Origin of the sequence: Thalassospira profundimaris WP0211 (genome assembly GCF_000300275.1) — a bacterium.
GTDB classification, from domain to species: domain Bacteria; phylum Pseudomonadota; class Alphaproteobacteria; order Rhodospirillales; family Thalassospiraceae; genus Thalassospira; species Thalassospira profundimaris.
The window spans coordinates 1-56,856 of record NZ_AMRN01000013.1 but is presented as its reverse complement, the minus strand read 5'-3'; the positions used below and the strand labels follow the sequence as shown (position 1 = coordinate 56,856).

Below are 56,856 nucleotides of genomic sequence, written 5' to 3'. Positions count from 1 at the left end.
CGATTGAACTGGCAGGTCAGTCTATCGGCTATAAACAGGACGGCGGACAGCGTCGCCGACTGTCGGAACGTGAAATTGCCCGTCAACGTGCCATGACCGGCATGGCTTTTCAGCAGTTCAATCTTTTCCCGCACATGACGGCCATACGCAACGTGATGCTTGGCCTGATCAAGACCAAGAAAATGCCGAAGGACGAAGCACGGGCAATTGCCGAAAAATGGCTTGAGCGCGTCGGTATGGGGCAGCGTCGCGATCATTATCCCGGTCAGCTTTCCGGTGGCCAGCAACAGCGGGTAGCTATCGCGCGCGCCATCGCGATGAACCCGCAGATCATGCTGTTTGACGAAGTGACTTCCGCACTTGATCCCGAACTGGTGGCCGAGGTGCTGGCAGTTGTCCGTGATCTGGCGAATGAGGGCATGACCATGTTGCTGGTGACGCACGAGATGCGGTTTGCGCGCGATGTTTCAAGCAAGGTCGTGTTCATGCATCAGGGGCGCATCCACGAAGAAGGCACCCCCGAACAAATTTTCGGTGCGCCGAAAACTGAACGTTTGCAGGGCTTCCTTGCAAATTCTGAATTTTAAGAACCAGGAGATATTTTTTATGAGCATTAAAAGACACGGTGTGGGCGAAGGCAAAGGCAACGGTCAGAAGGCATTGCCATTTGCCAAGGCCACCGAGGCCGATGGCTGGCTTTATGTGTCCGGCCAGACCCCGATGCGTGATGGTGAAGTTATCGGCAACGGCATTGTCGAACAGTCCCGCATTGCGATCGAAAACATGATCAAGATTGTCGAAGATGCCGGTTACAGCACTGCTGACATCATGCGCATTGGTGTCTGGCTTGATGACGCGCGCGATTTCTGGTCATTCAATGGCGTGTTCGAGGAATATTTCGGCGAAAATCCTCCGGCACGTGCCTGCGTGCAGTCCTCGATGGTTGTTGACTGCAAAGTAGAGGTCGACTGCATCGCCTTTCGTAAGGCATAACAGTCTACAACTATTGCACTAAGACGTTAAATGAGGGGTTTATGACGGAACAGCAGATACGAAAGCGCGCGCGCGGCATTGATCGTGCGTTCGATATTCTGGACCATCTGCGCGATGTCAGAACCTCTCAGCGTCCTGCCGAAATCGCCCAGGCTTTGGGCGCGCCGACCTCGACGGTTTACGATCTGATCGGCACGCTGATCGATCATGGCATGCTTGAAGTGACCGATGCCAATGGCTCGGTCTTTTTGGGGCGGCGGGTTTATTTCCTCGGCCTTGCTTATCGTGATTATTTCGACCTGACCCGGCAGGCGGCCGGGGTGCTTGATGAAATCACCGCAAGCACCAAGGAAACCTCCCAGTTTTGTATGCTGGATGGCAACAAATATACCGTCGCCCTGCAACGCGAAGGCAGCCGTCCGTTTCGCATTTCTGCTGATGTCGGGGAACGGACTGCCATTCCGTGGACGGCGTCTGGTCGGCTTTTGCTGGGGCACCTGAGTGATCAGGAAATCCGCGATCTGATCCCGGCTGAGGACTTTATCCTGCCCGACGGGCGTCAAATGGATATTGCTGCCTATATCTCCGAAATCCGTCGTGCGCATGACGAACGCTTTTTCTCCTTCGACAGCATTGTGGATACCTTCACCCATTGCTTTGCCGCCCCGGTCTATAATCAAAGCGGTATCTGTTCTGCCACGCTGTGTATCGTCGCCCCCAAGGACGACGCACGTAAAAACTATGATCTCTATAAAAACGTGCTTCAGACAGCGGGCGACAAGCTTTCCAAAACCGTCTGATCCAATAAGGCACCGGTCAATAAACACATCACCCGGATCAATCGTCCGGGTGTTTTTGTTTTTGCATCTTGGGATTGTTTCGGAATTTGGCCGGAAAAGAGAAAGCGGCGGTTATCGTTTCCCGCATCGATAACCACCGCTTTTCCACCTTGAGAGGCCTATGGGGAGAGAGGACCCATAGGTCTGAGAGACAAGCCGCTTGGGGACAAGTGCGAATGGGTTTCATTCGCGGGCTGTGTCGAGACCCGTTATAGGTAAGAAAAAACACCGACGCAAGTGAAAATCGTTCTCATTTGCGAAAAACTTTTGGTTGATGGATTTCTGATATAAATATCCCGACAAAAACAGTTGGTTAATCGCGGTGTTTATGCCCGGATTTCCGCGATTTTCAGATGCCGGAAATAGGAAAACCCGCAGTGTTTGTGCGGGTTTTGAATGGCTTTATTGTCGGGTTTGTTCAGGCAATGATCCGGCGTAAATGATTGTCCCAGTGCTGCGATTTCAAAGAATCGTCGGGCAGTTCGACCCGCTTACGGCGAATCGCATCCATCCGCCAACCATTGCCAAGGCCACTGGTGCCAACAAATTCGCCCGCCTGATCGGTGGCGGCAAGGCCGCAGCCATCCGGGGCGGCGATATGGGTCAGGAAGTCATTGGTTTGTGCATCCCAGAAGGTCACAAGCCCGCCGCGCGGACAGGAAATGCCAAATACCTGGCCCGATGCATCAAATCGCACCGACCCGCAATATTGCCGCATGCGGTACTGAACCGTATCCGGGGCCTCAATCGGGCGGATGTCTGATCCCGGTTGCCAGATGCCGACGAGTGGCACCTGATCGGTCAGATCGCCCTGATACTGGAAGCCTGCGGCAATCGTGCCATTGGCAGCGACATCAAGATGGCGGATCGAAAGTTTGTGCCAGTCATGTTTAAGGGCCGCCTGATGAACAAGCTTGCCAGTCCGGCGATCAATGATCGAAAGGTTGGGTTGCATCGAGCTGATATTAAGTGGTGTGCGCCCGTCCTGATCGGGATGGGTGTGCAATCCGCCATTGGCAATCACCAGATGTTCGCCGTCCGGCATCAGATGCAATTCATGCGGGCCGGTGCCAAAGCTGTCGAACTCCGCCACCCGGCGATAGCCATCCTCGGCATCCCAGACGGAAACAACGCCGCGGGCATGATCAAAGTCGTTTTCGGTGATGTAAAGATACCGACCATCATTGGAATAGATCGCATGGCCATAAAACCGGCGGTCTTCCGGGCAATGCAGTTTGGCGCGCACATCCCCCGTATGGCGATCCAGGATCAGGCCATAAAGCCCCGGGCGGCGTTCGACTGCTGCGACATCAACATGGTTGGGGCGCAGGCCGATATCATGGCCACGGCCAGGCAGGGGCTGTTCAAACAGGATTTTGCCCGAAGCATTGAACGCGCTGACATAATAATCGCCATCATCCCCGGCACTGGCGGAGATATAAACTGCGCGGTCTTCGGGGTTTGGCGCGGTTGCAGCACGGGCAAGGCCCACAGGCAACAGGGTAAATGCCCCGCCAACACCCATAAGCTTCAGGAAATTGCGACGTTGATATTCCATCTTTGATCTCCTCTTCCGTGCGCTTTAATCACCGTCAAGCGCGTTAAAGCCGCCACCAAGCTGGGTATTGCCGCCGACATCGTTTTCAACAAGCATAGTCAGGAAATCAATCTGCCCCTTAAGGTCTGTTAGCACGGCATAACCATCGGGCTGTTCCAGCACCTCGGCAACAGAGGGCGGGAGCTCTGCAAAGGTGTTAGCTACCGTCTGCCAGTTAAGCTTGAACGACCGATCCAGCAGGCTGTTGTCAATCAACGCGGCCAGGCCTTTGCCTTCTTCGCCGACATCGCCCCAGGTGCCGTCATAGATCGCGAACAGACCAATCAGGTTATGTTCGATATTGCGAAGCGACCGCCCCGCAAGCGGGCTTTCCCCGCGGCTTGCACGCGCGTCTTCGGCATTTTCGCCAAGCGGTCGGGCAAGCTTCTGGGTCGAGATGATCAGAAGACCTTCATGCAGGGCACGGTAAAGATCGGTCGCGGCGAACTTGGCGGTGGGATAGTCCATGCTGTCCGGTCCGGCGTTTTCCATGGCGGGGGCAAATTCCGGCCATTCGGCCTGCAATTCACCCGACAGGGTGCTGAGGTTTGTGGCAATGGCAGTGCCATATTGGCACAGGAACACACCGTCTTCATCGGCCGCAATCATCTGATCGCCGTGATCATCGGCAAACAACACCTCTTCAAGTGCCGGGAAGCCCTGAAGGGCGGCACTGGCACTCGAAAGCTGTTCGGGATCGGTATAGGGAGCCGGCTTGTCAAACATCAGCTTGCGGAACTGACGGGCGGCCGTGCCATGTTTGTCCGGCCAGTATTCGATATGCTGATCACGACCATTGGCAACCAGCGGCCCCATGCGCCAAGGCTGGATTTCCTGCCAGATATCCATTGCCGCGTGAAAGGCGGTTTGGGTGTCTTCAAGTCCGCCCTTATCGGGATCTGAACAGAAATCCTTGAACTCGCTGGTCAGGTTTTCTGTTGCCGCGTGGAAGTCATCAAGCTTCGGCGGCATCACGGTGCCCAGCAAGTGCGCCAGAACCGGCTGATAATTTTCATCGGGAATATCGGCTTGGGCCGCAGGGCTGATCAGACCAAAAGCAAGAACCGTTGTGGTCGAAAGCAATAAGTTGCGCCTGCTGGATTTGGAGAGCATATGACTTTTCCCGATATTCACTTGGTGTGGCTTGTTACTTGTCAGATATACAGCGTCACAATGACTTTAGAAACGCCAGTAATTTGCCGCGCTCTGATGGGGGGAGCGTTGTGACCGCACCGCGCGCGTTTTCAGCCTCACCCCCATGCCATAGGATCGCTTCAAGAACGGTTCTCGCCCGGCCGTCATGCAGGAAGCTCGCATGTGGATCAATCTCTTGCGCGCGGCCAATCCCCCAAAGTGGCGGGGTGCGCCATTCGCGCCCGGATGCCTGTGCTTCGGGGCGATGATCGGCAAGGCCTTCGCCCATGTCATGCAGCAACAAGTCACTATAGGGCCTGATCACCTGTCCCGATTGTTCAGGCATGTCAGCACGTTCCGGCAATTCATAGCGCGGCGTGTGGCAGGATGCACAGCCTATTGCCGCAAAGATCTTTTCGCCCGCCAAAACGTCGGCATCATTTGCGTTCGGGCGTGCCGGCGGGGCAATGTTGCGCGCGTAATACAGCACCAGATCGGTCATCACCGAATGGACTTCCAGCCCCTCGAACTCATCATCATTGCCATCGGGTGCTGTCATGCAATCCGTTTGCGTAGTCGTGCAATCGCCGCTGGCATTTGGATACAGCGGTGTGGAAAGGCCGATATCAAACTGGAATGCATTCTGGTTTTGCTGATCAAGGGTCGGCATGCCCGCCTTCCAGCCAAATCGGCCAATCGCCATTTCTGATTTGGCAATGTCCCAGACCTGATTAAACCGCCCCGAAATGCCATCGCCATCTTCATCCTGCGGATCACTGGCCGCCATCAGGGTGCTGTCAGGAATAGCTTCAAGCAGCCCAAGTCCAATCATCGGCGGGGCAAGGCGCGGGGAGACCATGATGTCGGGATGCAGCGGCCCATAGGCCAGATCGGTCATTTCATAGGTTGGGGTACGCAAGGTAACTGTCTCACCCCCAGCCAAAAGAACGTCGGTTGTTGTATAGGTCACCTTGACCCGTCCCTCGGCCTGAATGCCCGGGATCGAGAAATCCTGAAACTGGCCGCCATAAACCGGGTCAGGAAGGGTGGCCAGCTTGCCATCCAGATGATCGCGGAGTTGATCGGCGGTTTGTGGCGGGATGGACAGGCGCAGCAACATTGATGTTGCCCCGGCCTCGCTATCATTTTCATCAACCGGATGGCCGCGCCCATTGCGGATATGGCATCCGCTGCAGGCGCGTGAATTAAACAGTGGACCCAGTCCGTCTGCCGCCTTGGTGCGGGTTGGCGCAGTTACCCACAACCTTTGAAAAAGGGCTTCACCCAGCTTGAAATCAAGCCGCTTTTCAAAGCTCATGTTGGCCGATTGATGCATGAAAGCATCGCGCCCCTTTGCCACGGTCCAGCTTGTTTCGCCGCCGGGCAGGGCAGGGTCACCGATGGTCTGTGCATTGACGACGATTGGCGCAATAGCAAGGCCAATGGATGCCAGCCAGAGCGGGAATGAAAACAGCGGTGTGCGTGCGGGACGGTTCATGGAAGTCTTCTAATTTTAGGGTCAGGACCTATTAATTTGGTTTGAATGGTCGCTCAGATTTGTGCGGATACGCGGAGCGAAACCGCCGGAAGATATATATCTTTCAAGGTTTTGCGACAAAGTAGCTCGTGCAAATCTGAACGATCCGAAGGACAAAGTTTATGTTTGCAAACTCCGACGTCAAACCCCTCGCGCGGGATGCAAACCCGCCCAGCGGGCTTTTCCTTGGATTTCGCAAACATAAACTCTGCCATTCCAATCAAATTAATAGGTCCTGACCCTGGCCAAAGCAAAACGGCGGGAGACATTATCCCCCGCCGTTCATAGTCAGTCAGGCAGGTGCCTGATGATCAGGATTAGTTGACAGCAGCCGGGTTGTCGAGGCTGTCAGAACCTTCGAACTCGATACCGTCAATGCCGACCGCGGCAATGATCTGTTCGATCGATTTGGTCTGATCGACAAGCGCATCAACAAAGGACTGAACGACGGCATTGCCATCTTCGTTGCCCATGGCAATCAGCTGATCAAAGGCTTCGCCGCCCTTCGCGCGGGTGACCATGACTTTACCGGCAACAACCGATGCCGCCAGCTTGGCACGCAGTTCGGTATCCAGTGCCGCGTCATTGGCCGCAACCAGATCAGACAGCGACGGACCTTCAACAACCGAACCGTCAACACGGGTGTAACGGCCAAGGTAAACGTTCTGGATGCCCAGCGCGTCATAGAAGTGGCTGTTGTGGGTGTTGTCCGAGAAGCAGTCATGCTCTTCTTCCGGATCATGCAGCAGCAGGCCAAGCTTGGTACGCTCGCCGCCCAGTTCGCCATAAGAAAGCGAACCCATGCCGGTCACAATCGCGGTCAGGCCCGGAACGCCATCACCTTCAAGAACGGTTTCGCGTGCTTCGCCGCCTTCGGCCCACTGCGCGGTCATCCATTCAAGGTCGGAAACCATCAGATCAACTGCCGCCTGAAGGTATTCACCACGACGGTCGCAATTGCCATTGGTGCAGGCATCGCCAGACGCATAGTCGGTCCATTTACGTTCACCAGCACCGGCATCGGTCCCATTGAGGTCCTGACCCCAAAGAAGGAATTCAATCGCGTGGTAGCCGGTGGCAACGTTTGCTTCGACGTCGTCAATTTCATGCAGGCTTTCAAGCAAAGCTGCATCAATGGTCGAGGCATCAATGGTTTCGCCCGAAATGGTCAGGGTCGGGTTGGCAATCACATTGGCGGTGTATGCCGGGTTTTCTTCGCTTTCTTCGCCGTAAAGGCCGGTTTCGACATAGTCGATCAGACCTTCATCAAGCGGCCAGGCATTAACCTTGCCTTCCCAGTCATCAACAATCGCGTTGCCGAAACGGTAAACTTCGGTCTGCTGATAGGGTGCGCGCGACGCCAGCCATGCGGATTTCGCGGCATCAAAGGTCGAAGCCGACGGATTTGCAACCAGCTCATCAATTGCCGCCTGCAGTTCCTTGGCGGTGATCAGTGAATCTTCGTAACCGGCATGCGCGATATCGGCATAAGTGGTCAGCACGTCTTTGGCGGCCGGTGCGGCATATGCCTGCGCGCCAAGGGTAGTGACCAGTGCGGCCGTACCCAGAATCTTTGCGATCTTCATAGGAGTTCCCATCTATCCCTGAATGGTGAGCCAAGGGCAAAAGCCCCGTCGATCAAGGTAAAAATCCGTCACGCTCAAAAACTGAACGCGCACAGGAACTGTGACCCTGATCACTTTGCTTCCGCCAATTGATACTGCTTGTGAGAATGATTTTCAATTAAAGAATTGGCAATTCGCAAAGTTTTAGGTTTCGGTAATGTGGTAACCGTTGGTTGACGCGCGGTTCAGGGGAAAATTGTACGGTACGGAAAATTGATCTGTCTTTAAGTTTCTTGACGGAAACTGCTGTGCGATATTTTCCGCAATTGAATAACCCCTATTCGTGCAAAGAGAGAGACCCGATGAGCACCCCGTCCGCAGACGAAAAGAAAGTCAAACTTTGGGATTTCCCGGTTCGCCTGTTTCATTGGGCTCTTGTCGTTGCCATTGTGACGGCTTGGTGGAGCAATCGACAGGTGATGATTGATATCCATGCTATCGCCGGTTACAGCGTGCTTGCTCTTGTGCTGTTTCGCATCATCTGGGGCTTTGTCGGTAGCTCAAACGCCCGCTTTGCCGATTTTCTGACCGGTCCACGCCATGTGATCGGTTATCTCGGAAAATTGCCCAACGGATCGACCTCTGAACTGACATATACCGGGCATAACCCGGCCGGCGGCTGGATGGTTTTGGTCATGATTTTGCTGGTCGGGGTGCAAGCGGTATCTGGCCTGTTTGCCAGCGAGGATACCTTCCTGTTCTTTGACGGGCCGCTGGTGGCTTATGTCAGTTCCGATTTTGCCAGCACCATGAACTGGATCCATCACACCAATATCAACCTGATCTATGCCGCCGTCGGGCTGCATGTCTTTGCTGCGCTGTTCTATCTGGTTGTCAAACGCGAAAACCTGATCCGGGCGATTGTGATTGGCACTCGCCGCGTGCCCGCCGAACTGGCAGGGCGCTTTGCAAACATCCGGTTTGCCTCACCGGTGCTGGGGATTGTGATCCTGATTGTCTGTGCGCTTGTGATTTGGGGCGGTGTGACGCTGGCGCGCGGTTAGTTCGGGGCTGCGGATAATAATAAAGGCCAACGTTCCCTTGATGGAACGCTGGCCTTTTTGATTTGCATGCAAACCCCGTGATCGGGTGTGGCCGCAAGATCAAATTTTACTTGGTGCGGAACTCGTCGTGGCAACCTTTGCAGGACTTGCCAAGATTACCCATTGCAGCGCCCATCGTACCCTTGTCACCAACGGCATCGGCCAGCGCAAGGGCGGCCTGCTGCATTTCCGGGAAGCGACCAGAGAAATCATCCCAGTTGGTCCAGATATCGGCACTTGCCGTGGTCTTGACGGAAGCATCCGGGGTTTGCGGCTCAAACGCCGCTGGGGCTGCACCCGCTGAAAACGCAATGCCCTTGGCCAGGTTGGCCAGAACCGGATCGGGCAGGGTGCATTCACCCTTCATGTAGCAGCCAAGTGTACCCATCGCGCCGCCGATGCCATCCATCAGCATCTTGCGGTTTTCAACCGCGGCGTTGTCGGATGCTTCATCGGCCTGTGCCATCATCGGGAATGCGGCACCTGCCGTTATGATCGTGCCGAGGAGACCGGCAAAAAGGAGCTTCTTCATCTTGGGTTCTCTCTCCAAAACGCGTTAAAGTGTCTCTCTGAGTGCAGCGTTCAGTTTTAGTTTTTTATATTGAGATGTAAGCACGTTATTGCCATTAGCCCGCCGCAAAGCTTAGTGTCCCAGCAGTGCCCCCGAAACTGTAATCACAAGCGCGTGATCACCAAAATTTTTGTTGTCGCGTGCCAAGGAAGTCCCGCCCATGTCCGCTGCCACCCGGAATAATTCACCCTCCGAATCATCCGTCCCGGATCCGCAGGCCAATGAGACCCTTATTCGCGAGGGACGCGCGCGTGCACGCGCCCTTATCCGCGACTGGAACCTTAAACATGCCTATATCAACGGGGAATGGCGGGCGGCCGACAGCCGTGAAACGCTGGACGTGATCGACCCGGCAAAGGGTGACGTGATTGGCACAGTGCCATTTATGCGCACATCCGAGGCCCGGCAGGCGATTGATGCTGCCCACGCGGCCTTTCCGGCATGGTCGCGTATGCTGGCACGCGAACGGGCAGATATCTTGCGCCGCTGGCGTGACTTGCTTGAAACTCATCAAGAAGACCTAGCTGCCCTGATTACCCTTGAACAGGGAAAACCGCTTGATCAGGCGCTGCGCGAAGTGGTCGGTGCGATTGCCTATGCCGAATGGTATGGCGAAGAAGCCAAGCGCACCTATGGCCAAACCATGCCCGCAACCCAGCGCGATCGCCGTGTCGTCGTTCAAAAACACCCCGTAGGTGTGGTCGCAGCGATTACGCCCTGGAACTTCCCGCTGACCATGGTGGTGCGTAAATGTGCGCCGGCATTGGCGGCGGGCTGTACCGTGATTGTCAAACCGGCTGAGGATACCCCGCTTTCGGCCTTGGCGGCGGCCAAACTGGCCGAACAGGCCGGTTTCCCGCCGGGTGTGTTTAACGTCGTGACCGGTTTGCCCCACCCGATAGGCGAGGCCCTTACAGGCGATCAGCGCGTTCGGATGTTGTCGTTCACTGGCTCAACCTCGGTGGGCAAACGGTTGATGGAACAATGCGCGCCGACGATGAAAAAGCTGTCGCTGGAACTTGGCGGCAATGCGCCCTTTATCGTCATGGACGATGCCGATCTTGATGCAGCCGTTGCGGGCGCGATGATTTCAAAGTTCCGCAACAGTGGCCAGACCTGCGTTTGTGCCAACCGCATTTTCGTCCAGGACGGTGTCTATGATGCCTTTGTCGAAAAGTTCGTTGCGGCTAGCAAGGCACAGACCATTGGCAATGGATTTGTGCCCGGCACGGAATTGGGGCCACTGATCAACCGCCAGGCGGTGGCGAAGGTCGAACGCCTTGTTGCTGATGCCCAAAAACGCGGTGCAAACCTGATTTATGGCGCGGCCTTGCCCGACGAAGGCTTTTTCACCCGGCCACTTGTGATGATCGATGTGCCCGATGATGCAGATTGCTTTGACGAGGAGCTGTTTGCCCCGGTGGCGCCGATCTATCGGTTTGGCACTGAAGATGACGTGATCACACTTGCCAATCGGGCGCGCACCGGACTGTCTTCTTATATCTATAGTCGCGATATTGGCCGGATCCAACGGCTTGCCGATCGTCTGGAAGTCGGGGTGGTCGGCATCAATGATGGTACCACCAGCCACGAAGGTGCGCCGTTTGGCGGGGTCAAGGAAAGTGGTCAGGGCCGGGAAGGCGGTCATTGGGGTCTTGAGGAATATCTTGAACCCAAATACCTCAATTACGCCCTTAAGTCGGGCAACTGACGGCGTGTAAAGAACACGCGAATAGGAGGATCGTAAAACGGCAATATCCTGATCGGGTATTGCCGTTTTCTGCTTTTGGATGAGCTATGCAAAATTGTGCGGTGTGACTCTGGCGAAAATATCCGCAATTTTGACCGCATTTGGCGAAAAATCGATCTGCACCAAGTATTTTTCGATGATTTTTCTTCTGCGCAGGACTTGAAATACCGTTGGGCAGAGCACCTTCATATTAGGATCATCGTAGATTTGGTGGGATGTTGAGGGTTTCCAGACCTGAAAATGTGAGCAAAACGAACGCCTTATTTGTCATGATACAAATATGTGAAATATGCATGACGGAATTATCTCATTGCTGATCATAGGTATGCGTTGAGTGCATGTTTGGGGTGATAAAACTCTTCTCGTCGGTATGATCAAACAGGCGTACACCGGGTTTAACGAAACACACAGCGAAACCCCGGCGGGAACAACGCCGGATGCTTTTAAGAGGAAACGGACATGAAAATGTATCGTGATTATGACCTGGTTGCCCTGCAGCGCGAAGCTGAACATCTCCGTGCACAGGCTATGCGTCAGATGCTTGTTGCACTGGTGCGCAAAGTTGGTGCCCTGTTTGGCGCACACAACAAACCCCATGGTGGTGTTGCTGCTGGCGCGTAAGTGCGCGGCTGACCACACCCTGCGACCGTTCAATCGGTACGCTTAAAAACGCCTCCGCATCTCGTTGTTGCGGAGGTGTTTTTGTTTGGGCACTTCACCTTCGCAGTTTGCACCGCTATTAAGGGGGATCGACCCCGTTCGAATTGCGCAGAAGTTGGTCTTTATGAAACTTGCCCATTACGCCTTTGGCGAAGAAAACCGTGACAACGGCACCATCGTGATTGTCCATGGCCTGTTTGGTCAGGCCCGCAACTGGACGGCCATCGCACGGCGACTGGCGGAAAAGTATCACGTTGTCACCGCTGATTTGCGAAATCACGGACGCTCCGACTGGGACGCGGAAATGACCTATCCGGCCATGGCGGCCGATCTGGCCGAACTGATCGGCGAGGTATCCGATAAACCGGTGCATCTGGTCGGGCATTCGATGGGCGGCAAGGCATCGATGGTGCTTGCCCTGTCGGCCGATGCCGGTTTGGTTGCCGACCTGGTGGTGGTCGATATTGCCCCGGTTTCCTATGACCATGATTATAGCGGCTATATCAGTGCCATGCGCGATGTCGACTTTTCCGCGATATCGCGCCGCTCCGAGGTCGAAGATGCCCTGTCTTCTGGCGTATTGGAAAAGGGCGTGCGTCAATTCCTTGCCCAGAATGTCGCCACCGACAAGGAAACGGGCGCTATGTCATGGCAGGTCAATATCGATGCCATGGACAATCATCTTGACGATATCATCGGCTGGCCAACGGACGGGCTTGCCGATCAGTATGACGGCGATGTGCTGTTTATTTCGGGTGCGAACTCGCACTATGTCGATCCCAAGGACCGCGATCACATCAAATCCCTTTTCCCCAAGGCGGCCTTTACCAGCATCAAGGGTGCTGGCCACTGGGTCCATGCCGAGAAACCCGACGCCGTGCTTTTGACCCTGTCGGCCTTCCTGAAACGCTAGTCCGGTGACGCCATCATGTTCGATCTGCCCAAAGGCTGGTCTATTCCCGATCAGGATCACGTCCGTGTCAGTGATATCGAATGTCTGTCGGACAACTGGTATCGCCTTTATCGCGTCAGCTTTGATCTGAAGCGATCAGATGGATCGTGGCAAAGTCAGACGCGCGAAGCTTATGAACGCGGCAATGGCGCGGGCATCCTGCTTTATAACTGCACGGACCGCACAGTGATCCTGACCCGACAGTTTCGCCTGCCAAGCTTTGTCAATGGCAACGAAGACGGCATGTTGATCGAAGTCCCAGCAGGTGTGCTTGATGATCGTGATCCGGCCGCAGCCGTCATTGCCGAGGTCGAAGAAGAAACCGGCTATAAGATCGGAAAGCCCCGCCAGGTCTTTGATCTGTTCATGAGCCCGGGATCCGTCACCGAACGTCTGCATCTGTTCGTTGCCGAAGTCACCCGCGATCACCGCGAAGGGGATGGTGGCGGCCTGCACGAAGAGGGCGAGGACATCCATGTGCTTGAGATCGGCTTCGACGACATCATTCCGATGATGGCCGATGGCCGTATCCGCGATGCCAAGACCATTATCCTGTTGCAGCACGCCCTTCTGATCAAGCTGTTTGATTAAGCACGGATCACCAAGGCAGCTCTGTACCGTCATAGGCAAAGAACCCGCCTGATTTCTGGGCCTCAAGCTGATCAATGACGTTCAGCATATTGGCCGTCGCCTCGTCCGGGCTTTGCACCTTCAGTCCGGATTTGGCAAACGGACCGGAAAGCCCGGTATCGACCGTGCCGGGATGAAGGGCCACGCAAACGCAATCACGTTTGTTCCGCCCGATTTCAATCGCGGTGCATTTAACCAGCTGATTAAGCGCTGCCTTGGCCGCACGGTATCCGTACCAGCCCCCCATGCGATTATCCCCGATACTACCAACCTTGGCTGACAGGGTGACAAACACAGATTTGCCTGAACGCGGCAACAGCGGGCAGAAATGCTTCATCAAAAGCGCCGGGCCAATCGCGTTGATCTGAAACTGCTTGGCCATGTAGTCGGCATCAATGTGGCGCAGGGATTTTTCCGGCTGGAAATTCTCGTCATGCAGATATCCCGTCGCATCAATGATCAGGCGTACTTCGCCACCAACCGTTTTGATATAATCCGCGCATTCGGCGACGGTTTCCGGGCGATCAAAATCAAGGGCAGGACTGCTGGATCGCGAAAGCGCGATCACCCCTGAAAACCGCCCGCTGGCCCGCAAATGATCGACAAAGGCCTTTCCGATGCCGCCTGTTGCGCCACAGACGACGGCAAGGCTGTCTTTTGGAAAAGTGTCAAATGTCGTCAAGCTGGTCATGGTGGTGGGCTCAGTCGTTGTTTCGCTGTTTAAGGCTTTACGCGTTGCCGTGAGGGGTGGTTCACCTGTGTCTTTTGGTCAATAGCAGTACCGCGATCAAACCAAAAAAGCCGCCTGTTTTTATGCAGGCGGCTTTTGATATGGGGTTGCGGTTAGGTGTTATTCGGCCGCGTTGATGTGCGTGACATTGGGAGCACTTCGCGCACCTTTGCCTTCGTGATCGTGACGGCGGATGAATTCCTTGATCCGCGGGCTGATCTGTTCACGCCAGCGGCGTCCATTAAAGACACCGTAATGGCCGACACCCTGCTGAAGATGATGCATGCGCATATTGTCAGGCAGATTGGTGGTCAGCTTGTGGGCCGCGCGGGTCTGTCCCATGCCGGTAATGTCATCACGTTCACCTTCAACGGTCAGAAGGGCCGTTTTGGTGATGGCGGATGGATCAACCGGAACGCCCTGCCAGCGCATCGTACCCTCGGGCAGGCTGTGTTCGTGGAACACGACCTTCAGCGTCTGCAGATAAAACTCGGCTGTCATATCCATGACCGCCAGATATTCCTGATAGAAATGACGCTTGGCATCGGCACTTTCGCCATCACCTTCGACAAGGTGATTGAACATGTCGTGATGGGCGGAAACGTGACGATCCCAGTTCATGCTCATGAAGCCTGCAAGCTGCATAAAGCCCGGGTACACCCGGCGCATCACACCCGCATGGGGCAGTGGAACGTGTGAAATCACATGCTGCTCAAACCAGTCAAGGGTATGCTGCTTGGCGAACTTGTTGACCTCGGTCGGGTTTTCGCGGGTATCAATCGGGCCCCCCATCAGGGTCATCGATGCTGGCTGGCAGGCTTCGTTGCCGGCTGCCATCAGGGATGCTGCGGCAACCACCGGCACAGAGGGCTGGCAAACGGCCATCATGTGGGTGTTCGGGCCAAGCTTGCGCAGGAAGCGCATCAGATAATCGATATAGCTATCCAGATCGAAATGGCCAAGGTGGACGGGCACCAGACGGGCATCAATCCAGTCGGTGATATAGACATCATGATCGGGCAGAAGTGCTTCGACCGTGCCGCGCAGAAGCGTTGAAAAGTGTCCGGAAAGCGGTGCTACAATCAACAGGCGCGGGTCGTCGGGCTGTGTTTTCAGATGGTCGGTTTCGCGCTTGAAATGCAACAGGTTGCAAAAAGCTTCGCTGTGGACGATTTCTTCGGTGACCGGCACGGTTTCACCGTTGATCACCGTCGTGTCCAGACCGAATTCCGGTTTGCCGTAACGATGGGTAATATGCGTGAACACGTCACACGCTGCGGCCGCTGCCCGACCCTGATGGGTATAGGACATTGGATTGGCCGGATTGCGCAGCCACTTCTTGCTGGCGTCAGCAGCCATGCGAAGCGGGCTTATTGTGGCGTGCTGCAATTCATAAAGGTGATACAGCATTTATTCTCACTCCCGGGTGACCGACAAAGGTTTAAGTGGTCACCGACCTGGTTTACGGCATTTCACCCTGTTTTATCCGCGCACAGCGTACCCGCGCGCGTAATCTGGCTTTTTTCAGAATTCCGGTCGGGACGAATAATTTCCGTTGGCCGATCTGACGCCCGTTGCTCAATATCTGGGGATCAGCGTTCTGAAATCCAATTGTTGCTTCAAAGCCTACTTGAGTTCCGCAGACAAGCAATAGCCATAAAGTATGAGGAAATGACGAATTATCTTTTTTCACCCTGATTCAAACGAAATTTTGCCGGTTTGTCGAGTGAAATTTTGCGATGCAGCGTAAACTGTTGCGATGCAATAAAAAGTTTTTGGCATGTAACGTTGGATCTTGGCAGGCGATTGATGAGGTGAATGTGAGGAAGGCTCATGTTTTCTGTTGGGGGGCAATCTGGTACCGGGTACGTGCAAACCAAAAAAAAAAGCGCCGCTATTGGGGAAATAGCGGCGCCAGTAGGCGGAGTATGCGGAAAGCATTATTGCGGTCTATGAGGCCACATGGGGAAGACCGGGCGTAGGGAAGGTCTGACCGACAGGCGGGACAGGGTTTGGGTGCGGGGTTGCCTGCCGGTCAGACGCCCGTGATGGACAAAAGCTGGGTGGCTTATGGTCCGGGCCTCAGAAACACAAATAACGTGTGTTGGGAATTCCTAGACAAGACCGCGAAGGGTTTGGGCCATGCCAAGTCCGATCACAAACAGGAAAAATCCTGTGCTGCCGACAACAGCGACTGTGCTGCAAAGCTCGTTTAAGCGGGTCGGGTTTTCGATCAGTTTCAGCATGGTGTGTCCTCCTCAATCTGTCTGAGGAAACCATACTGTTCCAATTTTGTTCTCGCAAGAACAAAATTGGAACAAAGAAGGATAATTCATGTTAAGTATATGATATATATAAATTAAATTTCGTTCACAAATGTTCTCATTCTTGTGGTGAGAACAGGAACGAGAATAGGTTTTCTTGTGCCAATGAGATCGCAAAGGCGCAGAAAACAGCGATTCCGCGCGAGTCTTGTTTCAATGTTCTTTTGTGTTCTCGCTGGTTGATGGGAATTAAACGCCGATTGAACCGGTCCAAGAGATCGTTTTTTGGAACAAACCGTGCGCCAAATGCAAATCGTCCGAACTGTTTCAATCGTGCGTGCGGGGGTGTTGGCAGAATCAAATTGTTGCACGATGTTTCAACTGTCCTAAAATGCAGGAAATCCGGCTGTAATTGCAGTGGTTTTGCAACAAACTGTTACGGTTAAACCGGATTTCGGTAAAACGTCTTCTATCGCGCGTGATCGCAGTGGTCTTGCCCCCATGGATCGTGTAACAGTGCGCGTAAGGATCGTGACGAATTAGCCTTGCTGATCAGGACACAGCAGGGCCGGACGTCATGCTCCGGTCGTCAGGTGTTTGGCGACAGACCATCGGTCATCAAGATGGGTGTCATATTCCTGTCAGGTGACAAATAACAGGCGGGATCGGAAAATCCGGTTCTGCATCACGGCATCGGCCGTGCCCCGATTGTCTGCCAGGATCGCAAGATCCAGGGTCCCACCTTGGCGACGGGAAGGAAACGTTGGAAGGCTAAGGGCATAATGAAACAAAGGCAAAGGCTTAAGCATCGTATCGCGGATATCGTGATTTTCGGTGGGACCGGAGATCTGGCGTTACGTAAACTTTTTCCCGCACTGTATGAAATGGAACGCACCGGGCGTTTCGATGATGAGACCCGCATCTTTGGCGCATCGCGCAGCGAACATAGCGACGAAGATTTCCGGGCCAAGCTGGAAGAAGCCGGGAAGAAATTCATTCCCAAAGGCGAATTCGAACCCGAGACGTGGACGAAGTTCGCCAGCCGCATCGCCTATGTGCAGGTTTCTGCCGGCGATGAAAGCGGGTTCAAGGTCCTGTATGAAAAGCTGTCCGATCAGCCTGATCGCGACCGCGTCTTTTATTTCTCGACCAGTCCGTCGCTGTTTGCCGACATGGCCTTTAATCTGAAAAAGGCCGGTCTGGTGACGCCGAATTCCCGTGTCGTGCTTGAAAAGCCGCTGGGCCATGATCTTGACAGTTGCCGCGAAATCAACGGCCAGATCGGTGAAGTGTTCGAGGAAAACCAGATTTTCCGTATCGACCACTATCTTGGCAAGGAAACGGTGCAGAACCTGATGATCCTGCGCTTTGCCAACGCCATGTTCGAGCCGCTGTGGAACAGCGCGCATATCGATCACGTACAGATCACGGTCGGCGAGGAAGTCGGTGTCGAGGGCCGCTGGTCCTATTATGACGATGCCGGTGCCATGCGCGATATGGTGCAGAACCATATGTTGCAGCTTTTGTGCCTTGTCGCGATGGAGCCGCCTTATGTCCTTGATCAGGACGCGGTCCGCGATGAAAAGGTCAAGGTGCTGAAAGCCCTTCAGCCGATCAACGATAGCAACATCGACAGCTCCACCGTGCGCGGCCAGTACCGCAAGGGCGCTGTGGGTGGCAAGGAAGTGCCGGGTTACCTCGAAGAAGAAGGGGCCAATACCGACAGCACCACGGAAACCTTTGTCGCCATCCGGGCGGAGCTTGATAATTGGCGCTGGTCAGGTGTTCCGTTCTATCTGCGCACGGGCAAACGTTTGCCCAAACGCCATTCGGAAATTGTCATTCAGTTCCGTGACGTTCCGCACCAGATTTTCCCGTTGGCAAAATCCATGACCAACTATCAGGCCAACAAGTTGGTCCTGCGCCTGCAGCCGGATGACGGTATCCATCTTGTGCTCAATAACAAGAACCCGGGACCGGGGCTTGTGCGTTTGCGCCCGACGGCATTGAACCTGTCCTTTGCCGAGGCCTTTGGTGGCCGCAGCCCGGATGCCTATGAGCGTCTTTTGCTGGATGCGATTGATGGCAACAACACCCTGTTTGTCCGCCGCGATGAACAGGATATTGCCTGGCAGTGGGTCGACGCCATTCAGGATGCGTGGCAGAACAATCATGTTACGCCCAAGGGATATACCGCCGGAACGTGGGGCCCGTCTGCTGCCATCGCCCTGATCGAACGCGATGGCCGGACCTGGAACGAAGAAGCCGGGTTCTAGCATTGTGCACCCCGGTACTTGTGTGCCGGGGCCTTGCGCAAACGCGCCATGACCCCAACTTCGGGAAGAAGACATGACAAACGAACGCACATTCAAAAGCGGCGATGAAATGCTTGCGGCAATGGTCAAGGAAACCGTTGATCGTCTGGAATTTGCCATCGCAACCCGCGGCCACGCCAGCATTGCGGTCGCCGGTGGACGCTTTCCAAAGCCGCTGTTTCAAACCTTGTCCAAGGCGCGCCTTGACTGGTCAAAGGTGATTGTCACCCTTGGCGATGATCGCTGGGTCGGGCTTGATGATGATCAGTCTAATGAAAAGCTGGTGCGCGATAACCTGTTTATCAACGAAGCGCAGAACGCCCGCTTTGTGTCGCTGAAAACAGGCGATAACAGCCCGGAAGACGCGGTCGAAACCGTCAGCGCGCGGTTGCGCACTGAAATGCACTGGCCGCTTGATATCGTATTTTTGGGGATGGGGGATGATGGTCATACCGCATCACTTTTCCCGTCCTCGACCCCCGAAGCCCTGGGTAATGGGCTTTATCCCAAGCATGGCGAACTGGTTGCCGCTGCCCGCCCGACCGTATCCCCGGTCCCGCGCATCAGCATGACTTTGCCCGCCATCCTGAATTCCCGGTACATTGCCATCCATATTACCGGACAATCCAAATGGTCGACCTATGAAACCGCGAAAAACGGCACGGAAATCGAAGAGATGCCGGTTCGCGCAATCTTGCAGCAGAACGATGTCCCCGTCGATCTGTGGTGGAGCGCCGAGAACCCGAAAGGCTGAACCCCATGAAACGTGAAATAGAACAGATTACAAAACGCATTATCGAGCGTTCCAAACCAACCCGCGAAGCCTACCTTGCCAAGATCGAGGCAGCGGCATCTGATCGTCCGCACCGCTCCGCCCTGTCATGTGGCAACCTTGCCCATGCCTCGGCCGGTTGCGGGGCTGCGGAAAAGCAGCGCATTAACGGCGAAGACGGTGCAAACCTTGGCATCGTCACGTCCTATAACGATATGCTGTCGGCCCATCAGCCGTTGGGCGTTTACCCTGACCGCATCAAGAAGGCCGTGTTTGAAGCAGGCGGCACCGCACAGGTTGCCGGTGGTGTTCCGGCGATGTGTGATGGCGTGACGCAAGGCCGTCCGGGCATGGAACTGTCGCTTTTCTCACGCGATGTCATTGCCATGTCCACAGCCGTGTCGCTGTCGCATGATGTGTTTGATGCGGCCCTTTACCTTGGTGTTTGCGATAAAATCGTTCCGGGTCTTGTCATGGGCGCGCTTTCGTATGGCCATATCCCGGCGGTGTTTGTCCCGGCCGGGCCGATGCCATCAGGCTTGCCGAATAATGAAAAGGCCCGCATCCGTCAGCTTTATGCCCAGGGCAAAGTTGGCCGCAAGGAACTGCTTGAGGCAGAAACCGCGTCTTACCACAGCCCGGGAACCTGCACCTTCTATGGCACGGCGAACTCCAACCAGATGCTGATGGAAGTCATGGGCTTGCATCTTCCGGGGGCGGCGTTCGTCAACCCGAACACCGATCTGCGCGATGCGCTGACCGAAGAAGCCGCACGTCGTGCGCTTGCCATCACCAAGCTTGGCAATGACTATCGCCCGATTGGCAAAATCCTTGATGAAAAGGCGTTTGTGAACGGGATCGTTGGCTTGCTCGCGACCGGTGGCTCGACCAACCATACCCTGCATCTTCCGGCCATGGCGCGTGCAGCCGGGATCGAGCTTCGCTGGGATGATTTCGATGAGCTGTCGCGCATCGTGCCGTTGCTTTGCCGCGTTTATCCGAATGGACAGGCCGATGTGAACCACTTCCATGCGGCTGGCGGCATGGGCTTTGTGATTTCTGATCTGCTTAAGAACGGTATCTTGCACCCGGATCTTGAAACGATTCATACCGGTGGCATGGCGGCCTATGGTACCGAGCCGTATCTGGATAATGGCAAGCTTTCCTGGCGGGATGCGCCGGAAACCAGCCATGACGAAGAAATCCTGCGTCCGACCGAAAAGGCATTCAGTGCCGATGGTGGCCTTCGTATGCTTTCGGGTAACCTTGGCCGTTCTGTGATCAAGGTTTCGGCTGTTAAGCCGGAAAACCGCGTGATCGAAGCGCCGGCGGCGGTGTTTACATCGCAGGAAGAAATGATGGATGCCTTCAAGGAAGGCAAACTGCATCGTGACGTTGTTTGTGTTGTCCGCTTCCAGGGCCCCAAAGCCAACGGCATGCCGGAACTGCACAAACTGACCCCGCCATTGGGCGTTCTGCAAGACCTTGGCTACAAGGTTGCCCTTGTAACCGATGGCCGTATGTCAGGCGCATCGGGCAAGGTCCCGGCCGCCATTCACGTCACGCCCGAAGGCATGATGAACGGTCCGATCGCCAAGGTTCAGGATGGCGATATCATTCGTCTTGATGCCGAAACCGGCGAATTGTTGCTCAATGTCACCGACGCCGAATTGGCCAAGCGTGACTTTGCGACCTTTGATCATAAGGCCGAACATCAGGATGGCTTTGGCCGCGAGATGTTTGGTGTCTTCCGCGAACATGTTGGTCTGGCTGAACTTGGTGCCTCTGCGGCCTTCCCGGGGGAGGCTGAAGTCGCGTAATGCAGCTGGTTGGTGATATTGGCGGGACCAATGCCCGCTTTGCCTGGCTGGATGAAGCAGGCGATCCCCACACACCCATGACATTGCCGGTGCGTGAATATGCCACCATCGGCGATGCCATGCGGGACTTCATGGCGAAAACCGATTGCACGGATTTGCGTGAATTTGCTGTGGCGGTGGCATGCCCCGCCATGGCCGATACGGTCAAGTTCACCAACAATCCGTGGGTGTTCTCCAAGGAGGCACTCAAGGCCGAATTCAATCTGGATCGGCTTGTGGTGGTCAATGACTTTACCGGTCTTGCCATGTCGGTGCCCTATCTCGGGGACGAAGACCTGATCACGCTGTTTGATGGTCCGGGCCGTCCGGGTTTGCCATTGGCTGTGGTCGGGGCAGGGACTGGTCTTGGCGTCTCGGGGCTGCTGCTGCACGAAGGAAAATGGTTGCCCATACAGGGTGAAGGCGGGCATGTGTCGCTGCCGGCGATTGATGATCTGGATTACGAGATCGTCAAATTCCTGGGCCAGGAACTTGATCGTGTTTCAGCCGAACGTGTTTTGTCGGGCATGGGGCTTGAAAACCTCTATCGGGCGCTTGCCGCGATTGAGGGGCTTGATGTCGAACCCAAAACTGCGGCCGAGGTTGTCGATGGTGCCCTTAAGGACGGGGATGCCCTGTGTCTTAAGGTGCTGGAACGGTTTTGCATGTTCCTTGGCGGTGTTGCCGGGGACTTGGTCTTAACCCTTGGGGCCTTTGACGGGGTGTTTATCGGCGGCGGTATTGGCCCGCGCATTACCGATTACATGAAGAAAAGCGCGCTCAAGGAGCGCATGATCGCCAAGGGGCGGTTCCGTGATTTGATGAATGATGTGCCGGTGCGCCTGATGACGGCGAAATACCCGGCCCTGATCGGTTGCGCCAAGATTTTAACGGCGTAATCGAAACCTGGAGGAAAGTTAATGAGCCTTTCATCGCGTGAAATTCTGTTCAAGGCACCGGTCGTTCCGGTTCTGGTGATCGAAGACGCCAACGATGCCGTGCCGCTGGCCAAGGCGCTTGTCGCTGGTGGGCTGCCGGTACTTGAAATCACCCTGCGGAGCGCCGCGGCCGAAGAAAGCATCAAGCGCATCATCGCCGAGGTGCCCGATGCGATTACCGGTGCGGGCACCGTGATCAATGCCAAACAGATGGAACGCATGGCCGAAATCGGATGTGCCTTCGCCGTGTCGCCCGGCCATACCGAAGGTTTGCTTAAGGCAGCCAAGGATACCGGATGCCCGTTGCTTCCGGGTGCCGGGACACCGTCGGAAATCATGAACCTGATTGATCATGGCTACGACATCCTGAAATTCTTCCCGGCAGAACAGCAGGGCGGTGTTTCAATGCTCAAGGCTATTTCGGGGCCACTGCCGCAGGTATCCTTCTGCCCGACTGGCGGTGTGTCGCTGTCCAACCTGGCCGACTATCTGGCCCTGCCAAACATCATCACCGTGGGGGGCTCCTGGGTCGCGCCCAAGGATGCGGTCAAGGCCGGTGACTGGGGCACGATCACCAAACTTGCACAGGAAGCGACCGACAAGGTCAAGGCGCTGCGCGGCTGATTGTTTCAGGATCAAACGCCAAAGCCTGCACACGAAAAAGGGACCCTTTCGGGTCCCTTTTTTATTGAGGTTGTTTTGTGGCGTCTGGGTTAGTGAGCGAAGCCTGCAGCGCGAAGTTCGGCGACGTCATCGGCAGTTACGGCCGACGCATCATTCGACCAGCCCTGACGGACGAAGGTTGCAAGTTCTGCGAGTTCCTCGTCAGACAAACGATCACCAAATCCTGGCATCGCAAGCCGTTCCGGACGCTTGTCGGTCGATGGCATCCGTGCGCCATGCAAGATGACGTCAATCAAGCCACCGGCTGTGTCCGATACCACAAGGGCATTGCCGTCAAGTGCTGGGAAAACACCATGTGCGCCCTTGCCATTGACAAAGTGACAGGCATTGCAGTTGTCGAGATAAAGACGCGCACCAAGCGGCATCGCAGGATCGGCCGATGCCAGAAGTTGCACGGTTTCGCCCGACAGATCGGCACGTTTGGACGATGCTGCGGCAATACTGTTGTCCGCATCATTCCCGGCATCGGTAGCCAGATTGGTCATCTGGTCCGGTCCACCAGTTGTTTTGCCATTGATGTGACGCAGGTACGTCACCATCGCGTGCATGTCTTCATCACTGGCATATTGCAGGGATTCCCCCACCACCTGTGTCATTTCACCCGCAACCGCCGAATGGCTGTTACGTCCGGTCGACAGATAGGCAGCAAGGTCATTTGCGCTCCATTTTTCCGGTGCAGACCCTTTGCCATACAGGCTTGGAGCTGGCCAGTTTCCAATGACACCACCCGCAAGGTAGTCGCTGTCTTCGGCAGTTTCGCCAGCTTGCGCAAAGATGGTGTTACGCGGGCTATGGCATGCGGCACAGTGGCCGACACCGTCGATCAGATAGGCGCCACGGTTCAGGACCGCATCGTCATAGAGATCCGGGTGACCGGCATCGCCCAGAGCAAGCCAGTTCCACAGACGAATGCCCCAACGCTGGTTGAATGGAAATGCAAGGTCAGTCTCGGGGGCCGCTTCCGAAACCGGTGCGACTTCGTTCATGAAGTAGTCGTACAAGGCACGTACGTCTTCTTCCTTCAGATTGCGATAGTTTTCATACGGCATGGCCGGATAAAGGTGCGTGCCATCCGGTTCAATCCCGTCATAAAGTGCGGCGCGGAAGTCATCGAGGCTATATCCCCCGATACCGTTTTTCGGGTCCGGGGTGATATTGGTCGACCAGATCGTTCCGAACGGACTTTCGATTGCACGGCCACCCGCAAACGGTTTGCCGCCTTCGGCAGTGTGGCAGGCCTTGCAGTCTGCCAGGCGCATGACGTATTCGCCATGGCCTTCTGCGGCTTTGAAGTTGGCCGGTAAACTGCTGACCGGCGCGGTCCTGGACGCTGGCACAAAAATAATCAATGCCAGTACAACGATGCCCAAAACCAGAAGGGCAGCGACGAGTTTTGCAAATTTGTTCATGATGATGCCCCTGCCTTATACCAGTGGTCGCGGATTGGGCAGGTAATCCTTACGGATTGCATCCACAGCCCAATAGGCGAGTGCCCCGACAGTGCCCGTCGGGTTGTACTGGATATTTTGTGGGAAGGCAGATGCCCCCATGACAAAGACGTTATGAACGTCCCAGCTTTGCAAATAGCGGTTCAGTGCCGATTTGTTCGGTTCTGATCCCATGATGGCGCCGCCGACATTGTGCGTCGTCTGATAGGGGCGAACGTCATACATGGCGCCTTTGGATTTGTATCCCGACTGCATGATGTCCGGGTTCATGCTTTTGGCCAGCTCTTCAATCCGGCCTTTCATGAACTGGGTCATCCGGATGTCATTATCCTTCCAGTTGAAGGTCATGCGCATCAACGGCCGACCGTGCTTGTCCTTGTAGGTCGGATCAAGATCAAGATAGTTGCTCTGATAGGACATGTTCGAGCCATGCGAGCCGATTGACATCGAGTGGCCGTACCATTCCTTGATCGCGCTTTTCCAACCTGCACCCCATTTGGGTGTTCCGGCCGGCAGGCGCATGGAACGGATTGGCTGTCCATTGAAGGTGCCTGACGAGATATAACTGCCGCCAATGAAGCCTTCGGCAGCAAAGTCGATCTGATTGATCGCAAAATCGTCGATCACGTGGCCATTGGACCCGGCACCGACAAACGGGTTGAAGTCGATATCCTTGAAGAACAGTGCCGTCCCGCCATTGGTCTGATAGGCATAGTTCTTACCGGTTACACCTTCACCCGTTCTGGGGTTATAGGGTTGCCCGATGCCTGACAGCAACATCAGATGGACATTGTGCAGCTGATAGGCGGCCAGAATGACCAGGTCCGCAGGCTGGAAAACTTCTTCGCCATTGGCGTCGACATATGTAACGCCTTTTGCCGTTTTACCATCACTGGCAAGTTCGACTTTCAGAACTTCCGCATTGGTGCGGTATTCGAAGTTCGGTTTGCGTTTGAGGGCATCAAGAATACAGGTCTGCGGGGATGACTTGGAATAGTTCAGGCAGCCATAACGCTCACAGAACCCGCAGAAGTTACACGGGCCCAATTGCATGCCATACGGGTTGGTATAGGCACGCGATGCGTTTGCGGCTGGGCGCGGATAGGGGTGATACCCCATCTTTCTTGCCGCATCGGCAAACTTGTTTGAGTCAACTGTCTGATCAAGCGGTGGCATCGGATAGTCGCTTGATCGGGGCGCTTCGAAAGGGTTGCCGCCCTCGACGGTTTCACCGTTGAGATTGCCCGCCTTGCCGGAAATGCCGGCGATCTTCTCGAAGCGGTCAAAATAGGGTTCAAGTTCAGCGTAGTTCACGCCCCAGTCCTGAATGGTCATGTCGTCGGGGATAATGTCTGCGCCAAAATTGCGTTCGACATAGGAACGAAGTTCAAGTTCTTCGGCCATCGGGCGGAAAGTATGCCCGTTCCAGTGCATCCCGGCACCGCCGACACCATCACCGGGAAGAAACGATCCAAGATGGCGATAGGGAAGCGCTGTTTCCGACAGGTCACGGCGGATCGTCAGGGTCGAGTTGCGCGGCTTCTGCATAAAGCCATAGCGGACACCGTATTTCAGTTCATCCGCGACATTTGGATATTTCCAATCAGGAACGGTATCGCGATCTTCACCGCGTTCGAGTGCCAGAACATCAAGGCCTTCGTTGCAAAGTTCCATGCCAAGGATCGAGCCGGTCCAGCCAAGACCAACGATGACGACGTCACGTTTTTTCTCTTGTCTTGCCATGGTGATCAGCCCCTCTTTCCGGAAATGTCGACGGGACCAAGCGGGTAGGGTTTTTCGACACCAACCCATTCGCGGAAGCTCGCACGGGCGCCGGGGAAACCGATATGGTTCCACGCAGCCATTTCGTGGTTGCCGCCATACATCGGGTCGGCGAAATAGCCTTCCTTGGTGTTTTGCAGCAACAGATCAAACAGATCGGCACCCTGCGTGCTCGACAGTTTGATTTCACCTGCATCAAGTGCGGCGAGAACGGCATCTTTGGTCTGTTTGTCGAGTTCGGCAAAAACAGCGCCGTGTTCGGTCTGACACAATGCGTTCAGTTCGGCGATACCGGCCCGGTAAGCTTCGGCTGGCGTCAATGGTGATTGGTAGCCAAGTTCGGCAGGTGCATCGGGATCATGCGGACCTTCCATATACCAGTCTGCGGCATTGCCGAAATCGCCAGCCATCTGACGGTCAATAAAGATCGGAACATGCGCATCAAGCGCACCGGGGCCATCACCCTCGGCCGGGATCAAGCGGTCGGTTGCTGCGACGATGAACTTCCATTCGTCGGCCGTGAAATATTCGGGTTGATAATCTGAAAGGTGGGGCGTTTCGGATTGGGCAAATGCATTGGCAGAGTATCCTGCCGAAAGCATCGTCCCGACTGCGCCGGCTTGCAGGAAACTGCGTCGGTTCAGCTTGAAGTTTGCTTCACTCATTTTCTTGCTCTCTTGTCTTTTTTCAGGATGAAAAAGGTGACTGCGGTGGCGGGGAAGCAGGCCTTTTTCGGACATGATCCTGAATTGATAGAGCAATTCTACGCCCTTCGTTCAGCCATGCGTCAAGGTATGGCAGGGATGCATTCTTTGTGTTGTCGAATAGGACTTCTGCCGTAAAAACATATATATACGCGCTGTAATCCTTTGTTTTTCAGTCTTCATGAGTTTATTTTGATATTGGATTTCTATTGTCATTTCATCAGACAAATCTTTGTCGAAAAATCGCCAGGGTTTTATGGGTTGCTGGGATAAGAACCTTATGGGGTTGGGCTGGAATGAGAATTCTCAAAAATGACTACGAGTCATTTGTCTGGTGGTATGACGAGACTTACCCGCTGGTATCCCATTCGTATCTAAATGAAGCCCAAGCACAAAAAAGGGACCCAAACGGGTCCCTTTTTTCATCAGGGTAGTCCATGCGACTTTTCGGTGTCGCAACCGATTCAAGGCCTAGCCTTTGATACGGTCCACATACCAGGTCGAACCGTTGAACTTGCGCTGCAGACCGAGGTCGGCAAGTTCTGCGTGGCTAAGTGAATCCCAACCGTAGTTCGCGGCCTTATGGGCACGTGAGGGGCCGATCTTGCTTGCGATCTGGCCAAGAAGCGATCCGAACGGCATGCGTTTCGCGAACGGGTCGGTAGCAGCATTGAATTGCGGTGCAGCGGAAACCGTGTGTGCCATGATGGCCTCCTATGATCTACGGTTGATTTGCGTTTCGATGGGCGGAAAATGTCATATGCGAAATAAAACGGGAACTACTTTGTTTTGCATAGCTACTGTGCAAAAATGCACGACGATTTTGACAGATTCCAAGGGACCAAATAACGCCTATGAATTGGAATGATTTACGCTACTTCCTTGTTCTTGCGGAAGAAAATAGCCTGTCCGGTGCGGCGCGACGTTTGCGTAAAGAACATACCACCGTTGCGAGGCGGATCGAGGCGCTCGAAAGTGATCTTGGCACAAAACTTTTTGACCGATTGCCACGTGGCTGGCAGCTGACATCAGCAGGTCGAAACCTTGTTCCTGTGGCCGAACGAGTCGAAGAAGAAGCCCTGACATTCGAGCGACAGGCAAAGGGCGATGAAGCCGCCCACGGGGTTGTGCGCATTTCCGTGCCCCCGGTCGCCGGACGTGTATTGTTCGCACCGCGTCTTGCCCGATTGCTCAAGGCGCATAAGGGACTCGAATTCGAAATCATTGGCGCGGCGAATATCGTCAATCTGGCGCGGCGTGAAGCCGATGTCGCCGTACGCATGATCACGCCGCGTGAACCGGGCCTGATTACCCGCAAACTGGTTGAACTGGGTGTGGGGCTGTATGGCGGGGTTGGCTATAAGGACCGCGTGCCGGAAATGGACTGGGAATTTTGCGGTTATGAGGACACCACATATGGTGCATCCAAACGGGAATGGGTGCGCACGGTCCTTGATCGGGAATTGCCCTGTCGGTTCCGTGCTGATGATACCGAAACCGTCCGTCAGTTCATTGCCGCCGGCCATGGCGTCGGCGTTTTGCCGCGCTATTTTGGTGATCGCGATGATGAACTCGAATTGATCCACGCAGATGTCGAAGGCCGCAGCCGTGAAAGTGTGTGGATGGTGGTGCACCCGGATATGCGCCGATCGCCCGGCGTGCGTCTTGTGATGGATGCCCTGATCAAGGCGGCCAACAATATCGCCGAGGAATATCAGGTCTGAGCGGCAAACCTGCCATGCAAGGAGGCAGCCCTACGCGTTGTTTTCTTTGAAATAAAACTGATCAGGTTGCTATCTGGCGGCGTAAAGTGTTTTGGCTCGGGATCATGCGCGATCCCGTATTTGTTTCTTTCATACAGCCGCACGTCGGGCGGGCTGTATGCATGTGGCGGTGGGTATGACATCGACCCGGGATTTGGAAAACCTGCTGAGGCAGTCGATCGAAGGCAATACGGATGCCTTCGAACAGCTTTATAATGCAACATCAGCGAAACTTTTCGGTATCGTCCTGCGTATCTTGAGAAATCGCGCCGAGAGCGAGGACGCCCTTCAGGACATTTATGTGCGTATCTGGCAAAAGGCGGGGGATTTCGAGCCCGGTCGTGCCTCGATCATTACATGGATGGCAACCATTGCCCGTAACCGGGCGATTGATATCGTCCGGCGGCAACGCCCGGAAGCCGATATCGATGATGCAGATATTGAAACGCTGATATCGTCGGACTCTGCATTTGACCAGATGGCTGTTGCAGACGAGATGCGTCAGCTTGACCATTGCCTGAACGATCTCGAAGACGACCGCCAGCAGATTGTAAAGCTGGCCTATCTCGAAGGCTGGTCACGTGCCGAACTGGCTGAACGCTTTGCCCAACCGGTCGGAACGATCAAGACATGGCTGCATCGCAGCCTGAGACAATTAAAGGAATGCCTGGGAACATGACGGACCGGGATGATATTGACATGTTGGCGGCGGAATATGTGTTGGGGACTCTTGAGCCCGCACAACGCCAATCCGTTGAGACACGTCGCAGCCAGGAACCCGAACTTGATCGCGCGATTTCTGACTGGGAAGCGCGCCTGTCGCCGTTAAATGCCCATTATGATGCGGTTGCCCCGTCGCGCGATCTGTTTGCCGGTATTCGTGCCCGGATCGAAGGTGCCGCACAGGCTACGCGCCAAGCCGCCAGCCAACAGGTGCCGGGTGTGGTGGAATTCGCCAAACTCAAACGTCGACTGGCCGTTTGGCGCGCCGGTGCGTTGGGGGCTGCGGCGATTGCTGCCAGTCTGATTGCGGTTGTGCTTTCAGGTGATCTGAATTCCCCGGTGCAGAACGGACAGTTTGTTGCCGTCTTCCATCGCGATGACACCCAACCGGCCTTTGTCATGAGTGTTGATCTTGAAACCCGCGAAGTTACCATTCGCCCGGTCGAGGCGACAGTACCCGAAGGCAAGACCTATCAGCTGTGGATTGTGACCGAGGAAACCGGGCCGAAACCAAAATCGCTTGGCCTGCTTGAAAACATCGCCAATCCGACAACCAAACAGCTTGGCGGGTTTGATCCGGCCATGTTGCGCAATGCAACGTTTGGCATCAGCTTGGAGCCCGAAGGCGGTTCACCAACTGGTCAGCCAACCGGTCCTGCGATCCATGGGCGCCTTATTTCCGTCGCTCAGTAAAAAAAGTCACCTTTGCTGAAACCCGATTGATTTGGCTGCGTAGCTTCTGTGTGTGCGATGAAACGCATGACATGAGCGAGCGCAGAAAACAGCGCGTTCCAGATCAAAAGCAAAGGAGACTTCACATGACCTTCAAAGCCAAAGCAACGGCAAAAGCAACCGGCGTGATCACGGCAATGATGTTGAGTGCCGGTTTTGTATTCGGTGGTGCCGGTGCGGCAAACGCAATGGGTCCGATGGTCGAAGCCATGGATCAGGATGTTTCGGCTGGGGTGGTGACCGCATCGAAAATCATGGCAGGCGAAAACGGCTGGCTGGTTGTCCATCGCACCAACAGCGATATGAAGCCGGGACCGGTTGTTGGCTATGCACCGCTTAAAAAGGGTGAAAACATGGATGTATCCGCCATCCTGCAGGAACCGGTCAAGTCCGGCGAAATGTTGATGCTGATGGTGCATTCCGAAGCCGGTGGCATGAAAACGGGTGTTTTCGAATACACCCTGGGGGCCAAGGAAGACGGCCCGATCAAGCCGGACGGAAAACTGGTAATGAAAGTTGTATCTGCCCAGTAAGGCAGAGATCGACTTACCCAAATAGACGAGATCGTTTTCAGCCCGCAAGTGTCCCCTTGCGGGCTGTTTTTATGTCCGGGTCAAAGCCAGCCCAGCTGTCGTGCCGACGCCAGCAACAGCATCACACCAAACAGGGTAATGATTGCAGCCCCGGTAAAGCCGACCGTGCGGCGAATGATGCCTGACGACGTTTCCGAAACGCTGAACAGATGCTGTGTGCCTGTGCGAATGCCGATGGCTGCCAGTCCGATCAGGCTGATGGTAATCGCGACCCCAAGCGCCATGGCAAAGGCAGCGCCAATCCCGATCAAAAACATCCCGTTGGCCAGGGTAAACAGCAGAACAAGGATCGACCCGGTGCAGGGGCGCAAACCTGCGACAACACCGGTTGAGATCATCTGCCAGTTGGATTGAACTGCCGGGGCATTGTGATGGGTGTGATGGTGGCTGTGGTCATGATTATGATCATGCGCATGTGTATGTGCATCATGGTGATGATGCACGCCCGGTCCGTGGTGATCGCAACAATCATCACGGCCTTGCAGGATGCGAAGCGCCATCACTGCGCCCAAGGCGGCAATCAGGGCGTATGAAACCGCCTCCATGATCAGGCCGTTCTTGGTAACCGCTGCCGGGCCCAGATTAAGGATCAGGGTCAGTCCACCGACCATGACGATGGCCGAAACCGCCTGAACGGTGGCAATCAGGCCGCCCATTGCCACACCCTGTTTCCATCCGGCATCGCGCGACAGGAAATAGGTGGTGGTGATCATCTTGCCATGACCGGGGCCCGCCGCGTGAAAGACGCCATACCCGAAAGACAGGGCAATAATGACAAGGCCCGGCCAGAAGCTGTCACCGTTCTTGGCTTCGCGGAGGGTTGCGGTGATTTCACGGTTGAATTTGGTCTGAATGATCACCGTCTGGCCAATAAGGTCTGAAAGCCAGTCGGGCAGGGTAATCAGGCTGTCTTCGACGTTATCGGCATCCGGATTGTGTGCAGGACTGCTTTGGGTGCTATCGGTTGCCCCGCGACCCAGAAGGTTTGATGATTGTGCGGCTGCCGGATTACTCGACGAGAACGAAATCGCCAGGAGCAAGGCCGCCAGAACTGCTGCTATCTGCCACCTTGGCCGCGCAAACAACATCGGCACGGATTGGCGCGACCAGGTCAAAATAGATGCGGTTCTTTTCATCTTCGCTAATCTCGAAATGGCAGGACAGGTTTTTGGCCCCCGCAAACAGGACGGGATCGACCTGTGTGTAGGCGACATCGATATAGTATTCGGCATCATAGACCGACAGGCTGATGACATCCTTGATCGGATCAAGCGGTGTTTCGAGCATCAGCTTGAAGTCGTAACTTACCCGGCGGTCATCGGTGATATCGGCAACAAAATCAGTCGCACCGGCAAAGGATACCAGTTCTTCGTTCTTGCGCAGATGTGTCAGCCAGGAAAACTCGGAAAGGGCTGCAAAGGCATTGTCGTGCACGGCTGTATTTTCTTCGTCAAAGAACCGGGTGTCATGGTTTTTGTCGAACTCGTCGATCATGGTCATGCTAAACAGATCGTCAAACAGCCAGCGCACGCGAATGGCGGTAATCTTGTCGTTTTCAAAAACGAATTCGGCATTCGCGTCGATCCAGACATGTGGATGCGCAAATGCCGAAGGGGCGGTTGCCAGCATCGTCATGCCGGCAACCAAAATCATTGCGGTGCGCTTACGAAGCGTCGCCAAGGCAATCGACAAGTGCGTCGACATTTTGTGCGAGAATTTCCTGATAGGCATTTGGCCCCGCAGCAATGTCAAAGCCAAGCGGGTCAAGCGTACCGGTCCGGATGCCAGTGTCAGACACGACGGCCTGAACGATTGCCGGGCGGAATTGCGGTTCGGCAAATATGCAGACAGCGCCGGTATCATGGATTTTGTCTTCGATTTCATGAAGGCGTTTGGCTCCGGGCTTTTGATCTGGCGAAACTGTAATCGATCCGACCGCGTTCAGGCCAAGGCCGGCTTCGAGATACTGATAGGCATCATGGAATACCACATAGGGCTTGTCCTGGACCGGTGCAACTTTTGCCCGAAGATCATTACCAAGGTTGGTCAGGCTTGCAAGTAGTGTCTGCAGGTTTGCGCGATAGTCGTCGGCATGTTCCGGATCAATCTCGGCCAGTTCATCGGCGATGGCAATCGCGATGGTCGCGCCATTGGCCGGATCCATCCAGATATGCGTGTCGATACCGTCATGTTCGTGATGTTCGACGCCATCATGGTGGTCGTCATCGTCATGTTTTTCATGTTCGGCCACATGGTCGTGATCATGATCATCATGTGCCGCCTGATCATGTTCGGCTTCGTGGTCGTGATCATGGTCATCATCGTGGGCATGGTCGTCATGCTCCTCATGCTCCTCATGCTCCTCATGATCATCATGCATGTCGCCTTCATGATCATGCATGTGACCTTCCCACGTGCCGCCTTCGCGCATATTGCGCAGTGACAGTTGCGACAGGGAAACCAGCTCAAGCTGATGGCTATGGCCAGAAAGGCTTTCAAGCGGTTTTTCAAGGAAGCCTTCCAGCGCATGCGAAACATAGATCACCAGATCGGCATCGTTTAGCGCACGCGCCTCACTCGGCCGCAAAGAATAGGTATGCGGTGAAGACGCGCCATCAATCAGCAAAACCGGCTCCCCGATATCTTTCATGATAGCACTCGTGATGCCGTGGATTGGCTTGATGGAGGTCACGACTTTCGGGGCATCGTCGCCATGGGCGGCCGCGGTCAGCGGGGCGGCAACAAGGATCGGGGCGGCAAATACAATGTGACGGAGGGCTCGGCGCAAGGAAGGCATGTGGGTGATCCGGTTAGCAATGGGTTTGATATTCGATATGTGTTGTTATGATATAACATAACAAATCGTCAAGAAGAAACGACCAGGGCCGGAAAAATGAACGCTGCTGATCAGCGGTTTCTATGAAACTCAATTCTGATTCAGGTGTTTTCATACCAGAAGGGGTGTTTCCAGACGCAGCAATCCCCACCTGAAACAACAAGGGTAAGCTTCTGATACTTCGGGGAATAGTTGCAGGCGGAATGGTTTCATTGTTCAGATGTTTGTACGGGGTGGCTGTCCTCCCCCTGATGCTGGTGCGGCCGGTTGCTGCCGAAACACTTACACTGCCCTTGCCGGCTGGTCGCGAAACGCATTTTGCGTTTGAGTCCGGTTTGCTTGAACTGGCATTGCAATACGCGCCCGGTGATCACAGCCTTGAAATTATTTCCCTGGAAGGTCTGTCGCAAAAGCGCATGTTCAACATGCTTGATGATGGTCAGGTCAATGTTCTCCTTGCCGGGTATAGTCGTGAAGCTGAGGCTGATTTGCTGCAAATCGATTATCCCCTGACCAAGGGGTTGCAAGGATATCGGCTATTCATCACCCGTGAGGACACATTTGAAGCAGTTGATGACGTGGCAAACCAGGATGATTTGAAAAGTGTCTGCATCGGGTCCGGGAACTCCTGGGTTGATACCCTCATTCTCGAACATGCTGGTCTTTGTGTGGTTGGTGGGCCGGGGCACAATCTTTATACCATGCTCGAAAACGGGCGGTTCGATGTCATGCACCTGGCACTTCATGAACTCAGAACAAAGAGCGTCATGAACCTGCTCCGTCAACATGGCCTGATGGTCTATCAGAACCTGTTGGTGCGCTATCCGTATGATTTCTATTTTTATGTTCGCCGCGACAGCAAACCCCTTCATGATCTGATCGAACAAGGGTTTCAGGCGGCGACAGAAAACGGCGCGATCGACAAATATTTTCAGGCACACCCCGGAATTGCCTACGCAACCCGGTTCCTGCACGACCATCCAGATTTGCGGATCATTGATCTTGGTAACCCGGAAATGACAGAGCATAACAGCGCCGACATTCACCGATACTGGCTGGAAAATTAAACCGATTAAGGATCATTGCCTGATCCAAATAAGATTATTCCGTTTTGAGAACGAAAAATCTGCATATGCAGTAAATCGGATATCGTGTTGATAAATATCGGATTTACATCTGGTCCCGGGGTTCATAGCCAACGTCATCATCATACTTCCGCTGCACAATGTTTTCCCAGAGTGCCGGGTCAATGTCGCGTGACTTCTTACTCATATCTGGATTCTCAATCCGCAGAATATGTGTGTTCGGCGCTTGGAGCGTTTCAAGTGCATGGCGAAGATCCGGGTTGGACAAAAAATGGCGCATGAAATCGCCTGTGTGATAGGCGCGTAAAAGCCCTTGGGTCAAAATACGATGCAATCGCTCATTGTTGCGATTGACATAAATAAACAGATCAAACGGATAAGCCAGAACCGTCGATGTGCTGAGAACGACGTCAGGGTGCTGTTGGCGGATCGTGTCGATTTCTCGGAAACCTTCGTGCACGGCGCGGCTTAAAAGATCAAATCTCTTATTGGCCAGCATCGCCCACAGTTGGTCACGTGGTGCGCGATCTACACAGAAACCGTTTTTTTCCATAATGCTGGCATCGGGCCAATCTGATCCGGTGCCGATGCAGAACTTTTTCAATTGCTCAAGAGACTCAACCTTCTCCAGAGTCGGCAGATTGTCGGCCTGCGTCAAGAAAATGCGATATCCCAACAAACCGCGCGTCATCGGGAAGTCGACTTGTAAAAACTTGGTTTCCCTCTCAACGCTGTACCCGGTGAACATGACATCGACCTGTCCTTCAAGCATCATGGAACTGATGCGGGCCTGAGTCATGGTAGGAAATTCTTCGATCACAAGTCGGAAGTCGCCATCGGCATGCTCAAGTGCGAGCTCGATAACACCGAACTCGTATTTGAAAAACTCAACCGCACCGGTCGGGAAGGCCATGCGCACGATTTCTTCGCCCCGTGCGGGTGGGGCGGTAAATGAAAACATGACGGCAGATATCAGCAATACCCAAAAGCGGTTTTGCAATCTGTTGCTCCTTGAGCCCGCGAAGAAATAAGCATGACAACCATAAACTGATATTGTGTCTTGCCGATGCCTTTGAAAGGGTCATGGTCGCCAGAGCGCGAACAAAGCTAAGCTTTGCCTCAATTAGGAAGTCTTGTAATGGCTTAGTTCCCCGCAGGCACGCCAAAGGCGCGCCAATTACGATGACTGTTGTCCTCCTGAGTCAGGCGGCAGAAGTTTTTTGTGTTTTCGGTGCAAGCCAGCGCCACGCCATAAGCGTGGTGGCCAGCAACACAGCACTTACCTGTACGACAAAAACCATCTGATAGGCGGCTGTGACGCCAAGCCCTGCCAGTTTTGAAATCTGGAACGTGATTTCAAGAATCTCGATCCCGACTTCTGTACCAAACATGATGACAAATGCCGGGGCCAGCGTGATCAGCTTGTTACCATTGGCCGATGCGATTACAGCACTAACCACAATTGTGGTGGCAATCCCGATCCCGATGCTTGAAAGCATCTTGGTCCAATAGAACAGGGCGGCATCCGTTGCGGGGTAGGGGTAGAAGATCGTCGCAACCGACGCAACGATCAGACACGGAATGGCAAGCAGCCAAAGTCGTTCGCGCCAGACCGGGTTACGTGCAATCAGGGCCCCGGCGGCAAACACCATGATCACCTGGCTGGCCGCGCCAAGGGTCGCGCGATCATCAATCAATTCTGACGAACACAAATGCCGCACAAGATATGCGGTGTCGTAAACACCAGTGGTCGGGATTTCGAGGATGAATAACACCACCAACAGGAAAATCGCATCAGACGGCAATTTGGTGTCGTGCGGCACTGCCGATTTCACACTGAAATACAAAACGGCCGACAAAACAAGGAAAGCCGACATCAGGCCAAACCCTGTCAGGCTTTCAACACCAAGGAAGCTGTTGGCGGTTGTCCATGCTTCGAAAATGATGACAACCGAAAGAAACAGACCGATCAGTTTCCAGTTCGGCGCCTGTTTTGTGCCGGTATTGCCGGTGGTCGTTGGCGTGGCAGCTCCATCGGCGGTGCCCATCACCATCGGCATGATCAACAAGAACAGCAAAGGCATCACGGCCAGGATCAGGAAGTAATTTCCGGTGCCGACATCAAAGGCGACATATTTAACCAGCTGTGGCGCAATCAGAAACGCCATCGGCTGGGCGGCGGTCCACACCGTCGTCAGCATCGATTTCTCGCGATCCGTCTTGGCCTGGCTGATCGCAAGCTGTGCCAGGGGTGCAAAGAACGAAATCGCAAAGCCACCCATACAGAAGCTGGCCAGAACAATGATTTCGCGCACGGAAAGGGCCGGGTCCCAGTGCATGGTAAGGCCAACGGCGGCATAGCTGGCACTGGCAACGATGGCGGTGGCAAGGCAGACCCTGCGCGCCGTGTGACTGTTTATCACAAAGGGCGCGATGGCGAGTGCCATGACGGCACCGCCAATCAGGACTTCAATCAGAATGTCGGTGCGTTCGACCGAAATGTTCAGGAAGCTTGCAAACTCGCCCTGGGAGACGGAAACGGTCATGGTTGCGACAGATCGCATTCCGTTGCCCAGAAGAACGAACAGGGCAAGAAGCCCTGTTTCGATCAGGATCAGTTGTTTGAGTGGTGTATTCATTTGGTCAATGCAACGGCCATATGATCAGCCGCACGGATCGCCAGTGCGGCAATGGTCAAGGACGGGGCATTGACCGGTGTTGTTACATGCGAACTTGATCCCAGAATATAAAGATTGCTGTGATCATGCGCGACAAGATCCGCATTCACGACCGATGTTTTCGGGTCCGAGCCCATGATCGTGGTTCCACCAATAATCGCATTCGACAGATACGGTTTATCGGTCTGTATGTCGGCCACACCAAGGGTGGCAAAGATCTTGCGATTGACCTCGAGCGCATTTGCCAATCCCTTTTTGGTGTAGTCATCAAGGGTAAAGGTCACCTTCGGGCGCGGAATGCCCGAGCTGTCCTTTTCATCGGCAAGCTCCACCCGGTTGTTCCAGTTTGCCAAAACCTCGGCCGAGCTGTTTAACCGCAGATGTCGGGAAATCTGATCATTGATTGCATTGGCCAGTTCCTGACCAACCATGCCCTTTTTAATCAGATCCTTCGCCAGATTGGTGGCATCGGAATTGCCCGACCATCCATCATTCATGAAGCTGGTCCCCACGGCGGCATAATCGGATCGGAATTGACCATCACGCAATTCTACCAGACCACCGGTCTGCTGTGGGCCGCGATAGGGGAAGATTTGCTCATTAAGCATGCCCCAGCTGTCTTGGTTGGCTTGCGTCAAAAGATTACGTCCGACTGCATCGGAACTGTTGGCGACACCCTTGGGGGCATTGTCCTGTGCCGAGTTCAAAAGAAGGCGCGGGTTTTCAATCGCGTGACAGCAAACGGCAAAGTATCTCCCGGTTACCCAGAATTCCGACCCGTCGGGTTTGCGGACCTTTACACGGCTGATCTTTTGATCATCACCGACCTCGACAAAGGTGACCAATGCTTCGGTCTCAACCCGGACACCAAGGTCCTCAGCCTTTTGGGCGTGAACCGATGCGTCATATTTCGCGCCAATCGGGCAGATCGGCACACAGGTATTGTTGCCGCAACAAACCGGGCGCTTGTCGTAAATCTCGGAATTGCGGGCATGGGAAAACGGGGCTGAATGCAGGCCCAGTTTATCCAGTGCCTCGGTAACCTTCTGATCCATATAGCTCATCGGGATCGGTGGCATCTGATAGGGGGCACCATCGCGTGGGGCGCCCCACGGATAGTTCGGATCCCCCGCAACACCCCAGCGTTTTTCAGCTTCGATGTAATAGGGCACCAGAAGGTCATAATTGATCGGCCAATCGCGTGACACGCCATAGGTCGACTTCATGGTGAAGTCATGCGGGCGCAACCGATCGGCAAAGCCGGTCCAGTGCCAGGTCGTGCCGCCAAACAAACGCAGATACGCACCGATAAACTGATCGGGGCCACCCTGAACGTAGAAGTCGTTATACTTCCCGTCTTCGGGGTGCGGCGCATAGGGTTCTGACGGATAAGGCGACTGAGGTCCCTTGACCGGGTTTTCATAGAAGGTTTTCAGGTTCACAGCACGGGAACGTTTCGGCCCTGCTTCGAGCATGATGACATCAATGCCCTTTTGCACAAGGCTATAGGCCAGATGCGATCCGGCCATGCCCGATCCGATGATGACGACGGTTGCTTCCATCACATATCCCCCGTGACCGGATGGTGGGCCCAATGACCAAAGGCTGGGCCGCCACAGGTTCCCGGTGCTGTGGCAAAGGTCAGGGATTTCCAACCAAGGCACCAAGGGTAATAGATCGCCTTATAGGCGCCATCGCGCATCACTTCGCCGGTATAAAGCAGACGGGCAACGAAGGCGGCCTGTTCCTGAATTTCCGGGCTGGCTTGTTTGATGCGTTCGGCAATCGCACCGGTACGCAGCGCATAAACAAATTCACGCTGGGCCGCCGCACCGTAGGTCGTAAGGAACTCGTCATTGGCGGCATCCAGAAGATGATCCGAAATATCGGGAATGCCGCCAATCTGACGCACAATGTCATAGAACACCGCATTGCTGCCCAGTGCCTGCGCGCGGGTGGCTGCGGGGGCCAGTGGCAATAACGAGATTGACCCTAAAAGGGCGCGTCGTGAAATCTTCATTTGCTTACCACGACAAGGCCGCGTGCCTTGTTCGATCCGCTATCAATCGTTGCCATGGCGGTGCGCAGGTCTTCGATGGTCATCCAGACCGGCGGGTATTTGTATTTGGCAACATCAAGAACGAGTACGCGGTCGGTATCCTCGTCATAGGCGGCGATCGGCGAAACGTGCCCGTCACCGACCTGACCAATCGGCTTGCGCGAATAGTTCGCCACCAGTCGCATGTTCGGGTCGGCAAGTGCAGCCTTGATGGTGTCGCGCAGCCATGCTTCATCAAAGTTATTGGCGTGGTGGTATTTGGCCTTCACGCCCAGATTTTCAAAGAAGGTGGCAATCTGGCTAAGGATCAGGCCGTCATGCTCCACCATGGCATAGGATTTGACCTTCTGGTTTTCCGGGGTGAACACCGTTTCCTGGGTAAACAGGCCCCACGGATACAGGCGATAGGGCTGCGGGCGTTCGACACCCAGGCTGTTCATGGTCGCGGCAATACTGGCCGGGCCACAGAACGTCAGGATGTGTTCGCTTTCAAGATAGCTCGCCAGTTCGAAATAGGGGCCGGTAAATTCGGCATCCATGAAAATCTCGGTGCCCTTGTCATCGGTCAGATAAATCAACTCATCTGCCGATGCGTGCATCATCGGGGCGGCCATCATCAGACCGGCAAGTGCAGGAAGCATAAGACGTTTCATTATTGTGTCCCTCCGAACCAGGTGGCGATGGCTTTGATGTCCGCATCGCTCAGGTCTTTGACGATTTCATGCATGACAAGCGCCTGACCACCGGTGCGGCGACCTTCCTGATAGGCGCGAATGGCGTTTTCAAGATAAAGCGGCTGTTGACCCAACAAGATCGGAACATCCTTAAGAGCCGGATTGCCGTTGGTGCCGTGGCACGACAGGCATTGCGAAGCTGCGGTTGGCATCGCATCCGGTTTGGCATCATCGGCCTTGGCATCTATCACGGAAAAGGCGGCCCATGCGATCATGATGGCCGCGGTGAAGCTGGCGGTGTGTGCAAAGGATCGCATCATCATACCTCGATATTGACGTTGATCATCATGCCGGTGTCTTCGTGCGGCAGGATGTGGCAATGCATAACGTAGCGGCCGGTAAAATCGACAAAGCGGGTCCGGAATGTCACGGTTCCCGCCGCCGGAACGGCAATGGTGTCCATCCAGGGTTTGCGTTCATCCGGTTCACCGTTGATCGAGACGACCTGAAACGGGTTCACGTGGATATGCAATGGATGGGGGAAGGGTGTGGTGTTGATCAGCGTCCATTCCTCGACCGCGCCGAGTTTGGCGACCACGTCATCACGCCTTGGATCAAATCCCTGACCGTTGATGGTAAATTCGGTGTCGTCAAAGAAGCCCGACACATCCTTCACACCCAGAACGAACTTGCGCCTGTTGGTGACTTCGTCATCGGAGATGTCGGTCAGAATCTCGTTCTTCGGCAGGTCACCCGTCGGAATTGATTTGCCGAATTTGACATCCTTGCCAACGCGCGGATCATCGGCCGCAATCACGATGATATCGGCAAGATGTTCTTCGGGCAGGCTTGCCTTGCCCTGCATGAAGGCCGGACGGCGCAGCGCATAGGTGCCGGTTTTAACACCCTTGATCAAAAGGTTCGCGCGGTTGCCCGGTGCCAGCAGGAATTCTTCGGTTTCCTCTGCCTTGGGCAACGGGTTGCCATCCAGACCAATCAGATGCATTTCCATGCCATCTGCGCGCAGCGGGATGAATTGCGCGTCGCCCGCGTTCAGCAATCGCCAATGCTGAACTTCGCCTTTGCGGATATAGATTTTCGGGCGGTATTGACCATTCACAAGGAAGTCGCGTTCGGCATCCAGCGGCCAGATCGGCTTTTCACTTTCCAGCAACCCGTCAATGCCCGGGATCGGTGCCTGAAGCACAAGAACGCGTTCAAGGGCAGCAGCGATTTCTGGGACTTCGTCAAGCGTGCCGCCAATGATCGCCATGCCCGCCGCACCCGATGCAACCTGTGCCGAAACCGATCCGTGGCGATGCGGGTGATACCAGTAATTGCCCGCTGGGTGATCAACCGGCAACTTCACGACATAGTTAAAGCTCTGCCCCGGTTCGATCTGCAAATAGACGTTATCGCTGTTGCCGCGCGGGCTGACATGGAAGCCGTGATAATGGACGTTGGTGGTGTTAAACCGGTTGGGCACATTGGTGACCACGTCCTCGCCCGCATCCTTGTTGGGCGGCATGCGGTTTTCAAACGCCAGTTCCAGTGTATCGCCGGGTTTCATGCGAATGGTCGGGCCGGGAATGGATGCGTTGAAAATGCGAAGCTTGGCAGGCCCGCTTGGCAGCGAATAGTCGCTGGCATCCATAAAGAAATCGGCCTTCAGGCGCCCATCAACCGAATGGATTTCCATCGGGTTGGGCAAATCGTCTGTGATGCCGATGGGGGATTGGCTTGCGATTGTTTCCATCGCATTCGATGGCGAAACAAGCCAGGGCATTGGCGCAATGCCTGCAGCAACGGTCGCTGCAGCCGACCCTTTCAAGAGTCCGCGACGCGTGATCATAATGTGGTCTCCCTCAACGTGCCGGAATGCGGTCCCCCGGCGCGGCAGATGCTCAGTATTATTCTTGTACCCCATTAGGGTGGGGCTGATTACATCGGAAAGATAAAAGCTTGGCCGCCAAAGCGATGTGCCAACCGTGACAGACGCCTGATTTGGAACGATTATTCTTTCAAACTCCCGTGACGCTATTGTACCGCAATTGACCGATCTATCAATTCGGAGTTGCTCGATAATGCATGACGGTTCAATGAAGACGGAAGTCCGGGCAGTGGGAATAACAGGCAACGTAATGAAATCATTATCCATCGCCTGATCGGTTCGGCTTTTTCCAAACCCGAAACAAAAAATCCGCACCCATTTGGGCGCGGATTTCAAAGGTCTGTTTTTTGCCCGAAGGTCGTGGTTAGTTACCGACCAGATCATCCGGTGTGTAATTCATCTCATGCAGGATTTCGCCGCTTTCATAATCGACGGCCTGCAAGGTAACGCCATAGCCCCACAACTGCCCTATATAGCCAAGCGTCATTTCCGCTTCCGACTTTTCAAGGCGGATGCCTTCATGTTCGGTATGCTGAATGTAAAGCTGGCGGTTGCCACGGATATCGACATCGACCACCTGCATGTCGGGCTCACGAACAGAAATGTCATGCATGCGCGCCAAGGACCGGCGCACCTTGCGATACCCATTATCATCATGGATGGCCGCGACTTCGAGATGCGGTGATGAACTGAGATCATCGATCATGAACATCCGCATGTCGCGCATCACCTTGGGGGACAGGAATTGCAGGATAAAGCTTTCATCCCGGTAATGCGCCCACGCTTCCTTAAGGGTCTCGACCGGCTCATTGTTGCCGGCAATATCGGGGAACCATTTATGGTCTTCCTCGGTCGGATCAACACAGATGCGGTGGATGTCCTGCATCATCGCAAAGCCAAGCGCATAGGGGTTAAAGCCGGAATAGCGTTGATCATCATATTCGGCCTGAAACACGACGCGCGAATGGTAGTCGATGAACTCCATCATCGCCCCTTCGGAAATCAGACCCTTGTCATAAAGACTGTTCATGATGGCGTAATGCACATAACACGCGCAGCCTTCATTCATCATCTTGGTCTGTTTCTGCGGATAGAAATACTGCCCGATATTGCGCACTATGCGCAAAATCTCACGCTCCCAGGCTTGCAAGGTCGGGGCATTCTTTTCGAGGAAATAAAGCAGGTTTTCTTCCGGCAAGCCGAACTGCGCGCGGCGTTCCTCGACCCGCATCTTGCGTTTAAGCTCGTCCATGTCCTGATCGCCCTGATCAGGTTGGGGCAGGGTGCGCCACAGATCGTTATATGTCTCGTCTTCATACTTGGCGCGTTCACGTTCACGCTTTAGCTCGGCCGCAAGATTGGGTTTTTCAGGCCGGGAATAACGGTTCACCCCCTGATCCATCAGGGCGTGCGCCGCATCGAGAATGCGTTCAACCGCGTCAAAGCCGTATCGGTCTTCGCACTTGGCGATATAGCTTTTGGCAAATTGCAGGTAATCCAGAATGCCGTCGGCATCCGTCCATTGCTTGAACAGATAATTGTTCTTGAAGAAATGGTTATGGCCAAACGCCGCATGCGCGATCACCAGCGCCTGCATAACGATGGTGTTTTCTTCCATCACATAGGAAATGCAAGGGTTGGAATTGATCACGATCTCATAGGCCAGTCCCTGATAGCCCTTGCGATACATGACATCATCGCGCACGAAGCGTTTGCCAAACGACCAGTGGTGATACATCAACGGCATGCCAATCGATGAATAGGCATCCAACATCTGCTCGGACGTGATCACCTCGACCTGGTTGGGATAGACATCAAGCTTAAGCTCATTCAGCGCGATATCCTCAATCGCGTCATAAGTGGCTTTCAATGTCTCAAAGTCCCAGTCGGCACTGGTGAAAAGAAGTTTGTCGGCGGATTTGGTCTTGGAGCTCATCGGCCTGCCTCCGCACGGTTTTTGGCAAACAGTTCTCTAAATACCGGGAAGATGTCGGCTGCCTTGGTTACCCGTTTAAGCGCAAAGCGCGGATTGTCTCTGGCAAGCGGGGCATAGGATTTCCAAAGGGCGGTTTCGCCTTCGGCGGCGGCGAAAATCTCGGCCTCACGCTCGTCAGTGATTTCGATATAGGCGTAATACTGGCACTTGGGCAAAAGATCCTGGGCCAGAAGGGCGGTGCATTTTGCCCCGTCATTGGAATAGTTATCGCCATCAGACGCCTGCGCGGCATAGATGTTCCACTGATCGGTGGGATAACGATCCACCAGCACCTTTTTCATTTCCTCGAGTGCGGTGGAAACAATCGTGCCGCCGGTTTCGCGCGAATAGAAAAAGGTTTCCTCGTCCACCTCGGCTGCGCGCGATGTATGGCGGATAAACACCACCTCGACATGTTCGTATTTGCGATGCAGGAACAGGTGAAGCAACATGAAGAACCGCTTGGCCAGCTCCTTCATCTGTTCGGACATCGATCCCGACACATCCATCAAACAGAACATCACTGCCTGTGTATTGGGATCGGGGATCTGTTGAAACTGGTTAAACCGCGTATCAATCGGATCAATGAACGGGATCGCCTTCATCCGCCGTTTGGCTTCTTCAAGATCAGCCAGCAGGGTATGAAGCGTATCCTCGTCAGTTTTGGTCAGCTTGCCATTCGGGCGTTTTTCCGCCTTGGCCTGAAGGGCTGATATCTTTTCTTCAAGTTCGCGCACCTCGGCCGTTTTCGGGCGACGCAGCCCGATGCGCCGGGCCAGCGAATTGCGCATGGTGCGCACAAGGCTAAGGTTTGATGGGGTACCCTCAACCGAAAAGCCTGCGCGCGCATTTCGAAATGCGGTGGTTTGCTTCAGGCTTTTTTTCAGAAGGTCCGGCAGTTCAAGATCTTCAAAGAAGATATCAAGGAACTCGTCGCGGGTCAGGGTGAACTGAAATTCATCCTCGCCCTCACCATCGGGGCTGGCTTGCGATCCGCCAGACCCACTATCGCCGCCTTGCGGACGGGCAATACGGTCACCCTGAACGAATTTCTTGTTGCCGGGCAGCACATAATTGCGGTTGCCGCCACGTCCCATGTGGTGAAAGCCCGGCTCCTTCAATGTTTTGCCGGGAATGGTGATCTGGTCGCCGCTGGAGATGTCGGTAATGCCACGCGACCGGATGGTGCTTTCAACCGCCTTTTTGATCTGGGCCTTTGCGCGACGCATGAAACGTTGCCGGTTGCCAAGGCTTTTGCCGGTCGGGTTCTTGCGGCGGTCAACGATATAAAGCATGGGCAGTCACATCCTTGCACGGTTCAAAAGCGCGTTGTGCAGGTCGCTTGCGCCTTGAAGTTCCGCAGGACGTGACCCGGATAAAACGGGCCGTGGCCACATCCTGCGGCGAAGAGGTAACCGGGCGGACAAGGGACAAAGCCGCCCGGTTGGGCCGGGAAAGACAGGGGGGGGGGAGCTTAACCGGCCTTATTGACGCGCATGTACCATTCGACCAGACGACGCGTCTGGCGTTCGGTATATTTGCGATCGATCATGCGTTTGACGAACTCGTTGTGTTTCTTCTCGGTCTCGCTGTCTTTCTTCGAGCCGAACGAAATCACCGGCAGCAGGTCCTCGACCTGACTGAACATGCGTTTCTCGATCACATCGCGCAGTTTCTCATAGGACGTCCAGGACGGGTTCTTGCCCTTGTTATTGGCACGTGCGCGCAGGGCAAATTTGACGACCTCGTTACGGAAATCCTTGGGATTGGCGATACCCGCCGGTTTCTCGATTTTCGACAGTTCCTGATCAATGATCTTGCGATCCAGAAGCTGACCGGTATCGGGATCCTTGAAGTCCTGATCCTCGATCCAGGCATCGGCATAGGCGACATAACGATCAAACAGGTTCTGACCGTAATCGGAATAGCTTTCCAGATACGCCTTCTGGATTTCCGCCCCGATAAACTCGGCGTAGCGCGGGGCCAGTTCGGACTTGATGAAGTCCATATAGGCCTTTTCGCGTTCTTCCGGATATTGTTCGCGCCGGATGGCTTGTTCCAACACATACATCAGATGCACCGGATCCGCCGCGACTTCATGCGTGTCGTGGTTAAAGGTTTCTGACAGCACCTTGAAGGCAAAGCGGGTTGAAATGCCGTCCATGCCTTCATCAACACCGGCAGTATCGCGGTATTCCTGCATGGATTTTGCCTTGGGATCGACATCCTTCAAGGTTTCGCCGTCATAGACGCGCATCTTGGAATAGAGGTTGGAGTTCTCATGTTCCTGCAGCCGCGAAAGTACGGAAAACTGTGCCAGCATTTTAAGGGTGCCCGGCGCGCAGGATCCATGTTCAAGCTCTGATCCTTGCAACAGCTTGTCGTAAATCATGGTTTCTTCGGTGACGCGCAGGCAATAGGGCACCTTGATCACAGAAATTCGGTCAATGAAGGCCTCGTTATTCTTGTTGGCCTTGAATGTCTGCCACTCAGCCTCGTTCGAGTGGGCAAGGATCAACCCCTGGAACGGAATGGCACCAAGGTTTTCCGTACCGATATAGTTGCTTTCCTGTGTGGCGGTCAGCAACGGATGCAGCATCTTGATCGGCGCCTTGAACATCTCGACGAATTCAAGAATGCCTTGGTTGGCGCGGTTCAAACCACCGGAATAGCTGTAGGCATCCGGGTCATTCTGGCTGAAATATTCAAGCTTGCGGATATCGACCTTACCAACAAGTGACGAGATATCCTGGTTGTTCTCATCACCCGGTTCGGTCTTGGCAATCGCGATCTGGCGCAGGCGTGACGGGATCAGTTTAACGACCGAGAATTTGGTAAGATCCCCGCCAAACTCATCAAGACGCTTGACCGCCCATGGCGACATAAGCCCCGTCAGGCGACGTTTGGGAATGCCGTATTTGTCTTCGATCGCATCGCCCATCTTGGCCGGGTTAAACAGGCCAAGCGGGCTTTCGAACACCGGGCTGATTTCATCGCCGGCCTTAAGAACATAAATCGGTTCACGTTCCATCAGCTCTTTCAGCCGTTCGGCAAGGGAACTTTTCCCCCCGCCAACCGGGCCGAGCAGATAAAGAACCTGTTTGCGTTCTTCCAAACCCTGGGCGGCATATTTGAAGAAACCGACAATGCGCTCGATGGTTTCTTCCATGCCAAAGAAATCTTCAAAGGCGGGATAACGTTTGATGGTTCGGTTCAGGAAAATGCGGCCAAGTCGGGAGTCTGTCGAGGTGTCGATCAGTTCCGGCTCGCCAATCGCTTTGATCATGCGTTCAGCGGCAGAGGCATAGGCACTTGGGTCTTCGCGACACAAATTAAGGTAATCGCGGATGGTCAGTTCAGTTTCCTGCTTTCCGTCATAGCCTTCCGCATACAGCTCGAAGATATCCTTCTCAGCCATGGCGCGGTCTCCTTTCAAACGTTATCGCACTGTCAAACTTACGTTTCCTGTCTCAATCCTGTTTTTGCGCAATTTTTGCGTTTTGCTTTTGCACGGGACGGGGCGAACCCGATCCTGATCTGGTGGCGTCGGCAGGTCTCCTGTGAAGGGACTCCGCCAGACGGTCATGAATTAACAAATGGCGTTCGCGGTTAATCTCTGGCGGATCATGCCAAACGTGTGAAAATTCGATTGTGCAGTTGCGGCGTCAGCGCCGTAGTGCAGTGTTGATCAGACTCTTTTTGGGTCCCGTTGCGGCGACCAACAAACCGACCATCAATGTGTCGGGGCAGGCTTCTGTCGAATGAATTTCAAAGTGACCTTTGAGCCTGCCGAGGCAATTTGCCCTGTTATTCAGACGTGGGAATAACGAACTGATTTCGCAAGACGATACTTCTGTCGAACATCGTAAAATCGTGTGTTCATGTTCACATGTAAGTGACCGCTCGTCCAGCTTTGATGCTGCTTTCATTCCCACAGCCTTGCACAAAAATATTTTGCATTTGCAAAATCCGCAAGCCGACAGCTATCACAAGTGGGCAGGATCGGGCCGCAAAAGCCACCAAAGGACTTCACAATGAGCGACGAAACCGTACAGTTTATCGAACCGCATGAACTTGATCGACTGATCGGCGAAGAAGCCGTCACCATTATTGATGTCCGCGAAGCCGAAGAATTTGCAACCGGCCATATTGAAACCGCGATCAATATTCCGACCTCGAACTTCGATATCCCGGCGTTGGTCGACCTGACCGATGAAAGCGATACCGACCTGGTCTTTGTCTGTGCTGTTGGTCAGCGTTCCTTTGGGGCGGCCAACGCTGTTCTGCCCCATGTCGATTGCTCCGTCAGTAACCTTAAAGGCGGCATTCAAAGCTGGACCCGTGCGGGCTTTGACCTTGAAAATGGCAAATAATCCCGACCTTCTTTGACGGGGCAGGGGCCGGAATGTGATCGCGCGTTCGATTGCGCGCGGTGGTCAAATTCACGCCACCATCATTTGGCACTGGGCGCTACCAATACGCCAGCCGCAAGGCATTCAAAGGCGGCAATTGCCTTGCCAAGGGTATCTTTCGGATCATCGCTTGCCGCGACCCAAAGGGCGGCATTCAACGCGACCCCGTTTAGCAACCTTGCCAGGGCTTCGATATCGACCGGTTTGATCGCACCCTGATCGGCCAGTTCGCTTAGGGTTGCGATTGTCGCCTGCAAGCAGCGGTTTTGGCTGGGCCACTGTGATGGATCGCCCAGAAAGGCCGGGCCATCGCGCAAAACGATCCGCTGTATTTCGGGATCAAGGGCCAGCTCGATATATGTCCTGCCCTCGGCCATCAATCCGTTCCAGCCGCCACCTGCGGCATCCCCCGCATCCTTGGCCTGTTGTGCCATGGCGGAGTCTATTTCATCGACCACAGCCGCCAGCAGCCCGCGCTTGTCACCGAAATTGTGATACAGCGCCCCGCGCGTCAGCCCCGCACTTGCGGTGAGCTCGTCCATTGAGGCTTCCGCATAACCCTTTTCGGCAAAGGCCTTGCGTCCCGCTTTGATCAATTTGATGCGGGTTTCTTCCATTTTTTCAGCGCGCGTTTTGGCAGCCATCGGGCACTCCAGTTTAACATACGTGACGTATGTGAATTGACATACGCTGCGTATGTGAATATATCTTCTTCACATACGCAGCGTATCTGAACTGAATTCGAAATACCACAGATACCGAATTTTACCCGAACAAGGAGGTCTTCATGGCCCTCGCAAACCAAGCCGTCTTTCCGCCAAACCGCCATGCGCTTTATGACGCGCATGGCTATTCCCCGGCCATCAAATCCGGCGATCTTCTCTTTGTTTCTGGCCAGGTGGGCAGTCGTGAAGACGGATCCCCGGAACCTGAATTCAAAAAGCAGGTCGAACTCGCATTCGATAACCTCAAGGCGATCCTTGCGGCCGCCGGATGCAGCTTTGATGACATCATTGACGTGACGACCTTCCACACCGACCCGGAAAACCAGTTTGAAGACATCATGGAAGTTAAGGAGGCGATCTTTGATCAGGCGCCTTACCCGAACTGGACAGCAGTCGGGGTTACCTGGCTTTCCGGTTTTGATTTCGAAATCAAGGTGATTGCACGCATCCCGGCGGCCAACGCGTGACCCAGCGGTTATTGGCAGTAATGCCCTAATGTCGACGATGAACCGGTCCTGCCAAGAAAGCAGGGCCGGTTTTTTCATCTTGACGATTTCTCATTAATGGAAAAATATCCCAAATATGAGATTAAAGGATGTCGCCATGGATGAGATTGAAACAAGACTGGCCCAACGGTTGGCCGCTTTGCGCGCCGAACGGGGGTGGTCGCTTGATGAGCTTGCACAAAAAAGTGCGGTCAGTCGCGCCAGCCTGTCGCGGATCGAAAAGGGCGAGGTCAGCCCGACTGCCAATGTGCTGGGAAAGCTGTGTGTTGCTTTTGGCGTTACCCTGTCACGCCTGATGCAAATGGTCGAAGACGATTTTGTGCCACTTGTTGTGCGTGCCGATCAGGAAGTCTGGACTGATCCTGATACTGGCTATCAAAGACGGCTGGTCTCCCCGACATCCAAACAATTGTCGGGCGAGGTGATCGAAGTCGAAATCGGCCCCAGCCAGCGCATTGAATATGACGGATCGCCGAGGGATGGGCTTGAACATCATTTGGTGATGCTGTCTGGCGCGCTTTCGATGGAAGTCGATGGCCAAACCCATCACCTGACGGCGGGCGATTGCCTGCGCTATCAATTGCGTGGTGGCAATGTGTTTCAAACGCCCCGCGATCAGGGTGCGAAATATCACCTGTTTATCATCGATTAAGCGAAAGAACCGTTATGCCATCAACGACGCACACCGCCCCCGATCTCGATATCGTCAGCCTTGATGCTGATGGCGTCACAGCGCGCCTGGATCAGTTCGCCGACATGCTGCATGCCTGCGTACATGACGGGGCCAGCATTGGTTTTATCGAACCCTTCCCGGTCGGCGAGGCGGAAGCTTTTTGGCGCGATAAAACCATCCCCGCACTTAAGGGTGGAAAACGGGTCCTGTTTGCTGCCCTTGATCAGGATCGCGTGGTCGGCACGGTCCAGCTTGATTATGACACCATGCCCAATCAGGCCCATCGCGGCGATATCAGCAAACTGATGGTGCGCCCCGATTGTCGCAGGCGGGGCATTGCCCGGCTGTTGATGCAGGCGGCCGAAAACCGCGCACGTGAACTTGGGCGAACCTTGCTGACGCTTGATACCCGAACCGGCGACAGTGCCGAGATTCTTTATACCTCGCTCGGGTTCGAGACCACCGGTGTCATCCCGGACTTTGCCCGCGATCCGGACTCCGAAAAGCTCAGCGGCACCACTGTGATGTATAAGCGCATTATCAGATAGTGTTTTGAAACGGCTTGCGATTCCCGGTTTTGTATTCAGAACGATCATTCTGGCATGCCAGACGAGACGCATGGATATTTCCATCGCAAATTATTTCAATACCGCAGTGCCGTTATCGAAGCTGTGCTTGTCGTCTGTATGTCTTCATCTTGCTGAGTTCTGGTCTTATGTGCGCCGCACTGTGAGCCGCCCGGTCAGGGTTTCGCCGTAGTCAAAACATGTTGAACACCGCCGAAAAATGGGCGCATCCTTGCCGTCCTGAATGAAGAAACAGAATAAAAGTTCTCGGAGGACGTCCATCATGAAAAAATTTGCCCTTGCTGCCGCACTGATGGCAGCCGTCGGATTTTCCGGCACGGTTCAGGCCGCAGACCTGACATTGCGTATTTCCCTGCAATTGCCGATGAAAAGCCACCTCGGTCAGAACCTTTTGATGTTCAAGAACGAGGTCGAGGAAAAATCAAACGGCGATATCGAAGTCCAGATCTACGATTCGGCCCAGCTTTACAAGGACAAGGAAGTTCCTGCTGCCGTTGGATCGGGTGCGATTGAAATGGGTGTCGCGTCGTTGACACGTTATGTTGGTGATGTCCCGGCGGTTGATATCTTCTATCAGCCGTTCCTGCTCGATACCGAAGAAAAGGTTCGTAAGGCCGTTTCCCCGGATTCCCCGGTACGTGCGCCGCTTGATGAAGCCATTGCTGAAACCGGTTCGACGGTTCTGTGGTGGCAGGCTTATGGCGGGTCGATCATGCTGTCGAACGGTGGCCCGATCAAAGGTCCGGATGGTCTGAAAGGCCAGAAAGTTCGCGTGTTCTCGAAAACCCAGGGTGATTTCATCTCCGCTGCCGGTGGTGCACCGACCCTGATTTCAGGCTCCGAGCAGTATATCGCCTATCAGCGTGGCACGGTTGATGTCGGCATGACCGGCATGTCGGGTGTGAAATCCCGTCAACTTTGGGAAGTCATGGACACCGTCACCACCACCAACGATGCCGATATCGAGTTCATCGTCGTTGTGAATACCGACTTCTGGAACGGCCTGACCGATGCGCAGCGTGACATCATTTCAACCGCGGCCATCAATGCCGAGAACGATGTGCGTGATCGCATGTCGACGATCGAGGCGGAGGCGTTTGACGAAGCCAAAGCCAACGGCATGACTATTTACACCCCGACGGCGGAAGAAATGGCTGCATGGCGCGAAGCTGCCAAACCGGTTTACGAGGCATTCCTTGCCAATACCGGTGATCTTGGCAAACAGGTCTTCGAGGCCGCCCAGAAGTTCTAAGGATTTGACGTCACCGGTCGGGTGCCATGTGCCATGCGCTGCATGATCGCCCATGGACGCCGACCGGGGCGTATTTTGATTTGTTGTCATCACCGCGCATGCTTGGGCCAGTGTCCATACCGTGTGGTGATGACGTCCTGTTTTCCAACATGCACTGTTTAAATCATGTTTGATCGATTGACGCTTATTCTTGCGTGGGTCGCGGCCATCCTGTTTGTGCTTGCTGGCTGCATGCTGACCTATGAAGTGCTGGCACGGTATTTCTTTGTGCGCCCGACCATCTGGGCAGCCGAGCTTTCCCAACTGTGTCTGATCTGGGGATCGCTTTTGGGGATGCCTTGGGCACTGGCCGCACGCCGCCATATTTCGGTGGATGCAATCACCCGTCTTCTCGCGCCCAAGGTCCAGCGCCTTGTCGAAATCATTGCCATGGCCTGCATTCTGGCCTTTTCGGTGATGGTGACGATCAAGGGCTGGGAAATCTTTTATGAAAGCTTCGAGCGCGGCCGCACCAGCGGCACCATGCTTGATCTTCCGGCATGGGTTGCTGAACTGCCTGTCGCCATCGGGTTTGCACTGCTTGCCATTCAGGCGGTGATCGAGATTATCGGTCTTGCACGCGGCAAGGATATTCCGAAAGGGGCGCACGAATGACCATCGTCCTGACCCTTGCCGCGATGTTCGCATTGCTTCTGATGCGTGTGCCGGTTGCCTTCGCGCTCGGCGGGCTTGGCCTTGCCATGCTGATCCTTGGTGGCTTTTCGCCGCTGATGGCACCACAGGCGGTTTTGTCCACGCTTGATGGGTTTATCCTGCTGGCCGTGCCGCTGTTCCTTTTGATGTCAAACATTCTGCTGCGTGCCGGTGTCGGCAATGACCTGTTTGCTGCTGTCAGTGCCTGGGTCGGCCATTGGCCGGGTGGGCTTGCGGTGGCGACCATCCTGTCTTGTGGTGTGTTTGCCGCCATTTCCGGGTCCTCGGTTGCGACGGCGGCAACCATCGGCACGGTTGCCATCCCGGAAATGATCAATCGTGGCTATAACAAGCGGTTTGTTTATGGATTGCTGGCCGCGGGCGGCACCCTTGGCATTCTGATCCCGCCATCAATCCCGATGATCATTTATGGCTTTGTCACCGAAGAATCGGTGATCTCGCTGTTTTTGGCCGGGATCGGTCCGGGCATCGCGCTTTTGGTGTTCTTTATCATCTTTTCGATGATTTACGCCCGTATGGGCGGACAGGAACTTGAACCGAAAAAAGACTGGGCCGAACGCAAACGTGCCACCATCCGCGCTCTGCCATCGGTTGTTCTGGCCGTGCTGATCATATCGGGCATCTATTCCGGGGCCTTCACCCCGACCGAGGCCGCGGCCATCGGCTTTGCCGCCGCCCTGATCATCACCGGCCCGATCATGCGGGTTCTGACTTGGGATGCGCTTAAAAAGGCGGTGTTCGATTCCATGGCAACCACGGTTGCGATCATTCTGATCATTGCCGGGGCCAAGGTCTTTGGCAAGGCGATCACGCTTTATCGCATCCCGCAGGACATCTCGGTGATGATCACCCAAGGGGTCGATACCGAACTTGGTTTCATCCTGATTGTCACAGCGGTTCTGCTGGTGATGGGGTTGGTGTTCGAAGCGCTTTCGATGGTGCTGATCATGACACCGGTTCTGTTGCCAGCCGCCCTTGCCCTCGGATTCGATCCGATCTGGTTTGGTGTTTACATGGTGATCATGGTCGAATGTGCCCTGATCACGCCACCCGTCGGGCTTAACCTTTATGTGATCCAGTCGGTGGCAAAGGCCAGACTGGGCGAGGTTGCCCGCGGTGTTGCGCCGTTCCTGCTGCTGATGTTTGCTTGTGCCGCCCTTTTGTATGTGTGGCACGATCTCGCCCTTTATATTCCCTTCAAGCTGTAAAGACCGATGAGTAAAGTAAAATCACCTGCCGATACCCTGCGCGCACTGCTTGCCACCGGTGATCTGATCACGATGCCCTGCTGCTTTGATGCGCTTTCCGCCAAACTGATCGAACAGGAAGGATTCGGTCTGACCTTCATGTCGGGCTTTGCGACCTCTGCTGCACGGATTGGCGAACCTGATCTGGGCCTGATGTCCTATGGCGAGGTCCTTGATCAGGCCCGCAACATCACCGATGCGGTATCGATCCCCGTGATCGGGGACGGCGATACGGGGTACGGCAATGCGATGAATGTCAGGCGGACCGTCACCGGATTTGCCAAGGCAGGCTGTGCAGCCGTCATGATCGAAGATCAGCTGGCACCAAAACGCTGCGGCCATACCAAGGGCAAGGAAGTCGTCGGCCGGGATGAGGCGTTTGACCGCATCAAGGCCGCCGTCGATGCCCGTGAAGCCGGGGCGGACATCCTGATCCTGGCGCGCACAGATGCCCGTCATCAACATGGCCTGACCGAGGCGATTGACCGTGCCGCAAAGTTCAAGGAACTCGGTGCCGACATCCTGTTTGTCGAGGCCCCCAAATCCCTCGATGAAATGCGCACCCTTTGTGCCGAACTTCCCGGCCCCAAGATGGCCAATATCGTGGAAGGTGGCGAAACCCCGGATCTGTCGCCCGAAGAGCTCAAACAGATCGGCTATCAGATCGCGGCCTATCCGCTATCGCTGATGGCCGCCGCCATGAAGGCCATGGTCGAATGCCTGCAAACCATGAAGGTCGGCCAGCCGCGCGATGACAAACTGATGAGTTGGGCGGACCTGCGTCAACGCATCGGTTTTGATGACTATTACGACGTTTCGGAACGCTATGCGTCGTCCAGACGCGACGGCTAGGGCAGGGGGGGTGGTCATGGCTGATAAACATCAAGGCGGTTGTCTGTGTGGGGCTGTGCGCTACGAAATCACGGGGGGTTTCGGTGCGTTCTTCCTGTGTCACTGCAAATATTGCCAAAAGGACACAGGATCGGCGCACGCAGCCAATCTGTTCTCAACCAAGGCCACGCTGTCTTGGATAGACGGTCAGGATCACATCCAGTCCTACACCGTGCCCGAAACGCGCCATCAAAAGGCGTTTTGCAAAACATGCGGCGCGGCCGTTCCCTACACGCAGATGGACGGCAAGCTGTTGGTGGTGCCGGCAGGCAGCCTTGAAACCGCGGTCTCGATACGCCCGAACGCCCACATCATGATGGGCAGCAAGGCGAGCTGGGACCACGGGCTTGATGAAATTGATCAGCTTGAAGGCCTGCCCAGATAGCATTTCGATGTAACGCCAAAAGAAAACCCCGCAGCCGATGGCTTGCGGGGTTTTCTTTAATGGTGCCGGCAGAGAGACTCGAACTCCCAACCTTCTGATTACAAATCAGCTGCTCTACCAATTATAGCTATGCCGGCGTGAGCGGCGCGAACATAATCCGGGCCGCTGATGATTGCAAGAGTTTGAAGCACGGAAATTTACATCCCGTGAAAACGCCTCAAACGCGCGTGTTCGTGGGCTGTGACCTACTTGCGATACAGCTCGTAAAGCGCGACGGCGGCTGCGTTTGAAACATTAAGGCTTTCGATGCGATCCGACATCGGAAGCTTGACCAGGAAGTCGCAGCTTTCACGCGTCAGACGGCGCAGGCCTTCACCCTCGGATCCCATCACAATCCCGACACGGCCATGCAGTTTGGCTTCGGCCAGGGTTTGTTCGGCATAGCCATCCATACCCGCCAGCCAAAAATGCGCGCCCTTAAGCTTATCAAGCGTCTGGTTCAGGTTGCCGGCATGGATATAGGGTACGGTTTCAAGCGCGCCGCTGGCCGATTTGGCAAGCACGCCGGTTTCAGGCGGGGCATGACGGTCGGGCACGATAACCGCTGATGCGCCAAAGGCCGCCGCACTGCGCAGGATCGCGCCAACGTTATGCGGGTCGGTCACCTGATCAAGGATCAGAACCGTGCATTGCTCGGAATCGCGGTGATCGGCAATCAGTTCTTCGACGGAAAGCTGGGGCAGGGGGGCGCAATGCATGGCCATGCCCTGATGCACGGTGCCCGGCGGCAGCATTTCATCAAGGTCGGTGCGTCCGGCCGAATCTACCGCGATGTCATCGCGCTCGGCATCGGCAAGGGCGGCCATGACTTCATCTCGGGTGTTTTCGGTGGCCCAGATTTTGTGAATCGTGCGCTGCGGATTGGCTATTGCCATCATCACCGGGTGACGCCCAAATAGAATCAGGCGCGAATTGCCACCCGATCCGCCACCGTCACGGCCGCGTTTTCGTCCGCGGCGCGAATTGCCTTCACGGTTTTCATCGCCTTGCGGGAGGGCATCGGGTGCCCCGTCACCTTGATGACGATTTCCTGAACGGGATTTATTGCGACGCGACATATGGCGGAAACCTCCGGGCCGTAGGGGACTGAATGCAGTTTGCTTCGTTTGATCGGCGAAACTTGGCGAACATATAGGAAAGGAAATACGATTTCGTGCTTTTTTTGCTGTTGACAGGGTAGGTGCCTTCGCCGTATTCCCTCCCTCGCCGCAACGAGGCCGGGGTCAAACCCGGATGGCGTTACGACCCTGATGGAGGGGTGGCAGAGCGGTCAAATGCAGCGGACTGTAAATCCGCCGACTTAGTCTACGCAGGTTCGAATCCTGCCCCCTCCACCACTCTCTCGCCCTCGCGAGAGCTCGCAGCATAAATATGCGGGTGTAGCTCAATGGTAGAGCAGAAGCCTTCCAAGCTTACGACGAGGGTTCGATTCCCTTCACCCGCTCCAATATTCTTATGATGCAACCCGTCGGCTCGTGCGGTGGGTTACTACGTGTTTTTTTGGTTCGGATAATAGGATCTGAGGGCAATGGCCAAGGAAAAGTTTGAGCGTACAAAACCGCACGTTA

At 54.8% G+C, this 56,856-nt stretch carries 54 protein-coding genes and 3 tRNA genes (1 of these 57 only partly in view); 29 read left to right on the top strand and 28 right to left on the bottom strand.

Translation table 11 applies throughout. The features are described from left to right. The 3 genes in view from TH2_RS19400 to TH2_RS19390 are tightly spaced (at most 41 nt apart) and all read left to right on the top strand, a layout consistent with a single transcriptional unit that may run on beyond the window. Window positions 1-587, top strand: the 3' portion of a protein-coding gene (locus TH2_RS19400) for an amino acid ABC transporter ATP-binding protein (protein ID WP_008892151.1). The gene continues 178 nt to the left of window position 1, outside the view; the window shows 587 of its 765 coding nt (coding positions 179-765); its start codon lies off the left edge, out of view; the stop codon is at window positions 585-587. A 19-nt stretch (window positions 588-606) separates the two neighbouring features. Continuing rightward, the gene (locus TH2_RS19395) at window positions 607-993 is read left to right on the top strand and encodes a RidA family protein (protein ID WP_008892150.1); all 387 of its coding nucleotides are present in this window, start codon (window positions 607-609) and stop codon (window positions 991-993) included. Between the two features lie 41 nt (window positions 994-1,034). After that, window positions 1,035-1,793 (top strand): IclR family transcriptional regulator, encoded by a 759-nt coding sequence (locus TH2_RS19390; RefSeq protein WP_008892149.1) that lies wholly within the window; start codon window positions 1,035-1,037, stop codon window positions 1,791-1,793. A 457-nt stretch (window positions 1,794-2,250) separates the two neighbouring features. On the opposite strand, the gene TH2_RS19385 is transcribed toward TH2_RS19390, so the two are convergent. From TH2_RS19385 to TH2_RS19370, 4 genes are all read right to left on the bottom strand, one after another. Then, window positions 2,251-3,390: a DUF1513 domain-containing protein gene (locus TH2_RS19385; protein ID WP_008892148.1), complete on the bottom strand. Its 1,140-nt coding sequence runs from the start codon at window positions 3,388-3,390 to the stop codon at window positions 2,251-2,253. 24 nt (window positions 3,391-3,414) lie between these two features. Next, complete coding sequence (locus tag TH2_RS19380) at window positions 3,415-4,512, bottom strand: imelysin family protein (RefSeq protein ID WP_238538736.1); 1,098 nt, start codon at window positions 4,510-4,512, stop codon at window positions 3,415-3,417. Window positions 4,513-4,597: 85 nt separating this feature from the next. Then, entirely contained in the window at window positions 4,598-6,061 is a 1,464-nt protein-coding gene (locus TH2_RS19375) for a di-heme oxidoreductase family protein (protein ID WP_008892146.1), read from the bottom strand. Between the two features lie 356 nt (window positions 6,062-6,417). Further along, entirely contained in the window at window positions 6,418-7,686 is a 1,269-nt protein-coding gene (locus TH2_RS19370; protein ID WP_008892145.1) for an imelysin family protein, read from the bottom strand. A 341-nt stretch (window positions 7,687-8,027) separates the two neighbouring features. Between TH2_RS19370 and TH2_RS19365 the strand changes: the two genes are divergently transcribed. Then, complete coding sequence (locus TH2_RS19365; RefSeq protein ID WP_008892144.1) at window positions 8,028-8,729, top strand: cytochrome b/b6 domain-containing protein; 702 nt, start codon at window positions 8,028-8,030, stop codon at window positions 8,727-8,729. A gap of 106 nt (window positions 8,730-8,835) precedes the next feature. On the opposite strand, the gene TH2_RS19360 is transcribed toward TH2_RS19365, so the two are convergent. Next, window positions 8,836-9,300: a c-type cytochrome gene (locus tag TH2_RS19360; RefSeq protein ID WP_008892143.1), complete on the bottom strand. Its 465-nt coding sequence runs from the start codon at window positions 9,298-9,300 to the stop codon at window positions 8,836-8,838. A gap of 199 nt (window positions 9,301-9,499) precedes the next feature. Between TH2_RS19360 and TH2_RS19355 the strand changes: the two genes are divergently transcribed. The 4 genes from TH2_RS19355 to TH2_RS19345 all read left to right on the top strand — a co-directional run bounded on the left by TH2_RS19355 (window position 9,500) and on the right by TH2_RS19345 (window position 13,292). Continuing rightward, window positions 9,500-11,050, top strand: coding sequence for an NAD-dependent succinate-semialdehyde dehydrogenase (locus TH2_RS19355; protein WP_008892142.1), 1,551 nt, complete (start codon window positions 9,500-9,502; stop codon window positions 11,048-11,050). A 498-nt stretch (window positions 11,051-11,548) separates the two neighbouring features. After that, window positions 11,549-11,710, top strand: coding sequence for an RSP_7527 family protein (locus tag TH2_RS21355; protein ID WP_157088485.1), 162 nt, complete (start codon window positions 11,549-11,551; stop codon window positions 11,708-11,710). A 163-nt stretch (window positions 11,711-11,873) separates the two neighbouring features. After that, window positions 11,874-12,662, top strand: a complete 789-nt coding sequence (locus TH2_RS19350; RefSeq protein WP_008892141.1) for an alpha/beta fold hydrolase — start codon at window positions 11,874-11,876, stop codon at window positions 12,660-12,662. Between the two features lie 15 nt (window positions 12,663-12,677). Continuing rightward, window positions 12,678-13,292 carry an NUDIX domain-containing protein gene (locus TH2_RS19345; RefSeq protein WP_008892140.1) on the top strand — a complete coding sequence of 205 codons (615 nt, stop codon included), beginning with the start codon at window positions 12,678-12,680 and terminating at the stop codon, window positions 13,290-13,292. A 7-nt stretch (window positions 13,293-13,299) separates the two neighbouring features. Here TH2_RS19345 and TH2_RS19340 read toward each other — a convergent pair whose 3' ends face one another. From TH2_RS19340 to TH2_RS21910, 3 genes are all read right to left on the bottom strand, one after another. Beyond that, entirely contained in the window at window positions 13,300-14,022 is a 723-nt protein-coding gene (locus tag TH2_RS19340) for an SDR family oxidoreductase (protein ID WP_008892139.1), read from the bottom strand. 159 nt (window positions 14,023-14,181) lie between these two features. After that, the gene (locus TH2_RS19335) at window positions 14,182-15,471 is read right to left on the bottom strand and encodes a polyhydroxyalkanoate depolymerase (RefSeq protein WP_008892138.1); all 1,290 of its coding nucleotides are present in this window, start codon (window positions 15,469-15,471) and stop codon (window positions 14,182-14,184) included. Between the two features lie 704 nt (window positions 15,472-16,175). Beyond that, entirely contained in the window at window positions 16,176-16,307 is a 132-nt protein-coding gene (locus TH2_RS21910; RefSeq protein ID WP_255356223.1) for a hypothetical protein, read from the bottom strand. An 800-nt stretch (window positions 16,308-17,107) separates the two neighbouring features. Here TH2_RS21910 and zwf point away from each other — a divergent pair. The 5 genes from zwf to TH2_RS19310 all read left to right on the top strand — a co-directional run bounded on the left by zwf (window position 17,108) and on the right by TH2_RS19310 (window position 22,833). Continuing rightward, window positions 17,108-18,601 carry a glucose-6-phosphate dehydrogenase gene (gene zwf / locus TH2_RS19330; RefSeq protein WP_008892137.1) on the top strand — a complete coding sequence of 498 codons (1,494 nt, stop codon included), beginning with the start codon at window positions 17,108-17,110 and terminating at the stop codon, window positions 18,599-18,601. Window positions 18,602-18,674: 73 nt separating this feature from the next. Beyond that, window positions 18,675-19,394, top strand: a complete 720-nt coding sequence (gene pgl / locus TH2_RS19325; protein ID WP_008892136.1) for a 6-phosphogluconolactonase — start codon at window positions 18,675-18,677, stop codon at window positions 19,392-19,394. Window positions 19,395-19,399: 5 nt separating this feature from the next. After that, entirely contained in the window at window positions 19,400-21,232 is a 1,833-nt protein-coding gene (edd, locus tag TH2_RS19320) for a phosphogluconate dehydratase (protein ID WP_008892135.1), read from the top strand. Continuing rightward, window positions 21,232-22,170 carry a glucokinase gene (gene glk / locus TH2_RS19315; RefSeq protein ID WP_008892134.1) on the top strand — a complete coding sequence of 313 codons (939 nt, stop codon included), beginning with the start codon at window positions 21,232-21,234 and terminating at the stop codon, window positions 22,168-22,170. The genes edd and glk overlap by 1 nt, the downstream gene beginning before the upstream one ends. A 21-nt stretch (window positions 22,171-22,191) precedes the next feature. Next, window positions 22,192-22,833, top strand: a complete 642-nt coding sequence (locus TH2_RS19310) for a bifunctional 4-hydroxy-2-oxoglutarate aldolase/2-dehydro-3-deoxy-phosphogluconate aldolase (RefSeq protein WP_008892133.1) — start codon at window positions 22,192-22,194, stop codon at window positions 22,831-22,833. Window positions 22,834-22,922: 89 nt separating this feature from the next. Here TH2_RS19310 and TH2_RS19305 read toward each other — a convergent pair whose 3' ends face one another. From TH2_RS19305 to TH2_RS19290, 4 genes are all read right to left on the bottom strand, one after another. Further along, window positions 22,923-24,302: a cytochrome c gene (locus tag TH2_RS19305; protein ID WP_008892132.1), complete on the bottom strand. Its 1,380-nt coding sequence runs from the start codon at window positions 24,300-24,302 to the stop codon at window positions 22,923-22,925. A gap of 15 nt (window positions 24,303-24,317) precedes the next feature. Further along, window positions 24,318-26,084 carry a GMC family oxidoreductase gene (locus TH2_RS19300; RefSeq protein WP_008892131.1) on the bottom strand — a complete coding sequence of 589 codons (1,767 nt, stop codon included), beginning with the start codon at window positions 26,082-26,084 and terminating at the stop codon, window positions 24,318-24,320. Between the two features lie 5 nt (window positions 26,085-26,089). Continuing rightward, the gene (locus TH2_RS19295) at window positions 26,090-26,788 is read right to left on the bottom strand and encodes a gluconate 2-dehydrogenase subunit 3 family protein (RefSeq protein ID WP_040824730.1); all 699 of its coding nucleotides are present in this window, start codon (window positions 26,786-26,788) and stop codon (window positions 26,090-26,092) included. Between the two features lie 510 nt (window positions 26,789-27,298). Further along, window positions 27,299-27,532 carry a hypothetical protein gene (locus TH2_RS19290; RefSeq protein WP_008892129.1) on the bottom strand — a complete coding sequence of 78 codons (234 nt, stop codon included), beginning with the start codon at window positions 27,530-27,532 and terminating at the stop codon, window positions 27,299-27,301. 149 nt (window positions 27,533-27,681) lie between these two features. Here TH2_RS19290 and TH2_RS19285 point away from each other — a divergent pair, with 149 nt between their 5' ends. From TH2_RS19285 to TH2_RS19270, 4 genes are all read left to right on the top strand, one after another. Further along, on the top strand, window positions 27,682-28,551 hold the full coding sequence (locus TH2_RS19285) for a LysR family transcriptional regulator (protein ID WP_008892128.1): 870 nt from the start codon (window positions 27,682-27,684) through the stop codon (window positions 28,549-28,551). 175 nt (window positions 28,552-28,726) lie between these two features. Then, a complete protein-coding gene (locus TH2_RS19280; protein WP_040824727.1) occupies window positions 28,727-29,269 on the top strand; it encodes a sigma-70 family RNA polymerase sigma factor in 543 nt (180 codons plus the stop codon). Then, window positions 29,266-30,006: an anti-sigma factor gene (locus tag TH2_RS19275; protein WP_008892126.1), complete on the top strand. Its 741-nt coding sequence runs from the start codon at window positions 29,266-29,268 to the stop codon at window positions 30,004-30,006. The genes TH2_RS19280 and TH2_RS19275 overlap by 4 nt, the downstream gene beginning before the upstream one ends. A gap of 125 nt (window positions 30,007-30,131) precedes the next feature. Next, window positions 30,132-30,578 carry a DUF7282 domain-containing protein gene (locus tag TH2_RS19270; protein WP_008892125.1) on the top strand — a complete coding sequence of 149 codons (447 nt, stop codon included), beginning with the start codon at window positions 30,132-30,134 and terminating at the stop codon, window positions 30,576-30,578. Window positions 30,579-30,658: 80 nt separating this feature from the next. Here TH2_RS19270 and TH2_RS19265 read toward each other — a convergent pair whose 3' ends face one another. Genes TH2_RS19265 through TH2_RS19255 form a run of 3 tightly spaced genes read right to left on the bottom strand, consistent with a single transcriptional unit; the run spans window position 30,659 to window position 33,435 of the window. Continuing rightward, a complete protein-coding gene (locus TH2_RS19265; RefSeq protein ID WP_008892124.1) occupies window positions 30,659-31,678 on the bottom strand; it encodes a nickel/cobalt transporter in 1,020 nt (339 codons plus the stop codon). Then, a complete protein-coding gene (locus TH2_RS19260; RefSeq protein WP_008892123.1) occupies window positions 31,647-32,342 on the bottom strand; it encodes a DUF1007 family protein in 696 nt (231 codons plus the stop codon). Before TH2_RS19260 ends, TH2_RS19265 begins: the two co-directional genes overlap by 32 nt. Continuing rightward, the gene (locus tag TH2_RS19255) at window positions 32,302-33,435 is read right to left on the bottom strand and encodes a zinc ABC transporter substrate-binding protein (RefSeq protein WP_008892122.1); all 1,134 of its coding nucleotides are present in this window, start codon (window positions 33,433-33,435) and stop codon (window positions 32,302-32,304) included. Before TH2_RS19255 ends, TH2_RS19260 begins: the two co-directional genes overlap by 41 nt. Before the next feature lie 272 nt (window positions 33,436-33,707). Here TH2_RS19255 and TH2_RS19250 point away from each other — a divergent pair, with 272 nt between their 5' ends. Next, window positions 33,708-34,541 carry a type 2 periplasmic-binding domain-containing protein gene (locus TH2_RS19250; RefSeq protein ID WP_157194268.1) on the top strand — a complete coding sequence of 278 codons (834 nt, stop codon included), beginning with the start codon at window positions 33,708-33,710 and terminating at the stop codon, window positions 34,539-34,541. A gap of 103 nt (window positions 34,542-34,644) precedes the next feature. Here the strand turns inward: TH2_RS19250 and TH2_RS19245 are convergent, their stop codons facing one another. The 10 genes from TH2_RS19245 to TH2_RS19200 all read right to left on the bottom strand — a co-directional run bounded on the left by TH2_RS19245 (window position 34,645) and on the right by TH2_RS19200 (window position 47,254). Further along, window positions 34,645-35,559 (bottom strand): type 2 periplasmic-binding domain-containing protein, encoded by a 915-nt coding sequence (locus TH2_RS19245; protein ID WP_008892120.1) that lies wholly within the window; start codon window positions 35,557-35,559, stop codon window positions 34,645-34,647. A gap of 202 nt (window positions 35,560-35,761) precedes the next feature. After that, the gene (locus TH2_RS19240; protein WP_008892119.1) at window positions 35,762-37,198 is read right to left on the bottom strand and encodes a hypothetical protein; all 1,437 of its coding nucleotides are present in this window, start codon (window positions 37,196-37,198) and stop codon (window positions 35,762-35,764) included. After that, entirely contained in the window at window positions 37,195-38,799 is a 1,605-nt protein-coding gene (locus tag TH2_RS19235) for a GMC oxidoreductase (protein WP_008892118.1), read from the bottom strand. Before TH2_RS19235 ends, TH2_RS19240 begins: the two co-directional genes overlap by 4 nt. Next, the gene (locus TH2_RS19230) at window positions 38,799-39,257 is read right to left on the bottom strand and encodes a hypothetical protein (protein WP_157097797.1); all 459 of its coding nucleotides are present in this window, start codon (window positions 39,255-39,257) and stop codon (window positions 38,799-38,801) included. The genes TH2_RS19235 and TH2_RS19230 overlap by 1 nt, the downstream gene beginning before the upstream one ends. Next, a complete protein-coding gene (locus tag TH2_RS19225; protein ID WP_008892116.1) occupies window positions 39,254-39,949 on the bottom strand; it encodes a phytochelatin synthase family protein in 696 nt (231 codons plus the stop codon). Before TH2_RS19225 ends, TH2_RS19230 begins: the two co-directional genes overlap by 4 nt. Further along, entirely contained in the window at window positions 39,949-40,287 is a 339-nt protein-coding gene (locus tag TH2_RS19220; RefSeq protein WP_040824718.1) for a c-type cytochrome, read from the bottom strand. The genes TH2_RS19225 and TH2_RS19220 overlap by 1 nt, the downstream gene beginning before the upstream one ends. A 2-nt stretch (window positions 40,288-40,289) precedes the next feature. Beyond that, window positions 40,290-41,822, bottom strand: a complete 1,533-nt coding sequence (locus tag TH2_RS19215) for a multicopper oxidase family protein (protein WP_008892114.1) — start codon at window positions 41,820-41,822, stop codon at window positions 40,290-40,292. A 403-nt stretch (window positions 41,823-42,225) separates the two neighbouring features. Next, complete coding sequence (locus TH2_RS19210; protein ID WP_008892113.1) at window positions 42,226-43,797, bottom strand: SpoVR family protein; 1,572 nt, start codon at window positions 43,795-43,797, stop codon at window positions 42,226-42,228. After that, window positions 43,794-45,131 carry a YeaH/YhbH family protein gene (locus tag TH2_RS19205; RefSeq protein ID WP_008892112.1) on the bottom strand — a complete coding sequence of 446 codons (1,338 nt, stop codon included), beginning with the start codon at window positions 45,129-45,131 and terminating at the stop codon, window positions 43,794-43,796. Before TH2_RS19205 ends, TH2_RS19210 begins: the two co-directional genes overlap by 4 nt. A 179-nt stretch (window positions 45,132-45,310) precedes the next feature. Then, complete coding sequence (locus tag TH2_RS19200) at window positions 45,311-47,254, bottom strand: PrkA family serine protein kinase (RefSeq protein WP_008892111.1); 1,944 nt, start codon at window positions 47,252-47,254, stop codon at window positions 45,311-45,313. A 616-nt stretch (window positions 47,255-47,870) separates the two neighbouring features. On the opposite strand from TH2_RS19200, the gene TH2_RS19195 reads away from it, so the two are divergent. Next, the gene (locus TH2_RS19195; RefSeq protein ID WP_008892110.1) at window positions 47,871-48,209 is read left to right on the top strand and encodes a rhodanese-like domain-containing protein; all 339 of its coding nucleotides are present in this window, start codon (window positions 47,871-47,873) and stop codon (window positions 48,207-48,209) included. Window positions 48,210-48,289: 80 nt separating this feature from the next. On the opposite strand, the gene TH2_RS19190 is transcribed toward TH2_RS19195, so the two are convergent. After that, a complete protein-coding gene (locus TH2_RS19190) occupies window positions 48,290-48,892 on the bottom strand; it encodes a TetR/AcrR family transcriptional regulator (protein WP_008892109.1) in 603 nt (200 codons plus the stop codon). A 143-nt stretch (window positions 48,893-49,035) separates the two neighbouring features. Here TH2_RS19190 and TH2_RS19185 point away from each other — a divergent pair, with 143 nt between their 5' ends. From TH2_RS19185 to TH2_RS19150, 8 genes are all read left to right on the top strand, one after another. Beyond that, the gene (locus TH2_RS19185) at window positions 49,036-49,440 is read left to right on the top strand and encodes a RidA family protein (protein ID WP_008892108.1); all 405 of its coding nucleotides are present in this window, start codon (window positions 49,036-49,038) and stop codon (window positions 49,438-49,440) included. A gap of 136 nt (window positions 49,441-49,576) precedes the next feature. Continuing rightward, window positions 49,577-50,131 carry a helix-turn-helix domain-containing protein gene (locus TH2_RS19180; RefSeq protein ID WP_008892107.1) on the top strand — a complete coding sequence of 185 codons (555 nt, stop codon included), beginning with the start codon at window positions 49,577-49,579 and terminating at the stop codon, window positions 50,129-50,131. Between the two features lie 14 nt (window positions 50,132-50,145). Next, complete coding sequence (locus tag TH2_RS19175) at window positions 50,146-50,700, top strand: GNAT family N-acetyltransferase (RefSeq protein ID WP_008892106.1); 555 nt, start codon at window positions 50,146-50,148, stop codon at window positions 50,698-50,700. A 301-nt stretch (window positions 50,701-51,001) separates the two neighbouring features. Beyond that, a complete protein-coding gene (locus TH2_RS19170; RefSeq protein WP_008892105.1) occupies window positions 51,002-51,991 on the top strand; it encodes a TRAP transporter substrate-binding protein in 990 nt (329 codons plus the stop codon). 165 nt (window positions 51,992-52,156) lie between these two features. Beyond that, window positions 52,157-52,645: a TRAP transporter small permease gene (locus TH2_RS19165; protein WP_008892104.1), complete on the top strand. Its 489-nt coding sequence runs from the start codon at window positions 52,157-52,159 to the stop codon at window positions 52,643-52,645. After that, the gene (locus TH2_RS19160) at window positions 52,642-53,913 is read left to right on the top strand and encodes a TRAP transporter large permease (RefSeq protein WP_008892103.1); all 1,272 of its coding nucleotides are present in this window, start codon (window positions 52,642-52,644) and stop codon (window positions 53,911-53,913) included. The genes TH2_RS19165 and TH2_RS19160 overlap by 4 nt, the downstream gene beginning before the upstream one ends. 6 nt (window positions 53,914-53,919) lie before the next feature. Continuing rightward, on the top strand, window positions 53,920-54,804 hold the full coding sequence (locus TH2_RS19155; protein WP_008892102.1) for an isocitrate lyase/PEP mutase family protein: 885 nt from the start codon (window positions 53,920-53,922) through the stop codon (window positions 54,802-54,804). A 16-nt stretch (window positions 54,805-54,820) separates the two neighbouring features. Next, window positions 54,821-55,228, top strand: a complete 408-nt coding sequence (locus TH2_RS19150) for a GFA family protein (RefSeq protein ID WP_008892101.1) — start codon at window positions 54,821-54,823, stop codon at window positions 55,226-55,228. Between the two features lie 60 nt (window positions 55,229-55,288). Here the strand turns inward: TH2_RS19150 and TH2_RS19145 are convergent. Further along, window positions 55,289-55,365 (bottom strand) — tRNA-Thr (locus tag TH2_RS19145). Window positions 55,366-55,473: 108 nt separating this feature from the next. Continuing rightward, window positions 55,474-56,346, bottom strand: coding sequence for a 23S rRNA (guanosine(2251)-2'-O)-methyltransferase RlmB (gene rlmB / locus TH2_RS19140; RefSeq protein WP_008892100.1), 873 nt, complete (start codon window positions 56,344-56,346; stop codon window positions 55,474-55,476). Between the two features lie 194 nt (window positions 56,347-56,540). On the opposite strand from rlmB, the gene TH2_RS19135 reads away from it, so the two are divergent. Further along, window positions 56,541-56,625 (top strand) — tRNA-Tyr (locus TH2_RS19135). Window positions 56,626-56,661: 36 nt separating this feature from the next. After that, window positions 56,662-56,735, top strand: a tRNA-Gly gene (locus tag TH2_RS19130). Window positions 56,736-56,856: the final 121 nt, after the last annotated feature.

Bases quoted from the DNA above. Each gene is read 5' to 3' on its own strand.
- TH2_RS21910 (WP_255356223.1), bottom strand. From the start codon at position 16,307: ATGCTGAAACTGATCGAAAACCCGACCCGCTTAAACGAGCTTTGCAGC.
- TH2_RS19290 (WP_008892129.1), bottom strand. From the start codon at position 27,532: ATGGCACACACGGTTTCCGCTGCACCGCAATTCAATGCTGCTACCGAC.
- TH2_RS19385 (WP_008892148.1), bottom strand. From the start codon at position 3,390: ATGGAATATCAACGTCGCAATTTCCTGAAGCTTATGGGTGTTGGCGGG.
- TH2_RS19350 (WP_008892141.1), top strand. From the start codon at position 11,874: ATGAAACTTGCCCATTACGCCTTTGGCGAAGAAAACCGTGACAACGGC.
- TH2_RS19225 (WP_008892116.1), bottom strand. From the start codon at position 39,949: ATGAAACGTCTTATGCTTCCTGCACTTGCCGGTCTGATGATGGCCGCC.
- TH2_RS19170 (WP_008892105.1), top strand. From the start codon at position 51,002: ATGAAAAAATTTGCCCTTGCTGCCGCACTGATGGCAGCCGTCGGATTT.
- TH2_RS19195 (WP_008892110.1), top strand. From the start codon at position 47,871: ATGAGCGACGAAACCGTACAGTTTATCGAACCGCATGAACTTGATCGA.
- TH2_RS19235 (WP_008892118.1), bottom strand. From the start codon at position 38,799: ATGGAAGCAACCGTCGTCATCATCGGATCGGGCATGGCCGGATCGCAT.
- TH2_RS19240 (WP_008892119.1), bottom strand. From the start codon at position 37,198: ATGAATACACCACTCAAACAACTGATCCTGATCGAAACAGGGCTTCTT.
- TH2_RS19150 (WP_008892101.1), top strand. From the start codon at position 54,821: ATGGCTGATAAACATCAAGGCGGTTGTCTGTGTGGGGCTGTGCGCTAC.
- TH2_RS19160 (WP_008892103.1), top strand. From the start codon at position 52,642: ATGACCATCGTCCTGACCCTTGCCGCGATGTTCGCATTGCTTCTGATG.
- TH2_RS19335 (WP_008892138.1), bottom strand. From the start codon at position 15,471: ATGCTGTATCACCTTTATGAATTGCAGCACGCCACAATAAGCCCGCTT.
- TH2_RS19180 (WP_008892107.1), top strand. From the start codon at position 49,577: ATGGATGAGATTGAAACAAGACTGGCCCAACGGTTGGCCGCTTTGCGC.
- TH2_RS19155 (WP_008892102.1), top strand. From the start codon at position 53,920: ATGAGTAAAGTAAAATCACCTGCCGATACCCTGCGCGCACTGCTTGCC.
- zwf (WP_008892137.1), top strand. From the start codon at position 17,108: ATGAAACAAAGGCAAAGGCTTAAGCATCGTATCGCGGATATCGTGATT.
- TH2_RS19185 (WP_008892108.1), top strand. From the start codon at position 49,036: ATGGCCCTCGCAAACCAAGCCGTCTTTCCGCCAAACCGCCATGCGCTT.
- TH2_RS19370 (WP_008892145.1), bottom strand. From the start codon at position 7,686: ATGAAGATCGCAAAGATTCTGGGTACGGCCGCACTGGTCACTACCCTT.
- TH2_RS19210 (WP_008892113.1), bottom strand. From the start codon at position 43,797: ATGAGCTCCAAGACCAAATCCGCCGACAAACTTCTTTTCACCAGTGCC.
- TH2_RS19215 (WP_008892114.1), bottom strand. From the start codon at position 41,822: ATGATCACGCGTCGCGGACTCTTGAAAGGGTCGGCTGCAGCGACCGTT.
- TH2_RS19340 (WP_008892139.1), bottom strand. From the start codon at position 14,022: ATGACCAGCTTGACGACATTTGACACTTTTCCAAAAGACAGCCTTGCC.
- TH2_RS19395 (WP_008892150.1), top strand. From the start codon at position 607: ATGAGCATTAAAAGACACGGTGTGGGCGAAGGCAAAGGCAACGGTCAG.
- glk (WP_008892134.1), top strand. From the start codon at position 21,232: ATGCAGCTGGTTGGTGATATTGGCGGGACCAATGCCCGCTTTGCCTGG.
- TH2_RS19220 (WP_040824718.1), bottom strand. From the start codon at position 40,287: ATGCGATCCTTTGCACACACCGCCAGCTTCACCGCGGCCATCATGATC.
- TH2_RS19230 (WP_157097797.1), bottom strand. From the start codon at position 39,257: ATGAAGATTTCACGACGCGCCCTTTTAGGGTCAATCTCGTTATTGCCA.
- TH2_RS19275 (WP_008892126.1), top strand. From the start codon at position 29,266: ATGACGGACCGGGATGATATTGACATGTTGGCGGCGGAATATGTGTTG.
- TH2_RS19365 (WP_008892144.1), top strand. From the start codon at position 8,028: ATGAGCACCCCGTCCGCAGACGAAAAGAAAGTCAAACTTTGGGATTTC.
- pgl (WP_008892136.1), top strand. From the start codon at position 18,675: ATGACAAACGAACGCACATTCAAAAGCGGCGATGAAATGCTTGCGGCA.
- TH2_RS19260 (WP_008892123.1), bottom strand. From the start codon at position 32,342: ATGTCGACGCACTTGTCGATTGCCTTGGCGACGCTTCGTAAGCGCACC.
- TH2_RS19255 (WP_008892122.1), bottom strand. From the start codon at position 33,435: ATGCCTTCCTTGCGCCGAGCCCTCCGTCACATTGTATTTGCCGCCCCG.
- TH2_RS19205 (WP_008892112.1), bottom strand. From the start codon at position 45,131: ATGCTTTATATCGTTGACCGCCGCAAGAACCCGACCGGCAAAAGCCTT.
- TH2_RS19190 (WP_008892109.1), bottom strand. From the start codon at position 48,892: ATGGCTGCCAAAACGCGCGCTGAAAAAATGGAAGAAACCCGCATCAAA.
- TH2_RS19280 (WP_040824727.1), top strand. From the start codon at position 28,727: ATGACATCGACCCGGGATTTGGAAAACCTGCTGAGGCAGTCGATCGAA.
- TH2_RS19310 (WP_008892133.1), top strand. From the start codon at position 22,192: ATGAGCCTTTCATCGCGTGAAATTCTGTTCAAGGCACCGGTCGTTCCG.
- TH2_RS19175 (WP_008892106.1), top strand. From the start codon at position 50,146: ATGCCATCAACGACGCACACCGCCCCCGATCTCGATATCGTCAGCCTT.
- TH2_RS19375 (WP_008892146.1), bottom strand. From the start codon at position 6,061: ATGAACCGTCCCGCACGCACACCGCTGTTTTCATTCCCGCTCTGGCTG.
- TH2_RS19305 (WP_008892132.1), bottom strand. From the start codon at position 24,302: ATGAACAAATTTGCAAAACTCGTCGCTGCCCTTCTGGTTTTGGGCATC.
- TH2_RS19345 (WP_008892140.1), top strand. From the start codon at position 12,678: ATGTTCGATCTGCCCAAAGGCTGGTCTATTCCCGATCAGGATCACGTC.
- TH2_RS19270 (WP_008892125.1), top strand. From the start codon at position 30,132: ATGACCTTCAAAGCCAAAGCAACGGCAAAAGCAACCGGCGTGATCACG.
- TH2_RS19355 (WP_008892142.1), top strand. From the start codon at position 9,500: ATGTCCGCTGCCACCCGGAATAATTCACCCTCCGAATCATCCGTCCCG.
- TH2_RS19295 (WP_040824730.1), bottom strand. From the start codon at position 26,788: ATGAGTGAAGCAAACTTCAAGCTGAACCGACGCAGTTTCCTGCAAGCC.
- rlmB (WP_008892100.1), bottom strand. From the start codon at position 56,346: ATGTCGCGTCGCAATAAATCCCGTTCAGGAAATCGTCATCAAGGTGAC.
- TH2_RS19285 (WP_008892128.1), top strand. From the start codon at position 27,682: ATGAATTGGAATGATTTACGCTACTTCCTTGTTCTTGCGGAAGAAAAT.
- edd (WP_008892135.1), top strand. From the start codon at position 19,400: ATGAAACGTGAAATAGAACAGATTACAAAACGCATTATCGAGCGTTCC.
- TH2_RS21355 (WP_157088485.1), top strand. From the start codon at position 11,549: ATGAAAATGTATCGTGATTATGACCTGGTTGCCCTGCAGCGCGAAGCT.
- TH2_RS19200 (WP_008892111.1), bottom strand. From the start codon at position 47,254: ATGGCTGAGAAGGATATCTTCGAGCTGTATGCGGAAGGCTATGACGGA.
- TH2_RS19360 (WP_008892143.1), bottom strand. From the start codon at position 9,300: ATGAAGAAGCTCCTTTTTGCCGGTCTCCTCGGCACGATCATAACGGCA.
- TH2_RS19390 (WP_008892149.1), top strand. From the start codon at position 1,035: ATGACGGAACAGCAGATACGAAAGCGCGCGCGCGGCATTGATCGTGCG.
- TH2_RS19165 (WP_008892104.1), top strand. From the start codon at position 52,157: ATGTTTGATCGATTGACGCTTATTCTTGCGTGGGTCGCGGCCATCCTG.
- TH2_RS19300 (WP_008892131.1), bottom strand. From the start codon at position 26,084: ATGGCAAGACAAGAGAAAAAACGTGACGTCGTCATCGTTGGTCTTGGC.